Genomic DNA, 57671 nt, shown 5'->3' with positions numbered 1-57671 from the left:
AAGCACGCACCATCGTCTCTCCTAAAAAGTTAACTATAACAAATTAGGTGTTGCAATGATCGGTTGAATCTGCCGCGGCTTTCTTTGCTCAAGAACAGAAATAAAATATGAATTTATCAAAGAGCAAGAGAAAGCCTATTCGATTAAACTGTTATGCAAAATGATGCAAGTTAGCCGAAGTGCTTATTATCGCTGGTACTCTAAGGGCCACCATCCTAAACCACAAGACACAATGCTTGAGGTTAAATTGAAAGCACTCTTTGGAGACAGTAAAAATACATATGGTTCCAGACGACTAGCCAAGGAATTAACTGCCCAGGGATTTCCCGTGGGGCGTTACAAAGTTCGTCGGATAATGGAAAAGCTGCGGCTAACTGTACGTTATCCAAAGCGGTTCAAACAAACGACGGATAGTCGACATGGGTTCGAACTGGCCTCTAACCTCTTGAATCGCCAATTTAAGGTGACTGCTCCGAATCAGGCTTGGACCACGGATATTAGTTATGTATGGACTTTGGAGGGCTGGGTATATATTGCAGTCGTCATGGATCTGTATTCACGCCAAATCATCGGTTGGGCAGTCGATGATCATATGCGCACATCTTTGTGCTCCAAAGCTCTGCGGATGGCGTTTTGGCGCAAAAAACCCTCTCCAGGATTACTGCACCACTCAGATCGCGGCAGTCAATATGCGAGTTATGAGTACCAGGAGCTATTGAAATTAATGAAAATGCAGCAGAGTATGAGTCGCAAAGGCAATTGCTGGGATAACTCCCCTACAGAGCGGTTTTTTCGAAGCATCAAATATGAATCCTTGAATTATCATCGATTCGCTACTAAAGCCTGTGCCAAGCTTGCTGTGATTGACTATCTTGCCTTTTATAATGGTAGACGGCTTCATTCAACTTTAGGCTATAAAACACCGTTAGCGTTTGAACAGGAGTTTTATCAGAGAATCGCTTGAAACTGCTCAATCAGGAGCGCTGGACTGCGCGGGATTGAGGAGTCGACAAACCGCGGAAGCGGTGCGTCAGCAGGGATAAATTTTGTTTAGTAAGTTGTTTAAATAAGTGTCCGAATTTACTTGACCATTACATTGGCGACATTGAAGGTCAAAACACTCAGTGGCAACCAAGTGTATATTCCTTATCTGAAAATGGTGGGAAAGATCTACCTGCTGTTGTGCGTTTTAGCCATAGGACTAGTGAAACTCTTAGTGCTTATGGGCTTTCATATGAATCGAAGCGCATTATTAGACATTATGAGCGAGGTCGTTCTTTATAATTTAATTCCTCTTTTTTTCCTTCTGTGTGGATTAGGGCGAGGTTTTATTTTATGGGTTGCCATTGAATCCGAATTAAAGTCAGCACCATTTATTCGTGCGCTAATGAAGCACTACCTGAAATGCTATCTGACGTTTTATGCCTTGTTACTCTTGATAGGTATTGCTCTATTTCGGTTGGATGATTTGGAAATGCTGCTTATGGGAGCGATTGTATTTAGCCTCGTTTTATCCCTCTTCATTTTTAATATGGAAGCCCAGCGTTTAGGACAAAGTGTTCTGATACAACAGATTGAACGTCTTTTTTCTCAAGCCAAAGCGGCCAAAAGATCGGATTAATGGCCATGAAGCAAAGTATCTTGCAATTTATCAGTGGGGGTCAGATTTTTGATTACAAAACCAAAATGATGATCCAGGTAAGTAATCGAATTTTTGGCTGGGCTATTTTTGGTTTTATGGTGCTGTTCTCACTCATCATGATATTTTATGCATGGACAGAGCTTAAGCTATTCGGGCTTAACCAAATCAGTCATATTCTGGTCAAAGCGCATTATGAGGATCAAGTGTTATGGACAAACCTGAACGGAAGCAAGGTAACCGCAGCGTTTTATCAAAACAGTCCAATAATTCAATCGGCAGTTCGCCTTGCCAAAGAAAGTCTTATTTCCAAGTCGAAAGTTTCTTTATTTTTTGGCGGAGCAGTGTATCTATTGATTACATTACTCTTTTCCCGGTTCTTTATTAAATTGGGGGAAAAGTACACCAAAGATCAATTTGTTTCAGGTACACGTCTTGCCGCTTCCCCAAAAGAAACCATCCAATCGGTCAGTGGGTCCAAACGGGGTGCATCAGAGATTAAGCTTTTAAATCGCATTCCCATGCCGATGTACTCTGAAAAACAAGGCATGTTATTTCACGGCACTACAGGGGCAGGGAAGACGCAAGCCATGATGATGCTTTTAGATCAGATTAGAGCATTGGGTGAACCGGCAATCATCTATGATAAAGAATGCACTATTAAGCCCTACTTTTTTGATGAGCGCATTGATATTGAGCTTAACCCTGTTTCAACCTTATGTGCGAATTGGAAAATGTGGAGAGAATGCGCCAATCCTTTGGAGTTTGGCTCATTCGCCTCCTATTTAATCCCTAAGTCAGTACAAGGCAGTGATCCCTTTTGGGTGGATTCGGCACGAACCATTTTTACTTCAATGGCATGGAAAATCAGGGATTATGCACAGAAAGATCCAGTGTTTCTGCTGCAATTACTGCTCACTACCTCTTTGGAGGAAATAAGGGGAATTCTCAAAGGCACTGAATCGGAAAACTTAGTCAGTAAAGAAATTGAAAAAACCGCTATTTCCATTAAATCAGTATTGGCAACCTACACCAAGGCACTGCGCTTTCTCGAAGGGCTTGATAAGTCCGGTAAGGAAGATTTTTCGATTAAAGAGTGGATCCAAAATACAACCGATCCCAAAAAATACAATAAAGGATGGCTATTTATTACCTCGCGTTCGAAATACCACAAAGAGATAAAGCCATTGATTTCCCTTTGGCTAGGACTTGCCATGCAGGGAGTTCAATCCCTAATGGCCAATAATAAAGGGCGCATTTGGCTTGTCATGGACGAGCTAGCGAGTCTTCATCGATTAGAAACCATTTCTGACACATTGGCTGATATTCGCAAGTTTGGTGGATGTGTTGCCATTGGCATTCAATCCATCGCGCAATTGGATTTTATCTATGGTACCCATGAGGCTGGTGCCATTGCCGATTTACTCAATACCTCGATTTATTTTAGAAGTCCAAAGTCGAAAGTAGCGGAATGGGTGTCCAAAGATTTAGGGTCACAGGTTATCAATGAGATGAAAGAAAGTCAGTCGTATGGGCCAGATTCAGTACGTGATGGGAATACAGTCGGTTCGCAACGTGCCAAACGAAATACGGTTGAAGAAGGCGATATTATGACGCTTGATGACATGGAGTGTTATATTCGCTTGGTAGGAAACCATCCCATCACGCGATTAAAAAATAAATACATAGACCGTCAAGTAATTTGCGTACCGCTTATTGAACGCGCAATTAACTTTGATGCCTTGGAAAAAGTAAATCATAGTGCCTTAATGATTCAAAATGATCCAAGTGCGGATGAAGCAGTTAAAAAAATTCATCAATTTGAACAACTGGCTCATGATGTTTCAGATAAAGATCTGATACTTCCTGAATCCCCCTTTGCGGAACCTAAAGCAATTTCCTCTTCAAGTCACCAGGATCCCAATGCCATTGAGTTACGGGAATCGTCCATTGTGATTAAAGATATTTTTTAAGCAAGAGGGGAGAAAAATAATGCTTACTTTAAAAAAAATTGGCGGTGCCAATGATGCACTTCATTATTATACCAATCAGGACAATTACTATTTAAGTGATAGAGATGCTTTAAACAGTATGTCCAGATGGCTCGGCAATGGTGCTAAACAGCTTAACTTATCCGGTGTTATCGAACCTGAACAATTTTTAAAATTGTTAAGTGGCGAATTACCCAGCGGCCAACTATTGGGGATCATAGAGAATGGAGAACGAAAACACCGTCCTGGGACTGATGTTACTTTATCAGCACCGAAATCAGTTTCTATTTTAGCACTGGTGGGAAAAGATGAACGATTATTGAAGGCGCATGAAGAGGCAGTGGGTATTGCGTTTGAACGTATTGAACAGTTAGCGGCAGAGGCGCGTATTACCTTTAACAAGGAAACAACCTTTGAAAAGACTAGAAACTTAGTCGCTGCATCGTTTATTCATACCACCTCAAGAGAATTAGATCCTGATTTGCATACGCACTTAGCTATCCTGAATATGACGGAGCGTTCGGATGGTCTATGGCGTGCCCTATCCTCAAGAGCGAAACAAGATAAAGACAACCTTGACCATGGGTTTCGTGAATTAATCTATAGTAATCAACACTATTTAGGCCTAGTGTATATGTCTTCTTTAGCCAAAAAAGTAAGAGAGCTTGGCTACTCAATTCATATCAAAGATCGGTATGGCAATTTTGAAATCGAAGGGATTAGTGAGGAAGCCATAAAGGTGACCTCCAAAAGACGCGAGCAGATCGTACAAGATATGAAAGAGCGGGGTACAACGAGTGCGAAGGCTGCAGAGAAGTCTAATTTATCCACGCGGAAAAAAAAGGTAGAAGTTGATAGTGAATCCTTACATCAGCTCTGGAAGGAAGAAATTGCAGGACTTGGTTTGAATTTGGAAGAGATTGTCCAGCAATCAAAATACAATAAAGGGAAGGGAGAGGTAAGGAAAACGCATACTCAACCCTTAAGCTCCAATCCTCAAAAAGCAGTGTCAGATGCGCTATTACATCTATCAGAATATTCCACCCAGATTCAGCATGGCACACTGGTTCGCCAGGCCATGAGCTTCTCGGCCGGATTAATAAGCCATGAAGAAATTGAACAGGAGATTGAATCGCTTCTTGCTAAAGAAGCGCTGAAGGGAAAACCATTAGAATATTATACAACGAAGGGATTACTTCGCCTGGAGAAGGAATTTATAAGCAGTGGAACCCAGGATTTAAAAACTGGATCCTCCCTTCATATCGCCGGGTACGGGCTCGCGTCTGACATTTTCAAAAGCCCTGATCGAATACAAATTATTGACGTCAATGGTTTCCATTCCGAAAAGGAATTGATACAGGATATGGTGAATCTAGCGTCAGAGCAGCAACTAAATCCTTATGTGCTTCATCCCGGCCGATTAAAAACGCTGCAACTACGCGAAGAAATTAAACACTCTCAGAATGGATTGATTTCCAGAATCAAAAATTTTTTCAAAGACGATATCGTCCATACGGTATCTGGCTTTCAATACCACTATGGAAAACGAATTAAATCCACTCCTTGGACTAAAAACAAACAAGATATGGTCATTGTTCATGATGCGCAAAAACTCTCATTGAAGGATTTATCCGCATTAAGTGAGTTAACGAAAGAAAATAAGAGCAAACTCATTTTACTTAATAACTCCGCTTCCACACTCGGATTTAGTGCAGGTAATCCTATTAAGCTATTGAAAGACAATGGCGTGCATTCTCATCAGTCATTCAGTAATCCTATTAAAGGCGAGCTCAAGCTGGCTGTTGAAAAACAACATTTCGAATCAATGATGTCGGCCTGGCTAAGGTTAACACCTGAGGAACAACAGAAACATACATTGGTTGCAATCAATAATAAGCAAAAGGAGGCCATTAATAGTCATATCAGAGAAGGCTTAATGAATAAGGGGCAATTATCCAGGCAAACGACCACCGTTTCTGTATTAAGCACTGTCAGCTTGACGCCACCACAAAGAGAGCGGGCTGATTGCTACCAGATAGGCGATAGGATTTCTTTTTATAAAGAGGGCAGGGCTGCAACACATTATATTGTTCGCGGGAAAAATAAAAACAGCTTGGTACTGGAAAACCTCTTAGGCAAACAAAGTGAATTTTCTCTTAATTCAAAGGAAGAGTATCGTATTTCTCGTGAAAAACGTTTGGATATTACAGTCGGTGAGCGCTTAATCAATGATCGCACGTTGTACGTGCAAAGACGAAAGGTTGAGCCAAAAAGTGCATTTACCGTTTCAAAGATTACCGAATCAGGTCTGTATGTTCAACAGGGTTCAGAATCCCTTTTTTTAAATCACCAAATGTTGTCGGATAATTATTTCTCTTACGATTACTGTAAAAACCCCCAAGAAATAGCGCCCAATACCCTGCAAGCATTTGTTTGCGCCGAGCCTTATCAACTGAACCGTAATTTAATGGGTGAGATAGGGGAAAATGCTAAAAACGTAACACTCTTTACTCGAGATGAGGTAAAGGCTCAGAAATTTTTACAGAAAGCACAACAGAAATGGACTGCTTTTGAAGTACAACAGAAAAAACCAGATTTAATTTACCGGGAAATTGCGTATGCCAATCCGGTCATTGAAAAAGAGCTTAAAGCATTAATAAATAACCTCGAACTCAAATCGCAGGACAAGGCGCACATTGCCCAAGCAGCCATCCATTATGCCATCGCTAAATGTGCGGAGCGAAATGCGGCCTTTAAGCACAGTGACCTAATGACCCATGCCCTAAAATACGCTTTAGGCGAAGCTGATTTTGAAGACATTGCGCCTATTTTAAAGCAACGAATGTCTAACGATTTGGTTTACTTAGAGACCTATTGGACAACCAAAGACGCCTTAGAGCTTGAAGACGCCATACTACATGCCAACTTTTCAGAGCAAAATCAAGTCACACCCATTGCGCCACATAAATCCCGACTGTTATCGCTGCCAGACTCTCTAACCCAAGGGCAAAAAGATGCCATTACATTGATTACCACGACTGCTGATCGATTTGTCTCGATTCAGGGATTGGCTGGTGTAGGGAAAACCACCATGATGCGCCATGTCAGGGAAATTGCAACGGAGAATGAATTTAAGGTTCTGGGATTAGCGCCTACCCATAAGGCTGTTGAGGAATTAAATGCAAATGGCATTCCCTCACAAACCATTGATAGTTTTTTACAAAATGAGACGCCCATTGATTCCCGATACGTATTAATCGTGGATGAAAGCTCCATGATAGATAATGAAAAATATCATGCGTTACAAAAGAAATGCATTGAGACCAATTCTCGGATGGCGTTTACAGGGGATATCACGCAGCTGCAATCACTCGCATCTGGGATCCCTCATGAATTAACCATTAAAAGCCAATCGCAAAAAACGGCTTATATGGAGGAGATTGTTCGGCAGAATCCCAATCCTGAATTAAAGAAAGCAGCAGAACTTTCCTCCAAACGAGAGGTCGGTCAAGCCTTGGACGTGATAAAAAATATCAATCCCGAAGCCTTTGTTGAGCGGCAAAGTCATTCAAATCAACCTACCTCATCAATTATAGAAATTGACTGCAATCACGATGGGAAAAAAAATTACAAGCCAATTTATAAGGCCATATCAGAGGACTTCCTAAGTAGAACGGGGGAATGCCAGAAAAATACCCTGATAGTGGTTCATGCGCATGAAGATAGAACGCCGATTGAAATGCTAATCCGTGATGGATTAAAAAAACAAGATCAGATAGTAGGTAACGACACGCAATGCGGACGATTATTTTCAAAGACCATTGACCAGGCCGATCAGGTGTTTGCCAAGTCTTTTGAACCTGGAGATGTCATTCGATTTGGAAAAAGCTACTCCGTGGCTAAGAAAGATGGGTATTTTACGGTACAAAAGGTAGATACTGAGAGAAATAAACTGATTTGTACAGATGAGGCAAATACCAGCTATTCCATAAATGCCTCAATTCTTCCTAAAACGATGCCCTCCTTTTATAAATACGACCAATATCCGCTTGCATCCGGAGACAGGATCCGCTTAAAGCGCAATGACACAGACAAAGGAATCATTGCCAATGAAGAATATGCCGTCACCCGTTTGCATGGACAAACTGCAATCCTTCACCATGGGGAAAAAGAAATAGTACTTGATTTAACCCAGAAGTCAGATCAGCACTGGGACTATGCCTATACTAACACCGCTTACTCCAGCCAGGGCGCTACGAGAAAGTTAGTGATTGCCTTGGAATTAGAAGATAGAATTGTGGTGACCACCCATCGTTCACATGAAATTGATTTAACACGCGCGAGTCATCAAACCACCATCTATACCGATCACTTAAACGGACTTATTGAGCGTCTTGAAGATCCACTAAAACAGAGGGATGCAGATAAAACATCCGCTGTACTAACAGCAGAACACTATCGCCTGAAATATTCAAAGCAACAATTGATACTCTCTAATGTCATCAATAAAAAGAATGAAGTCGCTCTAAAAAAGGATGTCGTCCTATTAAATACTGATGCGAGGCTTAAAAATGACGGCAAACTTAATCCTGTTATTCGTGCTGAAGAAGTTTACGAGGCATTAATAGAAGTGGCTGAGCCTCTAGTAAAAAGTTTGTTAGGTGAACCCAATCACCAATTATCGACTAAAAATTGTTATCGCTATGGGACGAAGGGAAGTCTGAAAATAGATACTAACACCGGTTTATGGCATAACTTTGAAACGGAGGAGTCAGGAAACCTCTTTCACCTCATCGAGCAGGAGCAAGGCTTATCTGGCTTTAAAGACGCATTGGACTATGCCGCGCGGTTTATAAATTATATGCCCGACTATGAGCGAAAAGCGCCAAAAGCAAAGGTTGAATCAAAGGATAAGCTAAAAAACGAAGGAAAGCGCAATCTTGCTCAATCTTTGTTTCAGAAATCACTTCCAATCAAAGGAAGCTTGGCCGAAAAATATCTACTGGTTCATCGGGGTTTAGATCAGTATAACCAGGCAGACCTTCGTTATTGCCCCTCAGTGTATACCCGTACGCAGAATGGCGATAAATACGTCCCAGCACTCTTAGCATTTAGTAAGGACGAGCAGGGGGGCATTCATCATGTTCAAGTCACAAAGCTAGACAAAAGCACCGGGGGAAAAGATAAATCTTGCGAGCCTGTAAAACAAACATTTGGTTCAATCACGAATCATGTGGTTAATTTAAATAATAATGGAAAAGGCGATACGGCTTATTTAACTGAAGGGGTAGAAACTGGGTTAAGCATTCTCCATGTGAATGAGAAAGCGCCGGTATATGCGGTGTTGGGTAAAGCCAATTTTGCCAATATTGATACTAAGAATTTGCCCGATAAGGTTATTCTTTGTGTTGATAATGATGGACAGGCTACCTATAAATATGCAAAAAATGAAAAGACCAACCCGATCATTAGAGCGGCAGAGCGATTGAATGACGCTGGATTTAAAGTATCCATTATCATACCCAAAAAAGAGAATACCGATTTAAATGATATTCTTGTTATAGAGGGTAGAGATGCGCTAAGAAAACAGCTTTCACAAGGAATAAGCTTGGATGAATTTAAACAGCAGTGTGAAGTAGAAAATATAGGAATTGATAAAAAAACAAGCCTGGTAACGGATAGATTTCAAGCGCTTATAAACCAGGATCAGCGTCTAAATCAAAAGGGTACGGGTGAGTTTTTAGAGTTAAATAAGCAATTAATAAACCGGATTAAAGAGCGCTCTTATAGCAAAGAGTTTATAGAAAATAATCGATCCAATGAATTACACAATTCACCATTGAACCGTGAAATGGAAAGGGAGCTTTAAGAGACTCCCTTCCTAAAGTTTGAAACCATGCGCTCAATAAGGGCTAACGCTGTATCGGCGTCAAAGGCGCCTATCTTTGATTTATTTTTGTCATACACAATATGCAGTAACTCGGTCAGAATTTCATTAGAACGAATACTGTTTTCAAGCAAAAGCTTTGTAGTGGAGTCCTCTTTGGATTGTTCAAGGGACTGAAGGTAGATGCGTGCGCCAAAGGATACCATTTCGGCGGCAGCCGTTGAAAAGGCGTTGCCCTTAATCTTAGATATTTTATTCAATGAATCAATGGTGTCTTCACCCAAATCAATTGTTATTTCCATAAGGACTCTCCCTGTTCGAGCGGAACTGTTTTCAAACCAATGCCATTCATTTTGAATCTAACTTCCTTATAGGAAATATTTTGGAACCCAGAAAAATTACCGTTTAAATAATCGACCGTATTCTGTTTAATCTGATTTAAAGAATCATCGTTAAATTTTGATGAAAGCAATAAGCTCTGAAAATGATTATGGTACATCAAGTGGGGAATAGAGGCATGAATTTGTTCGAGCATCCTTCTCATTTCCTGGAGTGGATTTTCTGTCCGCTTCATGGGGAAGATGTCATTATGCAAACAAAAATCCAATAGTATTTTGATGGCCTTTGAATAAGAGAGCGCATCAGAACCACGTTTCTGAAGGTCAAAATTTTTAGCAATGTTTTGTAGATAGTCTTTCTCATGCTCGGAGATGCGCAGTGAGATTACATCTTTCCCTTTCATAAAATTCCAATATTGAACATCTGTGCGTAAACAATTGTAAACCTGTCGTTTACAATTGTAAACTAGAAGATGAACCCTTGATTTGCCAAGGATTATTGTTTACTATTGTAAACAGTAGAGCAGTGATTGTTTCATGTAAAAGCAAGGCTATTGGATTTATATAACCTTTTACTCTAATACAATCAAATGGTTACGCAGAGATGAAAAAAGCAATTATCATTGCGTGGTGTGTGTAGATTCGGGAAATACAACTCGGCACAATGCTTATGGAAGGCTACTACAAGTATAGCTACACCGGATGAAACAAAATAAAAAATAGCGCATTCCTTTGCGCGTCTGTGAAGGGATATTTTTAGTTAAATTCAGTCGATTCGATAATAAACTATTTTTTCAAAAGGATCTTGAAGTGATTAACGCTATCAAAAAAATAATACAGTTAATGGTTCGCATTAAAGATTTTGTATTAGAGCCACCGAGAGGCTACCTTGAATACCAAAAAGCCATTGCATCGAAAGATAAGCACTTTAACTATATTGAGAATGAATATTTTAAACGTCATGTTCTGCCTTTTATGAGCAAACACCACGGAATAAGTCAGGAAGTTCATACGACTATTTCTACTCATCAATTGATCAATTCCAGCTTACTCGAAACCTTTAGAGTAAACCCTGTTAGCGGATTGCCTATGCTCGGGGCATATGATGCAGGGGGAAGCCCTTTCGGATTTAATAATAGTCACTCTTTTCATCAGCACTTGAGCTATTATTCTGGACTCACTAATACCCATGTAAGTAATCCATAATTCGTTTGATTATTGGAAGTAGTTATCCAATCAATTTTGATAATTATTGAAGAAAAAAAGAAAATAAAAGGTGGAAGTGAACTGAGGAAAGCCCACTCTAAGTAAGCTTTTCATTGCAGCAATATTAGTGTGGTTACATTAGCTTAACTCCCAATCCCCAAAATACCCATCATTCGTTTTAATTAAATCTTCAAAAACATGCATTTCTAAACCATCTCCCAATGCATCCCAACCCGTCAAATCCTTGGCTATCTGTAAGGCATTTTCATTAACAAAAAAAACTCTTGGCACTCCATAAGTCCATATTATCCCCTCAACGCCATCAAGTGTTACACTCTCAAACCCCCAATCATCCATTTCTTGTTCTGGATTATTGCGACCATGATATAATCTTATTTTCATAAAATGTCCTTAATTTGATGCTTGTTTTCGATCTTATGAGGTGAACAAAGGAGAACCTTTGCTCACCAATGAGAAACTATCTTTTTATTTCCATCATTTTTTCAGTAAGAGTCCACAAGGCACGATTTAATCTGACATTTTGATCAATGGCTTTTACTTCTCTGGTTTTTGTACGAGTGGTGTAACCGTATTTATTGAAACGATGGCCACGGATCCCGCCTTTAATTAAATTTTCTTGAAGGATATTGAACACGGTAAATAGATCATTATCTGTTTGATCCCTATAACGCCTTGGTTGCAATAAGCTCTGAGGATTAACGCTCATGCCTCTCTCTTTATCCGAGAATTTTAGTGAATGGGCTGCTTCGGCAAAAATCATTTTTTCCTCATCGTTCAGAAGAATTGAAGCCATATCATCCGATGCATCAAGCATGTTATTCGCCGTTTCTATCACCTTATAGGTGCCTTCAATGACATTTTCAATCACATTGCCCTGATGTTTAATTCTGATTTCGTCATACGATTGCCCTGCAATCAGTCCATTACCACAGACAACCCTGAAAAGACCAGCGATTAAGCGATAGGATGACAAACCGTCATGAGAATTAATGAGAACCAGTTCTGGGTAAAGTCCCTGATTATTTTGCATGACATCATGGCGTTGAAAACGAAGCATGTGCTTTGCAAATACTTTTGATTCTTGGTTCTGGCTTTTGGTCTGAGTTGCCCAAGTGGGGAAAAACCCTTCTGACATGAGTTTGTCAATGACTTGCTCGGTTGAGATGGGCGAATACTTAGTACTCGTTTGATGAGATTTTGCTTGTGTGAAGATGGATGGCGCTAAGTTGAATAATTTTTCTTTTGATAATACGGGTAACATGTTGTTCTCCTATGTTTTTACTATTGTTCTCAAGGAACAGATACAGTATCGCAAGAACACCAATGAATGTCAACATATATTATCAACTTAATTGACAAACAAATCTTATCAAATAAGTTGATAATGTTTTGGGGTTTGTTATACTGTTCTTGTCTTCATGACCAATAGTAAAAACATAGGAGAACACAATGACTATTCCAGAACATATTCAACAACAACTGCTCCATACCAACAAAGCGATCGTCTGGTCGTGGGGAGTATCTAAATGGTATGAGCTTTCAGATAACGCTCTCGCAATGAGAGTTCACGCGCGTTACTTAGATGGTTTTGTGTGTATAGAACTGGATGAAGCCCGAGACTTATACAATATTTCTTTTTATTTGAATAAAGATTTTCAAGACATGATCATATGGCCACAAATTCCCTATATGCCGATGAAGGGGGTTTATTGCGATCAACTCGTTGAATTCATAGATAATAGAATTGAAAAAATACCGAATTATAAATACTGATATCATCCCCCTTTAAGGGGATGTATTAACAGGAGGCCGCCTCATGAAAAAATTATCGTTTGCCGTGAAGGCAAACATGAACAAACCGCCTAGAGTTCATGTGCAATCAGCTGATAAAAAGACAACCTATGGTTCATTTCAAGCAAATCACTGCAATGAATTTGACAGCTGGGATAAATTAAGCCAGGAGGAAGCCATTGAGTTAAAACATTACATGAATAATCTGGAGGCGATTGAGCATTACTTCTCTACAAAGGCACTGTCTGAACAAAAAGATTTTAGAATCAGGTTGCCGGGCAGCTTTATTGACGCTATTGACGAGTTGGGTAAGCTTTGCCTTGAAGAACATATTAACTTGAATGTTTATGATGCTATGATCAGTGCAGCTATTGGGCAACTTAAAATAAATACAGCAAGCCTCCCTGATGACAAAAAGCAGCATGCACTGGCCATTCTTAATCAGCTGGGGCTGTCCGAGAATGTAAAGGCAGACGTGTCATTTAAAATTCAAGCCGTATTTGCTGAGCTACTATCCATACACAATAAATCAGAAAAACTGCACCAAAAAGCCAGGGCTCTTTTTAACAAAGATAAAAGTATTGCTCCCAAAACTATTGAAGAAATCGCAAAAGGTGAATTATCCACCTCTAAATGGTTGGTGGCTTGTGCAATTGAGATTTTACTAGAAGAAAAGCCAGATGTGGTGCAAAAAATATTATCTGATAGCGATATCTTGTTTTTATGGGCAACGCCATTATTAAAAAATCACAGACCCCTTAATGAGCTGCGCGTATATCTTGCCTCTTTGAATAACGCTGAAACGTTGATTCAGAAACTAAATACCATGACTCATTTTAGTTAAAAGGCTTTCCATAATATCACATTTATGCTATAAAATATTATGATAATAAAATTTTACCAAAAACAATCGGGCAAGAATCCCGTGGCGGAATTTATAAATGATTTGCCGTCTGACGAAATCGCACGACTTGCCGGCTGTTTAAAAAGTGTTGAAGAGCTGGGCTTTGATAGTCCAAGAGTGCAATTCAGGCAGATAAAAGGCTCGCTTTGGGAAATTAAAATTAAAACATCCCGCAGTGGTTACCGTTTTTTTTACGTGTGTATTCAAAAAGAAATCATTGTTCTTTTGCATGCTTACAAAAAACAATCGCAGAAAGCACCCAAGCAAGACATTGAACTGGCTGAAAAACGAATGATGGAGGTATACGATAATGAAAGCACTTACCTTAAATGAATTTATTGACGACAAAATTAAACAGGATGAAGAATTTGCCAAACACTATGAGCGTGAGCAAATTATTAATAATATAGCTGCAATGATTGTAAATGCCCGTAAAAAACGCCATATGACCCAATCCGAATTGGCTAATAAAATTGGAACTAAACAATCGGTCATTTCTCGTCTGGAAAGCGGCAATAGTTCATTTATTCCCTCTTTGGAAACCTTGGTTAAGATTGCGGATGCACTCAACATGCATTTAAAACTACAATTACAGGTTTAATTTTCACAGGGCGGGTTTTTAAATTTTTCAGGAGTTATAAGTTGGAGCACTTGGCTTATGCATTCTGGAATTAAATCAAAGGTATTAATGGAAAGAATATCGGTTAAGAAATGGGAAATTCAAATAGAACAAAAATTATTCTATTCTTTAAGGGCAATGCTTGATGGTGTTGAGGCTGGTGAGATAACTATGGGTTATGTGGACAAATGGCTTGCGCACAGAGGATACCGATTAAATTGGGAAAATTATGATTTAGAAAAAGTATTAACACACTAGTCAGTACAAAGGGAATGTGTCTATCTAATATAATTTTTTTGAGGTTAGTTATGTCAGATAATGTTGTATGGATTTTTAAAAATGTAAACAAGAGCCTTGTAGAACAACAAAATGAAATGTTCAAAAATGAGAAGCAGGTGCAAAAAAAACCAGTGGAATGGCTTTAAAACTTCTTTCAGTAGTGAAAAGCATGGATTACATATTCTTGATTAAATAATGAAGAAATTAGTCTCTGGCCTTTAAAAATATAAGAGATAATATGAATTGTAGAATAAAATATTTTTTAAGTATCTTCTTGCTAATGCTACCATTGTATTGTGGTGTAATTATGCTCATAGGCAGCATATATCCCGCTTTTCAAGATATGAATTCATTTTCATATGTCTATAAAACATTGGTTAATTATTTTCAATTAAAGGATGGCAATAGCCTTGTTTGTTTTGTCGGATATTGTATTGCTGCTATTTCTTATTTTACCATTTTGTTTATTCAAGAGACTTAGCACCGATAGTAGCATTCTTGCAGGATGGCGGACTTCTAAATTAGCCTGAATTTTTCTTAGGTCTGGTTAATTGTTAAATATAAGCATTGGAAAAGGAATAACGATGGATGATACAAAACAAAAATTTCTAATTGTTGATGAGCATTGGCAAATGTTTGAAAATATATCATCAAAATGAAAGCTATAAAAACCTGAGCTAATTCAAATGAATTGGGTGAAACGATTAAAAATGCTTTTTTTAATATCGTGGAAATCCAAAAAACTATTGACGACGATAAATAGATAGCTTTTATAAGCTGGAAGAAGGGTGGGGCCTAAAATTACCCTGGGCTGTATATTCTCTGTTAAGTCTGATTACTGTGATAATCAGGCTTAGTGTAATTTCCAGTTAGGCGGATTTTAATGATGGTTGGCAAAAGGATATTATTGCTATTGCACGCTTGTGGCACACTCGGCAGATGAAGAAGACAACGTTTTAAAAGGAGAGCAAGCACCAGCCCATTACCATTCCCTAACCATTTTAAAAAATGCCACAATTCTAATCCTAGACGAAGGCTAGCTCAAATATTTCAATTGCTACGTCAGCTATGAGTGATATGATTAATATAGATTATTCGGATTTGTAATCTAAAAATTCTTAATAAACAGGGAGATGTTTATGAATGATGGGCAGCAGGATGACAATGTAAATGAAAAGCAACTAATTTACCCAGAATCACTAGCACCAAGTAAAGAGTTGCTTGAGCGTAGCGAAAAACAACAATATATTGCATATGGTTATGACCGGGATGCTGATTTGTATTATTTTACCCCGTATGAAGGCAAGCAATCTCTTTCAGAGTTAGGGCGTAAGATTTTTTTTGTACATCGGAGGCATTTTTGTTTAGATGCTAGAGAGCTTTTTCAAATGACATTAGAAATGACAAATGGAGAGGATGCTTATGTATTTCATGAGGGTACCAAACAGCTATATTATTCGAGCAATCAGTGTCTTGAAGAAGTTCCTATAGTCAATCAGTCAAAATTAACGAGAGAGTTACAAAAAATTTGTGGTAGAGATCAATTTTACTATACTTTCTTAACTTTTGAGCAAATTAATCAAGTTATAACTAGTAATGGTGGACATAATCCGGATGCGTTTAATAGCGTTTCTAATGGTAAAGACAAAATGAAAAGAGCTTCCTTGCTGTTAAATGATTTATTTCCTCCAGCAGTAGAACCAACCAGTTCTCTTGAAGAGGAAATTAATCTAGAGAAACTATTTTTTGAGTGTACTTAAAGTAGCTCGGCCATCCTGGATGGTATTAAGTTTTTCGCTTTCAACCATTTTCCTTTAAGAAAGGTCAACTTGAACAAGCGTCTCAAGGCGGCGATATTAGTTGTAGTAACAAGGCGTTATAGTTCAAACTTTGATCTGATAGTTGTCGGTTTTTCAGAAGTGTCTGTCAGGTCAAATTCAGTTTGTAAATTTTTCCATAAATAAATTGGGTCTAATTATACGGTTAATCAGACGTAGCAAGAGTTTATCAGGGGCGATTCAACAATCACGTCAGTGTTTGAATTTATGCAACTTAGTATTATTTTGGTTGTTAGGGCGTTCGTTTGAGTTTATGTATTATTTTTTTCTTTTCTTAATAAATGGCAACTAACTGCATAGAAATAATAAGGAATTAAAGAAGCCATGAAAAAAGGAAACACTATTTTAGATGCAAATTTATAATCAAGCATAAACAAAACCAGGAATAGTACTCCCAACACTCCAGTGGAAAAAATAACCCTATTAAGAAGTTTTTTCACAAAATTGATCCTGTCCTGATAGATCCACACCTCTTGTTCAATATTTGAGAGTAGATAATATGTTAATATTCTTTTTTTTAGCTGTTCAATCATTTTATTTCCTGTTCCATTTTTACTATACAGTTTTTCTGTGAAATTTGCTCAATATACCAAAATGAGCCGGCTTCCTCATATCACCAAATAAATCTAGTTTACGATCAATCAGAAGTGCTGGGCTTGTTAATTGAGCATGACTTTCTTCATGTCAATCTGGTGCTATATGCATTGGGATCCCTTAATTCCTATAATGTTTTTGCCATAGTGTAATAGGTTCTGAGGCTGTAAGAAGGAACTAGCCAGTTTAATCTATTGATTTTCAAGATGTACTCGGGCTTGCTCTCTAGGTTCATTGTCTTTATTCTTTTGTTGCAATCGATGAGTTTTTATTGCTAGGAAGTACTCTCTAATTAACTCATTTGCGAGACATATGTCTTGATATGCACAGTTAAAATTTTCAAGAATGTTTTTTACCTCTCTACTATCCATGCTTCCAGCATTGTTTAAGTGTTCAGTCAAACACTCTAATCCATTTTTTAAGTGGTACTCAACGCTGAATGTGTTATCAGATATTAAATGCTCTCTATCCTGGTCACTGCTGACTTGGTTCATCAAAACAACAGACTGAATATAATTGAAGTCTCTTTGAGATAAGGTTCTAAACTTTGCTGACTCTCTGGATACCAACCAAGATTTAATTGTATTCACACTAATATTGGTTAACTTCCCTAATTTTGACGGAGTAAGTTGTTGAGAATCAATTAATAGTTTCAATTTATCATTCCAAAGCATTTAATGTACCCTCTTAATAAAGAGGGTACATTGTGCCCTGTTGCTTTGAGAATGTAAATTACGTATAGAAGAAATTAACCTTGATCTAACAACTTTTGACTTGTTTCTTTTTCCCTGGCGCGCTCAATAGCATCATGTAATCTTTTTTGAAATATTTCTTTTGGGGGTAGTTCTGTAATAAATTGAGAAACTCTAATACCACTCTTCTCTAATTGTAATAATTCAACACGCTCATCAGATTTTTCGGAGCAAAGCACAATTCCAATAGGAGGATTTTCTCCTGGCTGCATTTCATGCTTTTCAAGCCACCGTAAATATAATTCAATTTGTCCCTTATCTGCAGCTTTAAATTTACCTTTTTTTAATTCAATTGCTATCATACATCGCAATTTTCTGTGAAACATCAATAAATCTATTTTGAAAAAATCTCCATCGATTTCAATGACTTTCTGGCGTTCTTGAAAGGTAAATCCTTTTCCCATGCTTAATAAGAATTCTTCTATATCACTTAAGATAGCATCTTCTAGTGTTTTCTCGTCTTTTAATACTTCCGCATTCAAATAAGAGATAAAAAATTGGATAAAGAATTATCCCACATAAATGAAGATCAATTATATTCTGATGTGAGCCAATTGATTCAGATCACCCGGCAAAAAACGTTACATGAAGTGAATAGGGCAGGGGTCTTACTGTATTGGCATATAGGCCGCCGGATAAATCGCGATATATTAAAATGCAGTAGAGCGGAGTAATGAAATCCTACCTTCTCCCAAAGGTAATTAGGCTATTTAATTTTGACAAGTACCCCAGGTAAGGGTACAATTACTCATACAAACAATGAAATCTGAATGTGAACATCTACACAGTAGTTTTAACTAAAAACGCGAAGCGAGATTTACAAAAGGTCCCGCCCTACATTGCAGTAAAATTAGCTGGTTGGATAGAATCTGTGGCACATGATGGATTATTAGAAGTAAGAAAAGTCCCAGGATTTCATGATGAACCATTAAAAGGTAATAGGGTCGGACAACGTTCTATCAGGTTGAGTAAATCCTATAGAGCTATTTATAAGATTGGAAAAAATGGTGAGATGGAAATAGTTGAGGTCTTGGAGGTAAATAAGCATGATTACTGAGAAATCAAAAGATTCATTAAGTTTCATTGAGTCAATAACAGGCAAAAAACTAACGCTAGGCTCCTTTCTTTTAGCTATACGACAGGGAGAAGATGAGTCACAGGTGGCGTTTGCGAAAATTCTAGGTATATCCCGTCAAAATTTATGCGATATTGAACACGGTCGTAAATTTATTAGTCCAAAAATGGCCGCAGAGTATGCTGATAAATTAGGTTATTCAAAAAAGCAATTTGTACGTCTTTGCTTGCAGGATTTACTGGATCGGGATGGTTTATCATTGGTTGTTGAGGTAGATAATATAGCTCAAAATTAACTCCATTTAGATTATCTATTGAAGAGGAACGGTTATGAGACGTTCTAAGTTAAAACACCAGCAGGACAATATTGCATAATATTCTGAATGAGGCTGTAAACCACGTGACATACGGTCACAAATAACACTTGTCTGCTAATAGCATCTTTTGTTGCAGTGTGATTAAAAGTCACAGAGTTCTATATGGACAAAAACGAGCTACAAATTTTTTGTTCTTTCTTGTGCATGCTTACACCTCTGATTGAGAGTTTACTCTCTTAGCAGGTGTCCGACAAATCAGGGTACGATCAGGGATGGTTTTCTACTGGAAGGAACCAAAAACTATTTTTTCTCATGAGAAATCAGTTGATCACTATCCCTTGTTATCTTTTCGCTCGAATTAACCTTTGTTGGGTTAGATTTGAAAAGCAGATTTAAATTAGTGGTAATCTTGGCCTGATTTTGTTTGGCATTTTCTACCGCTTCTAAACCAGCATCGATGAACGTATCCAAAGTGACTAAAAATTGTTTAAATACAATGCCTAAACCAAACACTAGAGCAATATTATCTTTTTGTAACTCCAATGATAAAAAATTAGTTTTTAAACAAGTGTTAAACAACGGGTTATTAAATAAATAATTGTTAACAAAATCAAAAAAAAAGCTTTTGTCTTGTTCGGTGAAAGACGTCGTATGGATCATTAAATTAATGGTTGAGTTTTGCTTTGAATAAGCATTAACCAGTGAGCGGCCTATAGCTAATGACAAGCCTAACTTCGTTCGTTTTTGTGCCTGCGCAACCACCTCAATAATTGCTGAGTTTAACAAATAATCCCCAGGATAAATCAAAGGCAGCGGATTTGTAGTTTGAAAAAGAGATTGTGGTGAGTAAATAAAAGCATCTGCATAACCTGTTACCTCCGCTGCATAAAGAGGTTTAATTGAAACAGACTTGCCTATTTCATCTATTTTAACGTCATCAATAAGCAGCTCTTGATGATGAAGGGAGGTATGAAAAAGAGTAGCACAGTGTAATAGTTTGGCTAAATTATAATGCGCGAAACCTGTAATCACTAAATAGGTTTCATTGGCTGCGAGTTTTTGATTAAAATAATTTACACGGTTTGCCATATAGACATCACGTTCTTCAATAGATTGCTTATCTCTACTAGGCGAATCAATGAAAAAAACCTCTCTATTAGTTGTGGCAAGTACTAGCGATAAAATAAAATAAATTGCTACAGTATCAGTATCTTCAAAATCATTTATTAAATACTTTCTTATTTTGCCTCTAAATAGAAAATCTTTATTAGCTGGAGAGTCACCCAGCTTATAATCATCGGGGAGCTCGATAAAAATATGTTTTACAATTGCAGGTAATTCACTAACCACTTGCAATAACTGCTCAAAAAAAGCAACATCATTATGATTATGTAATACGCATAATCCTGGCTTCTGAGATAACAATTTTATGTATAGAGCTAATATTTTTTTATTCATTGAAAAGAAATCAGCATTTTTAGTTATATAAAATATTAGCAGATTGTCTTATATTGCTCCACTCCAATGGCATAATCATTACAAACCGCTAGTGGGCTAATCCATAAGAGACTGGTTCGCTATTAAAAATCATGGTGTGAAAAGTAGCGAAATTTAAAGATCAACTAGTTTAATAGTGCTAGTGGTACAAGCTTATGACTTCGTGGAAGCAGATAAAGGTTCGGCGGTGTTGATAAAGGAACGCTTGAGGATTTTGGAAACACTAGGATAGGATAAGAGCGAATACCGAACAATCACCCCAGCTCATGCACAGATTCAGCAGGTGCTGCATCAGACAGACACTTAGGTGACTGAATGAACCCACGTAATGACCATCAAATAATCCTCATTCTTTTTGGAATACAGGTGGAACTCCGTATACACTAAGCGGTTTTATCAGCACGTAGTTGATGAGCAGCAGGACTTTCTCCTGCTCCTAAATCTTCTACTCCGCTCTCCAGCAAATTTGTCTCAACGTCCAGCGGGAATCCATCGCTGCACCCATCCCTTCAAAGGGGTAAAGTGATATACTTGCGATCGAAAAGCGATGGAAAAATTTTAAAACTTAATAGGAGTATTTATGAAAATTACGGGCAGTCAACGTAATGCGGCAAGTTGGTATTGGAGTCAGATTTTAACTGGAGAGCTTATGCCTTCCGCTTTACTGGCCAGCAAAAAAAAACTAACTCCAATGATGTTAGCGATGGGAACAATAAATAGAAAAAGTTGCATGGAAGATCTGGCAATAACAAATCCGCTATGGAATGTACACTTTATGGGGGCCCTAGAATCCTTGCTTCTCAATGCCGATGTATCAGTTAAAATAGAATTAGACTACCAGCTTACTGGCATACTAAAAGAGGCTGCTAATAAGGCAAAGCTTTCTTCAGCATTATTTCCAATGGGAAAATTATGTATGTCGTTTGACGATAAAGGGAATATCATTGTGGGCGGGGAAACAATTAATGCAGCTGATTTCCTGAAAGAAGCCTGTCAAGAATCAAACACCCTTTCATGTTAGAATTTTAAATTTATTAAAATGAATTTAAAAGATTGATTCAACCTAGAATATATAGCTATTCTCGGATTGTTTCAAAAATATACCGAACATAATTTAAGTCTGATTATACGATAATCAGACTTAGTGGCTATTTCTATCAAATCAAGCCTGCTCTTGGAATGGGGTAGACATATCTGCTTTTATTTTAAATAAGGGTTTTACCGCATATCCAGCCCAAACTGGCAATGACACATAATCCCCGAAAGGTTCCGCTTTAAATTGACTTGTTCATCTCTTGCGGCTGGTACGAAGGATGCCAGGTCGGTTAATTTATTTTTGATCAGGGAGTAATGGCATAAAAAATTATCACTGCATTGGTAATATTTAGTCGCAAGTAGTACTTCTCATTTCGAAACATATTTGTGCTTACCTGATAAGATTGATGAGGGAAGGATTTTTATTTCTAACAAGAAAAAATAGATAAGTTATTGCTCATCAAATTGCGATAAGCTAATTTAAATAAAATAATTAAGTGATCCGCTTACCCATGGATACCAAGCACCGAAGCCCATTGATAGGCTGTAGTAGTTTATGAAATTATGGGGCAATACAATTATTGAATAAAGGTATTAAATGGGGGCCTTTGAACGGTTAGTATATTGGGTCTGATTATCACAGTAATCAGACTTAGCAAATCAGTTGGAGGTTAACATACCCCCCCTCCTCAGAGTTATAGTCGAAAGTGGTGTATGACAAGTTAAGTTAGGTGGCGTATTCTGTTGATTGTTCTTAGCGGGAACAAAAATCAACAAAGGAGATACGCCATGAAGGATTGTAGTCTAAAGCTTGCGTCAGCACCAGAGAGAGAAAGAGGTCTAGAAGACCCGTTAACTGAGGTGTTAAGGGAAGGAGCCAAGGAATTAATAAGAAAAGCAGTAGAAGCGGAGTTATCCGAGATGCTGTCAGCCTATTCTGAAGTGCGTTTACTGGATGGCCGTCCTTCAGTGGTTAGGAATGGTTATCTGCCTTCTCGCCAGATTCAGACAGGAATCGGCGAGGTGGAAGTTCAGGTACCTAAGGTAAGGGACCGCAGTGGCTCAGGCATTCACTTCAACAGCCAGCTATTGCCGCCTTATTTAAGACGTACTAAAAGCCTGGAAGAACTCATTCCCTGGCTGTATTTAAAGGGGTTATCCACGGGTGATTATACGGATGCCTTATCGGCATTGGTTGGAGAGAGTGCGCGAGGTTTATCGGCCAATACAGTATCCCGCTTAAAGGAAAAATGGCTTGATGAGCACAAGGAGTGGCAGCGCCAGGATTTAAGGAGCAAACGCTATGTTTATTGGTGGGCAGATGGTATTTACAGCAAGGTTCGTATGGATGATAAACTGTGCCTTCTAGTGATTATTGGTGTCACCGAGAGCGGATTAAAGGAACTTGTTGCCGTTTGTGATGGCTATCGGGAATCAACGGCTAGCTGGGAAGAAGTGCTGTTAAACTTACGTCAACGCGGTCTTCCTACAGCGCCTAAATTAGCGATTGGGGATGGTGCCTTAGGGTTTTGGGGAGCGATAAGCAAGGTTTATCCAGAAACCCGGCATCAACGATGCTGGGTGCACAAAACAGCTAATGTGTTGAACAAACTTCCCAAGTCTATGCAGCCTAAGGTAAAAGCCTCGCTACATGAGATTTGGATGGCTGAAAAGCGAGAAGATGCCTATAAGGCGTTTGATAATACAGTTGCGCTCTACAGTGCTAAATACCCAAAGGCCATGGAGTGCCTTGTCAAAGACAAAGAGGAGCTGCTGGCTTTCTATGACTTTCCAGCAGAGCACTGGATCCACATACGGACAACTAATCCTATTGAATCAGCCTTCTCCACAGTACGCTTGAGAACTCATAAGTCTAGAAACTGCGGCTCTAGAGACACCACTTTGGCCATGGTATTTAAACTGATGGAGGTCGCTCAAAAACGCTGGATTAAAATCAGAGGGTTTAACTTATTAACTTTGGTTATTAATAATGTGAAATTTGTAGATGGAGTACAAATTAGTAAACAGTCAGACAGAGTGGCCGCCTAATGGGCATACACCAGATTTGACAATAACTCCCCTCCTCTCTCAATTAGCGACATTATTTTTATGTTGCGAAGACATGGTTTTAACTTTCATAGAAACTTCAAATCCACAGGCATGTGCGTAATTTTGAATTGTTTTCCAGCTAGGATTCCCATTACCTTTTTCTAAGCGTGAGATATTCCCTTTTTGAGTTCCCATTTTTTTTGCTATCTCTTCCTGGGTTAGTCCAGATTTTCTTCTCATGGAAAGTAATGTATCTATCAAAGCAAACTCTTGCTCTAATAAATCGTACTCAGCTTTTACTTCAGGATTTTTAAGGGCTTTATTTTTTAGGCTTTGAATGCTCATTTTCAACCTCCGATTTTCTCTTTCTCGCTAATTCAAGTTCAGACCTAGGCGTTTTGCTACTTTTCTTAACAAAGGCAAGTAACACAATAATATGGCGCCCTTTCATGTAACAATAAAGAGAACGACCTATACCTTCTTTGGCTTTTGCTCTAATTTCAAAAAGACCATCGCCCATGGATTCAGTATGTGGTGGCCCCAAATTTGCTCCGTGCTCTTCAATTAATTCTAGAAGCCTAAGCATTCTAGCCTGAATTTTTGGAGGCATTTCCAGAATAGCTTCTTCTACAGAATCATTATAAAACTCGATGTTCCAGGTCATTGCAATTACTTTCTGTTGTTATCATATATGATAACACGAGCGAATAAATAATTCAAATTGATTAACAAGAGTAACTATTGGATTTCTTCTAATGAGCTCTTGAATCTCTACTAGTTTAAAATGTAACTGGAATTTGATCCCGTCAGTATCCTGGTTAGTTCTAAATAAACTTCATTTCTTCATTGGACAAGAATTCTTCATGTTCTTTGCGGGGTTTCTCGAAATGTTCCTTGTATTGCTTCAATAAAATTTCTAAAGCTTTGAAAGCTTTACCTTGTTCTGCCGTTATTTTATCTAAAAGAGTAAGCCAGCTGGCAAGCCTCTTTTCTACTGGTTCAAACTTCTTATTGCCCAAGATGGACTGAATGCTGTCGTAGGCATTTTTATAATTTTGAGAATCTCTATCGTATTTAGCCAGTGTAAACAATATATCCAAATCTAAATGAACTTGATGTATATCCTGTTCGGTAAAATATGATCTTGGCAGATGATAATCAGTAAGCGCGTGGATTAGTGTAGCTTTTACGAGTTCTTTAGCTTTGTTTTCTTCGAGTCCTATTCTATGAATAATAATTTGCCAGCGATTATATAATAATTGATAGAATTTGGAGTTAAAACTCTTTAGCTGGGAAACTTGTTCAATGAAAGCATTCCGTTCCTCATCACTAATTTCACTTCGTAACGTTTCTAAAATAGAAATATCAGAGTGACCATTTTCCAGAAATGTTGGTTTATCAAAGAATCCTGGGTTAACCATAATATCCCTAATCGGCTTGATTAATTGTAATTTATCATCTATTTGCGATTCATAATAGCGAAGCAGGAAAACCTGGTGGATGCTGCAGCCAGTCGGCATAAGTTTAGTTATACGATTTAATCAGACTTAGTCGATTTGCCCGATGGTAATCCCCCCATTTTTAACCCAAGTTAAAAGTAGAGCTTTAGGCCACTAGTGCCAATTTTTTCTTTGGAGGAATGCCTCCAATAGCGGTATTAGGGCGTTCATTATTATACGTCCACAACCATTGTGTCGCATGAAGTTGAACTTCTGCAATACTTTCAAATAAATATTGGCTTAACCAATCATATCGCACAGTACGATTATAGCGTTCAATATAAGCATTTTGTTGCGGGTTTCCTGGTTGAATGAAAACCAACTGTATCTGATTTTTATCAGCCCATTGCTTGAGCAACTTACTGATATATTCAGGTCCATTGTCACAACGAATCTGCTTGGGCTTGCCTCGCCATTCAATAATCTGATTCAGTGTTCTTATTACGCGCTCTGCCGGCAAAGAAAAATCCACTTCGATAGCAAGGCCTTCTCGATTGAAATCATCAAGGACATTTAATAATCGATAAGAGCGACCATTGTCAATGCGAGCGCTATGGTGATTCAACAGAAAACAGCCTTTGTATTGTCCGCAAAGATAACTCCGTACCCAATTATGAGATTGACAACTTGGTCTTAAGTTGCAGAATGTGTAAAAATAAAATTCAGGTTAAAAATTGATTAAAGAATATGCGACTTACCTACTTGGACTCACAAAGGACTCAGACCCAGCAGAAACAGAATGTCATCATAAATGGACTGGTTGGTCTATTTATGTACAGAAACGTTCAAATCCTATTACTGAGGTTATTTAGATTGGAATAATATGTGAAATATTGTTAAAGGTGTATTATTGGGTATAGTTCTGTCTATTCATTTGTTGTTAATTAGCTTGGCTCCTAAACAACCTTTTTCTGATCCCTTATGGGAAAATAATACCTTCACCAGGTGGTGATATTATAAGGATGCCCGTACCTCACGGTTGGCTAACATGTAGAAAAGTCACAGCGCCTCGTCAAATTTACATATTTTGTTCATTTTGATAGAATAATGCATCTTTGTGTTTAAATTTTATAAATGCCCATTCACTCTATATCCCTTTTAATTAACCAGGCTCTTAAAGGGAAAATTAATGCCTATGAATTATTGATTCAGCAACATGACGAAAAAAAAATCTCTGTTGCTCATTTACAACTTATTCACAAAGAAATCAGCGCAATCCTCCCTACCGATCCTCGTTACTCAAGCGCCTTAACCCTTCGAGGTATCATTAATCAATGGGGGGTGACTGGTATTATCGATATTAACCTTTCCATTAATTTATTTGAGCAGGCAATCGAATTAAATAATAATATGGCGATGTATTGTCTGGCAAAACTGTTTTATGTGGGGACTAGCTCTTTAATTGACTACCCTGCAGTTATAGAGTTGTTAAAGCGATCCTCTGATTTAAATAATCCTAAAGCCAGTTTTCAATTAGGAAAAATTTATCAAAATGGCTGGGGAAATATAAACGCAAATATTGATCTTGCAATTGAATTTTATGACAAAGCAATTGACTTAAACTGGACTCAAGCGATGATTGCAAGAGCTGAATTATTCAAGCGCGGTTTGGGAGGACCTGTTAATATTAATGCTGCTCGGAATTTATATCAAAGAGCAGCGGCTCTGAACAATAGAACGGCTATTCTTCATTTAGCCCGAATGCACCGGCAAGGGATTGATGGGGTACGAAATTTTAGCCAGGCAATTCAGCTATATACAAAAGCTGCAAGCTTAAATTGCCCCAGAGCTATGATGGAGCTAGGCTCTATGTTTGAAAAAGGACAAGGAGCGGCCACTAACCTCAGCAAAGCAATCGAGCTTTATTATAAGGCCTACTGTCTACTGCCTCGAATGAGCCCTACACAATTGATTGAGGCTTGCATTAAATCGAATGCTGAAAAAAGTAAGCAGATACTTTTTACTTTGTATTTGGACAAAGGAGACTTTGAAAAAATTTCGGAGCTTTTTATTTCATACCCCAATTATTTAATCCAGCTTTTATATAATAGAATTATTTACTTACTTGACTTTGAAGTTGAAAATGAATTACGGCAAGCTCTGATTAATTTATTCGTAACCAGCGACAGCGAGTGTTTAATTCATTTATCCAAATTGAAATATCTTGAATTTAAACTGGAACTACAAGCCAATAATCGTGAAAATGCTCTTAAAGTCTACTCAACCTATCTGGCCCAAAGAAATGATCTATCAGCAAATGATTATTATCGGCTGGGGAATCTCGAATTAGCGAAAATTACTGATTTGTCTCCTGAAAGGCAGGTAATACGCATTAATCAAGCCTGTATATTCTATTATAAAGCCTATAAAAAGGGGGATTTCGGCTGTTATCGTTTAATAGTTAATCTTCAACGTGAGATACAAAAAGAGGAGGATAGTTTATTAACAGATCAAATGCTTTTTAATCGTTTCGTAGATCTTATTCCTATAGAGCAAAATGACCTTCAAAAAAAGCACATTATAGCTTTTGAAACGTTTGTTATCATTGAGAAAAACAAACTTAAAAGACGACGATCCTGCTGTTTTTTTAATTCATTTACTAATAATTTTCTTAGCATGGCTGAGAAAATATTGAATCAGCTTCAGCATAATATTCCCTTGGCTGAAATCATTGAGGGGGATGCAGAGCTTGCTGCAATGGATAAGCAAAGTGATTTATACTTATTGGCCCAGAGTTTGATTTGTGAAACTCCTGGCGGTGAGAATTACAACGAAAACGACAGTCTTCTGCAGCCAAATGATCAACTCAACGATGAGAATTCAATTTTTAAAACGATTTTCTCCATGATTAATTCTTGCATGGAAAGTCGCGGACCTGGAGGAATCAGATATACTTAAAACATTCGTTATCGACTAACTCTGATAATAGTAATGTTTTGTCAAACTCTTTTTCTACCATATCCTGATTACAATGTTTATCTTCAGGAAAAAGTTCTATACCAGGTTTAAAAAAACCTGTGGCTTTCAACAGTATTGAGCATTTTTTTCGATAACCATCAGATAATCCTATTTCCTTTTTAAAATCGGGTAACATGAAGAAAACATTAGCAAGTATCGTCTCTATAGCTTCGTTCTTTGATTGAAAGATTACACCAATATTTTTATCAGAATTGCTGATTAGACTTGACTGACTGATAATTTCAAATTTACATAGAACAGTGAAAAATATTTTATTGATAAAATAAAAAAAATCTAATTCAAATAATGTGCAGGGATTTGATAACTTTCTTAAATAAATGGCTGATAACTCTTGTATAAAATGAGTCATATTTAGAATAATAGAACTCCACTCCTGCATATCAAAGATTGTTTCATTTTTTTTATTCTGAGCACGCACATTAGCAGAATTGGTTAACAAAAGAGCAAAAGCGGCCAAATGTCCTTTCGCTACAGCCAAATGCAAAGGGGTCTCATCGCTATTAGAAGCAGCCTCCAGGTTTGCACCTTTTTGAATCAGGGCTCTCATGGTAGAGGTATGATTATTCCAGGTAGCAAGGTGCAAAGGGGAGTCACCATCATTATTTCTGCTATTTATATCCGCTTTGTACTGAAGAAGAGTGATGACAGCGTCAGTATTTCCTTTCCAAGCAGCAGAATGGAGTGGTGTATCTCCATCTTTATTCACGGCAGAAAGACTAGCGCCTCTTTTAATTAATTTAATAATCATTGCAGGCTGATTTCCATATGCAGCTGAATGTAAAGGCGTATTATCATTCTGATTCCTGGCCTCAATTGAAGCGCCACAATCTAATAAATGATCAACAATATCGACATAACCCGCACGCGCAGCGATATGTAATGAAATAAATTGATGATGATTTTCTGCGTTGACATCTGCACCCAGCATAATAGTTTTTTTTACCGTATCCAATGATCCCTTTTCGCAAGCGGTAAAAAGTTGTACATCAATTTCTTTCATTAAATAGTCTTACTTAAATTGTTTGTATTCTGATTCTGACAAAGAAGCATGATAAGATGGATTTCCGCTGAACGCAATGCAAAATGTATGTGCAATTCCTAAATAGATATCAGCAAGCACATGAAACTCATATAATCAACCCCATTAAAAAATCATCGAAATAATGCTCTCCAATTCTCAAGGCTTTAACTACTGTCCCCTCACAAACAAAACCAAATTTTTTATACAACTGAATTGCCTGATGATTATCTGTACGGACCTGAAGCTGAAGTTTGACCAGTTGCTTCTGTTTAGCCCATTCAATTGCCTGCGCAAGCATTTCTGAACCCACTTTCTGCCCCCAATAATTACGAAGCACAGTTAAACCAATATAACCAATGTGCTTCAATCTGGATTGAGCAGACGTTTCTAGGAAAAGTTGCGATATGATCTGATCATTTACTTTTCCAACTAACATTAAATTCCTTTCTTCGCTAATGCATTCAGTAATAATTTTGCTTTCATCTTCCACAGAAATTGGAAACTCATTCAGACCAAACGTAAGGAAATCCGTTTCTCCTCCAACAGCATTTAAAAATTCAATAATTGCCTGTGCGTCCTCAGGTATTGCTTTCTTAATTTTACAATGGTGGCCAATTGTCATTACTCGGACTCATAAATTAGAATTTCCACCATTTTGCCATCATCCATTGTGATTGTTAAACCATTACTAAATTCGGATTGATTTGCCAATGCGCCTGCCTCAACTTTACTGATCACCAATTTATTTTTTTTCATGTAGTCATTTAATGACTCTAGTAAAATTTCTTCTATCAGGTCGGATGCTCTCATCTGATTCTCCTTAAGTATTTAACACGCCAGGTCTGGGTAAAATAGGAGTCGTTGAACGCTGTCCAGGAGTAGGTAATTGGAAAAATCCCATGCCTTCCTTTTGCGCTTGAATTGAGTTTTGAATAGATTGATCAAATTTCTTATTATTTTCATTTATATAATTCAAGCCAAGATGTACCACCAAGTGGGGTGGCATTTTTTCCATTTTTTCAATAATCTGATCTTTGCCCAAGCCTGAAAAGGTGCTGTGCAAATGTAGAGGTAATGTGGAACTTCCTTTGATTTCTGCAATAATTTGTTTTTGCCAACGATAGATATTGCTTTGAGCCGACTTAATTAAAGAGGACATAAGTTTACCATCACCAATAAATCCCGTTTTTTTGTCTGTCAGGGAATGAACCCAAAATAAATCATCGAACATTTGGCCTTCGATGGGTTTCCAGATGGATACATCATGCTTGCTCGCTCTGGAAATTGCCTCTTTTAGAGTCTCCAGAGTCATGATTTCAGCTGGAAAGACGTCATCCACTTTCAAATTGTATTTGTAGTGTAATTTCTTTAGCTCTTCAAGATAAATTGCCTCAGTTTCCGGACTTTCATTCTTTAAACAAACGAAAGTATCCAGATCATCGCAATCATCCCCTTTCACTTTAAGCTTTCCTTTTGCGGCGCTACCAAACACAAAGCCAAAAGCAAGAAGATCACCGAAAGCCCTGGTCACTGTCTGTTGAAAATCAAGAACAATAGGTTCAATATCATTCTTGTTTCGCAAGATAGAGGGTCCTCTGGGTTGAGAAGTTTTTTCCTCATAAGATTTAGGCAAATCCTGGTTGTTAATCAGATATTTAACAATTACCTCTGGAATAAGAATCGGCATCGCTGCGCGCTGCGTTCCCGTCGATGATTTTTTAACTATACCAGACGCTCCCATGCTATAGCCACCATAGGCTTTATAACCTATTTCAACGTCATGAATAGTTTCATTTTTCAGGACAATTCCGACATTACCTGGCCGGCCCGGGTTGACCGCGTCATCCCTGCTGGATATGTACTCGCTATCGCCATAAAGGCTAACATACATCCTGTTAGCACTATATTGTCCATCTAAATCGTTAAAATAAAGACTTAAATCCCGATCTTCTTTATAAGGATGAATAAAAGCAACAGGGCCATAGACCTCTTTAAAATTCGGATAGCGTTCGATTCCACGCACAATGATGGTGGGACTTATTTGGGACGTATTAAGGTTGATTATTCCACCTGAAAGAATATCCTTTTTATTTTGATGAATGAGCATCATTAAACGTTGAAGCTCACTCAATCGGTGAATAGGCCCAATAATTGTATTAGGATCATCACAAGCTCCCGCGGGCAAGCTGTTAAATGCCTGCTGAAATTGTTCGATAAACTTTTCAGCTATCTTGCGGTGAACCAGAATGGCGTCAGGGCCAGCACAATCCTGACCACTATTGAAGCCTTTCAAAAGAGTCGCACCTTTTACGGCTTCTTCAATATTAGCTGTTTCAGTGACTACAACAGGATTATGTCCTGCACCATTGATGATCAGTAAAGTGTCCTGCTTCATTAATTTCAGGAATTTTTCGGCGTTGGAGGGTTTCCCTGTAAAAATTACCAGGTTGGCGTTTCGGATATATTTTTCAAATCCAGCATGCTCTTCATTCACAACCCCTACGTTGGGAAATAAATTATCCAAATCGAGTTCATCATAAATTCTAGATATTAAATTGAGTTCCTGAAGAATTGAATTAGGTCTCACATGAACTGATTTGCTTAGGAATGAGGGAATAATTGCAAAAATTAAAAGAGAATAAAGTGGTAAATTGCTTGGCAGCATAATAGCGATTGAATCAATCGATTGTGTGCAATTCAAGTAAGCCGAATTTTCTTCAATACCATCAATTGTCCGGATACAACGTTCAATTTCATAATCCGTTACATCGAATGGCTGATATTCAGCAAGTAAATTTTTGAGAGCTTCTGATTTTGCTTTCAGTCTGACTTTTAGTTCCGCTAATAGTTTTAAATAATGCATGTGAATTATTTGTGCTCAAAAAAAATCTGAATTTTACATCATGCTTAAATTATTATCAATCACGATAAATTATACGCTTATTTATTAATAAGTGATTTGGAAATATATCCAGGATCAACACAAGGTATTTATGTCCGACCCGCATCTACAAATGGCAAGCAGATCAAGAGCTTATCACATAATTACATCGTCGCTCAGAAGGAGAAAATTTTGATTAAATGCCTATGCCTGATCTTTCTATCGATGATGTTGATCTCGCTCAATCCTCCTCATCAAACTTACCCAGAGCTAAAGAATCTCATGTAATTTTTCGTGTAAGAGCCTTTTATCGATGAGTTTTGTTTCGTATTCAGTGTAGTGGTCTAATATGCCTGGACACTTTATTCTCATTCATTCAAGGAAAATAATAAGATGAGCGTCACTCCTCGAATTAGGTGAATTCAAGTTTGGACGATGTAACGTTTAACGCTATGCTTGTATAAGTGGTCTGTCTATTGAATTTATAGCCAGCTTTTACGATTGTGCCGACACTGTCGGCAATTTGTGGGTAACAACGATAAAACTTTACATACCTATGCAGGGACATTTATTGCAATTGCTGAGTTACTCTCTAAATTAAATGCCATATTTACGAGACTTTCTTGTTTAGAGTATATAGTTTATACCGTGAGTATAAGCTAGCCTCAATAGTTTTAAATTTGCCCCTCTAGGATGCACTTCTCCCCTTTCCCATTTTTGATAAGTTGAGGGTGTTACATTCAATATCTTAGCCATAACTGTTTGGCTCAGGTTCTCTTTTATTCGCATTTTTTTGATTTCATTCGCCTGAAGTTCCTTAACCTCACTGACATTCAAAAGCTCAATTTCCCTAATCGTAATCGGATCTAAACGAATATCCCTGGCGGCTTCTAATACAGCCTCAATAATCTTACTCATCACGTACCTCCAATAACGAACCGCTATCTAACAATCCAGCAATTTCTTTGTCAGAATAAGCGAATAAAGATTTGGCAAAAATTTTAAGAGCACGCTCCTCATTAGTGGATATATTATCTTTCATATTTTTTTCAAAGCCAAAAATGAAATAACAATTTTTACCCTTTTTGAAAGCAACAATTGTTCTAGTGCTACCACTCTTCCCTCTTCCTTTATTAGCGACTCTTTTTTTGATGATCCCACCACCATAATTAGCTTCATAAATATCATTAGCTATTTCCTGAGCAGCAATGAGAAGGCGTTTATCGCTAATCTCATTCTTCATAGCCCATTTACAGAAAGTTTTTGTTTTTATAATTCGCATAATATGAGATCTGAATAGTAATATTTACTATAGCAAATATTACTATAGCAAGCAATTTATTATGAAATGGCCCGCCTTCATATTATGTTTTCAAAAATAGATCCTTAGTTAGTTCAATAAAACCACCGTTTTTGTAAACTCTTCAAAATTTATCCCGCAAGCTGATTTTGCGGGTCTTAAAGAGTTCAAATAACTGTTTCAATTAATTATTGTTTAATTTATACTGCTTTAACCTTTTATTGAACTGATCTCAAATGCTAATTGGCTATGCTCGAATTTCAACCAGCAGTCAAAATTTAGATCTGCAAATTGATGCCCTGCAAAAAGCGGGCTGTGAAAAAATATTTCAAGACCAGATTAGTGGCTCTCTAATAAACCGCCCTGCTCTCGAACTTCTGTTAAAAGAAATTCGTAAAGGAGACGTCCTGATTATTTGGAAACTCGACAGATTAGGACGATCATTTAAGGATTTAATTGATTTAGTGAACACCCTTCTTGAAAAAGGTGTTGGAATAAAAAGCCTGAATGATCCAATAGACACTACCACGCCTCAAGGTCGTTTGATATTCAATATATTCGGGTCTTTAGCTGAATTTGAAAGAGAGCTTATTAAAGAAAGAACGATAGCAGGTCTTGAAGCAGCAAGAGCCAGAGGCAAAAAAGGTGGACGACCAAAGGGACTATCCAAAAAAGCATTAGCCACTGCGCATTCGGCGGAGCTTTTATATAAAGAGGGAAGACTCAGTGTCTCGGAAATTTGTGAGCAACTAGCAATAACCCGAGCAACTTTTTATAAATACCTACGCCTTCGTAATGTCATGATTTCTTCTGAGAATCAAAGAAAACGATGCCACTCCTCTCTTGTATTTAGTACAGTTAATTCAATAAGATAGTTCATTGGAAATTATTCCTTATGTCATAAACAGTCATAATCTATTCAAATAAGCGGGGATGGTAACACGCATTTGTATCATAATCTGGAGTTGTGCTAATGAGCATGCAGTATATTCGCAGATATTATAAAGTACCTGCAAAAAGAGGCCAAAAAGTTATCGCTAACGGCCAATTAGGTGTGATTACTGGATCAAGAGGTGCCTATTTGAGAATACGCTTGGAAAAAGAGAAAAAATCATCTTTATATCATCCTATTTGGGAAATGCAATATTGTTCTTAATATTAGCTCCTATAGTGATAGCCCTAATAACATCGACAGGGCCGTAGCCTAGGCCTTAACGATCATAATTTCAAGTTTCAATAAAATTTATCAATAGCGCTATAGATGATTTGCTTTGGAGAGAACCAATGCCGGACCACTTTACCAGTCAAATTTTAGATAAATACAAGTTATTTTCTATGCCTCAGGTAGAAATAGAACAATCGTTATATGATAAATTAATCGCATTCGGATTTAATCGGTCAATATTAAATCAATGGCATCCTCCATATAATTCGCCTAGACGTATGCTTGAAAGGCATATTGACGTTTTGATTTATTTACGTGAGCAGGGAGTATCCGCTCAACAATCCATTGTTGAAATAAATTCCTTGAATACCTATGAAGCATGGGGTGTGCGCCTCTTGTATTCAAGTGGCTTAAGAGGGGAAAACATACGGGAGTTGAAAAATCATTTTCGCACATTATATCCAGAAGCTGATTTTTATGAACAGATAGTTAATGCTCTTCAAGATTTGATAGAACTCCAGAAACTCACTGTATCTGATGCTATCGAAGAGATAAAAAAAATGGATGTTGAGCAGATGATTTCTTGTTTTTCGATAGATTAGCTGAAAACCAAGTCGGATCATGCCAGGTAATTTGAGACAATTGATATGTCCGATATTACACTGCTATCAATTGGCGCGTTTACCCTGGTGCCCATCGATAGTGCGATTTCATAACATAGAAAATTTGTGGTTTTATTCAACTAGTAGGCTAAAGTGTTTCCTCAAACTTTAAAATATCTAACTGGCAAATGTATCTTGTTCATATTCTCCTCAGTGCATATTGATTCATAGCAGAAAAATTTTTCTACTTGGATTCGATCTATATCTAAAATGTAACGATACTGTTTCGTTACAAATATTAATTAATTCCATCTGAGTGACTCTTTTAAAATTTCACTGAGCCAATCTATTTCTTTTCTGAGGGAGGAATGAGATCAAAAGGACCCTTGTTGGATTCCTTATAATTGACGCTACAATTCCACTGTTGTAACATTGAGTTTAGTTACAATAATGTTACGTGGCGAGATTTAAATGGCTAAAATTAGCTTCTATGATGTGGCGCAGCAATGTAATAGGTTACAGCTTCTTGGCGAAAAACCTTCGGTTAGAAAGCTAAGGGCAGTTTTAGGGGGATCTTTCACCACTATTAATGAATACTTACGCCAATGGAGAGAGGAACAAAGCTTGGCTGGTACATCCGAATTTGAGATATCTAAAGAGCTGCAGGATGTTATCCAGTCAGAATTTGTTCGTATAGCCAAAGAAGTGCAAAGTTCAATGCATGTTGCTCTGGAAGAAAAAACTGCCGATTTGGAAGATGCTCTAAAAGAAATAAAAGAATTGAATGGGAAAAACTTCAATCTGGAAATAAAAATTGCTGAAACCAATAAACATTACGAGCAGCATAAGATTGAATCTGACAAAAAGCTTGCCATCCTGGAAGCCGAAATAAGCTATTTGAAAAATGAAAAGGAGATGCTGCATAAAAAGCTGGGTGAAGCCAATAAAGCAAAGCATGATGCAGAAATTTCGGCCGTAGAAGCGAAAGCCAGATTAGATGAAATTAAAAAACAAATGAAGAAGAAAGAAGCGGAGTAACGTAACGGTAACGCTCCTGTATCGTTACATCAGAGTGCCTAGACACTTTCTATTAATATAGTGGCTAATGATTATTTTAATGAAAACATTAGTTGTTCTGCATCCTATATCCGTCAGTATGAAGTATACCCTAACTTGACGTCAGGCTAAGGCCTCAAAACAGTGTCAGAAAAATATGTTTTTATCATTTGTTGACAATTTATCACAAACGTCATAGAGTTCAATCTGACATTTCGTTAAAGGAAGCACCGTGAGCGGAAAACGAGTAGGCTATATTCGAGTCAGCAGCTTTGACCAAAATCCGGATCGCCAGTTAGATGGCATTAAACTCGATAAAACATTTATTGATAAAGCATCCGGTAAAGATGTTAATCGACCCCAACTTGACGCCCTACTTGCTTATGTTCGAGATGGCGATATCGTCATTGTCCATAGTATGGATCGGCTCGCCCGTAATCTTGTTGATTTACGTAATTTAGTAAATGACTTAACTTCTAAAGATGTGAGCGTAGAATTTATCAAAGAAAATCTAACCTTTAGTAGTGAAAACTCACCCATGGCTATTTTACTCCTCTCGGTGATGGGAGCTTTTGCTGAATTTGAGCGTGCCCTTCTTAAAGAACGACAACGAGAAGGGATTGAGTTAGCAAAAAAACGTGGTGCTTATCCTGGGCGGAGAAAGATTTTGTCTGATGAGCAAGTTCAATTGTTAAGGGAGAAGGTTGCGGCTGGAGCAAAAAAGGCGCATGTAGCCAGCGACTTAGGTATTAGCCGGGAAACACTGTATCAATACTTAAAGACCAGTAGTATTTAAAGATAAATGGGGGAATTTACATATATCTGCAACTGTCAGATCAAGTTTGAATTACTACAGCTAAATTTGTGTAATTAAACCCGAAGGGGCGAGATCGAAGCTCTCGCCAAGCTTAAACATTAATATCCAAAAAGCGTCAACGTTAACATTAAACCAAATTGGTAAAACTTCACGTTAATAGTTATTGAGATATTAATTATACAAGTTTGCTTCATTTGAATTACTCAAAAACAAACCTGCCGGCAGGTTGTTTAAACCCGTCCTTATTTACCGACGCGTTTAATTACGTCGCTCAGGAACTTATGCGCAATATTTCCTGAGAGCGATAAGCGCCTTGATCTTTACAGCCCTGAGCACCGCTCACTAAAGCTGCAAGGTCTGCTTACCTTCGCCACTTACCAAACAGTGACGCTAGGGACTTTGGTGTCCCATATAAATTATAGAGTAATTATTCTTGATAAATTTGATAAATACTTACTTTGAGAAGATAATCAGATTTATAACCGATTTCTTGTTGATATCTGTGGTTGAAACAGGACGGTTGTGTTTTCTTCACAGTAGTTAGCCCACTATTTGCCCGTTTCTATAAATGAAATGCTGAGCAAAAATTCAGATATAGTGTTTTCTGATACCAATTGATGTGCCACTTTTGATTGTTTCAGGGCGAGTATGCTGCAGCTTTGCAGATAGGCAGGTGTGGTTTATAGAGTACACACCAAAAATCACATATATTGTGCTTTCTTGTGCGATACGCTACAATATATAGTAATTATTCGTTTTTCTCGCAATTATAGTCAGGTGCTTAATTTATGAGTTAGTCCTGCACTAAAAGAGGGTAAATCTATAAGAGGGCTGTATGGAAATCAAAGACTTGGCAGGAATAAGCAAACCATTAGAGAAATTAATTGTGACAATTTCTAAAGGTTTGGGCTGTCTTTTTACCGCCTATATTACAAAGAGAAATACCACGGCTCATTTGCAAGCGATGGAAGATTTCACAGAAGTTATTGCTAAAAGTCCTGTCCCCATTAAAGAAGCAGAATACCAAGGGAATGGGTTTGTCGTAAAATTTTCATCGGATGGTGAAATTCTAAATAGAGCAAAATCCAGAGAAGAATTTAAGAGTATTAAAAAGCAGTGCAATATTGAGAGCATCATCTCTCAGACAGCTGATGAATTGAATAAAGATGAGGCAATTTCCGCGGAAGAAGTTGAAGAAGATTGGATCACTCGATACTTTAATATCATAGAAGATATAAGCGATGAGCAGATGCAAAATATTTGGGCTAAAGTGCTTGCAGGTGAAATCCGCAAGCCCAAATCATATTCGCTACGTACTTTAGAATTGCTAAAGAATCTTTCAAAAGAAGAGGCAAATCTATTTAACACAATCTCCGCTTATGCTATTAACATCAATAATCAATTTTGTCTTTTAAATACAAATGAATTGCTCTCTTTAGCTAAAGAGCTGACCTATACAGATATTATAAATTTAAAGGATTCTGGTCTGATTTCTAATTCGGAGGCCTTATGTAGTATAGATTTTAGTGAAAGAAATAGCTGCACCCTAATTAACTGTAAAAAGCTTATAATCATAGAAGCAAGCCAAGAAAGTAGTAAGATCCAGCTGTCAATATTACCTTTTACTAAAGCAGGTACTGAGTTACTAGCCTTCACCAATCCCACATCAAATAATGAATATATAATGAAATTATGCAATCTGGTTAAGGCTAGTAAAGCTAGGATTCATGTTGCCGATATCGAGAAAATTGTCGGTGATAAAATCTCTTATAAAAATAAAAATGTAATAAGTGGGTAAATCCCCTCTAAAGTTCTTACACTGCGCAATAGTCGGCCGATATTACCTGTCCTCTCATAAATATTCAATTTCAATGAGTTTTTGATTTTATGTTAGTTAGATCAGTTTCAATACATACGGAGGCTTATTTTCAGAAACAAATTCTTATTAAAGGTCAAAGAGGAGGAATAAGGCTTCGCTGCATTATTGGGTTTTCCCGGCATATCCAGCCCAAACTGGCAATGACTATGCACGTGGCGTGACCGAGTAGTAGCTACGAGCTATTTGTTACAACTTTCTACATAAAAGTATGCCTTGCCCAATTGGTACCACTAAAGCATCAACTCTTTTATCTTCCAGTGCACGATCAATCATTGGTTGAAGATCCAATTGATGAGAAATCACATTATCTGCCATTAAGATGCCACCAGACACTGAGGTGGTCAAGTAAATTGACACACCCAGTTAAGCAATTTTCTTAAATTCCCCCCAAACCCGTTCAAACTGATTCGGATTCATATAGCCAAGGTGCGAATGCATCCTGTGACTGTTATAAAACATAGTAATGTAGCTCAAAATATCTTGCTGCGCTTCATAACGAGTTTGGTATTGTTTCCATTGGACTTGTTCTCGTTTTAAAGTTCCAAAAAAGCTCTCAGCCACAGCGTTGTCCCAACAATCACCTTTTCGACTCATACTTCCAACACATCCATAAAGACTTAAAAGATTTCTATAGTCATGACTCGCATACTGCGAGCCACGGTCAGAATGAACAATCAGCCCGCGTTTTGGTTTTCGTTGCCAAATAACCATTTTCAGAGCGTTACAAACCAGATCGGATGTCATCCGAGACCCCATGCTCCATCCCACTACTTTTCTGGAAAACAAGTCAATGACAACTCCTAAATATAACCAGCCTTCTTGAGTATTAATGTAGGTGATATCTGACACATAAGCCTTATCAGGACACGTTACAGTAAACTCACGGTTAAGCACATTTTCAAATACAGGCTTCTTGTGATTGCTGTTGGTAGTGACCTTATATTTCTTTCTATATCGAACAAAAACACCAGCTGTAATGGTCAAGTAAATTCGGACACTTATTTAAACAACTTACTAAACAAAATTTATCCCTGCTGACGCACCGCTTCCGCGGTTTGTCGACTCCTCAATCCCGCGCAGTCCAGCGCTCCTGATTGAGCAGTTTCAAGCGATTCTCTGATAAAACTCCTGTTCAAACGCTAACGGTGTTTTATAGCCTAAAGTTGAATGAAGCCGTCTACCATTATAAAAGGCAAGATAGTCAATCACAGCAAGCTTGGCACAGGCTTTAGTAGCGAATCGATGATAATTCAAGGATTCATATTTGATGCTTCGAAAAAACCGCTCTGTAGGGGAGTTATCCCAGCAATTGCCTTTGCGACTCATACTCTGCTGCATTTTCATTAATTTCAATAGCTCCTGGTACTCATAACTCGCATATTGACTGCCGCGATCTGAGTGGTGCAGTAATCCTGGAGAGGGTTTTTTGCGCCAAAACGCCATCCGCAGAGCTTTGGAGCACAAAGATGTGCGCATATGATCATCGACTGCCCAACCGATGATTTGGCGTGAATACAGATCCATGACGACTGCAATATATACCCAGCCCTCCAAAGTCCATACATAACTAATATCCGTGGTCCAAGCCTGATTCGGAGCAGTCACCTTAAATTGGCGATTCAAGAGGTTAGAGGCCAGTTCGAACCCATGTCGACTATCCGTCGTTTGTTTGAACCGCTTTGGATAACGTACAGTTAGCCGCAGCTTTTCCATTATCCGACGAACTTTGTAACGCCCCACGGGAAATCCCTGGGCAGTTAATTCCTTGGCTAGTCGTCTGGAACCATATGTATTTTTACTGTCTCCAAAGAGTGCTTTCAATTTAACCTCAAGCATTGTGTCTTGTGGTTTAGGATGGTGGCCCTTAGAGTACCAGCGATAATAAGCACTTCGGCTAACTTGCATCATTTTGCATAACAGTTTAATCGAATAGGCTTTCTCTTGCTCTTTGATAAATTCATATTTTATTTCTGTTCTTGAGCAAAGAAAGCCGCGGCAGATTCAACCGATCATTGCAACACCTCGTTCAATTTATCTGCTGGAGACAGAAAGTTCAATGTTTTCCTAGGTCTTTCATTTAATTCTTTAGCAATTCGATCCAAATCAAATTGAGAATGAATACCTAGGTCTGTTTTTTTAGGCATATATTGTCTCAATAGACGATTAGTATTTTCGTTGGTTCCTCGTTGCCAAGGCGATTTAGGATCACAAAAATATACCTTTATTTCAGTGTCGATTGTAAATTTTTTATGCTTTGCTAATTCCATTCCACGATCCCAAGTAAGCGATTTTTTTAACTGGTTTGGAAGCTCTATAATTTTATTGGTAATAGCGTGTACAACACTGGCTGTATCGTTACCTGTAAGCTTAACTAACAAAGTGAATCTAGATGTTCGTTCAACTAATGTAGCAACGTAAGATTTATTTGAGCCGCAGATTAAATCCCCTTCCCAGTGACCTGGTACAGTGCGACTATCAATTTCTTTTGGCCTATCATGAATAGATACAGCATCTATAATCCCGCCTCGTGCGTTACCTTTTGTGTTAAATTTCTTGGACTGCCGCATGACTCTCTGTGTCCGCAGATGCGTCAATAGTTCTTTCTTTAGATGACCTCGAGATTGGACATAAAGTGTTTTATAAATAGATTCATGAGAAATATTCATAGCAGTATTATTCGGATAAGTACGCTTAAGATAACCAGATATTTGTTCTGGTGACCACTTGTTTGAAAGCTTATCTGCAATTATATCATTCAACAGTATATTAATTTGGAGCTTGGATTGTTTAGGGCGTTTTGCTCTTATCCATGTTTGTTTATCCGCTAATATGGCTCGATATTTTGAAATTCCTCCATTACGATTTATTTCCCGAGATATAGTCGACGGTGAGCGATTTAATGTCTTTGCAATAGTCCTGATAGATAAATTTGCTGATAAACCACGTGATATTTCCTCCCGTTCATACAAAGTTAATGCTTGTTTTGAGCGAATAGATTTAACAGGCTTTATACCACCGGATTTTTGTAGGAAACAAAAAATTGAACCCGCATGCTTGTTAAGCTGTCTTCCAATTTCACTAAGTGATTTGCCTTGCGACCATAAAGACCAAATTACATCTTGCTGATGTTCTGTAAAACTCCGTTTTGATAAAGCACGCACCATCGTCTCTCCTAAAAAGTTAACTATAACAAATTAGGTGTTGCAATGATCGGTTGAATCTGCCGCGGCCTTTTTTAAAATTTCTCTCTCCATCCTGAGCTTGTTATTTTCTTTTCTGAGGCGTAACAACTCTTCTCGTTCGTTTAAGCTCAGCTGAGAGCCTGAGGTACTAGCCCCTTTCTTTTCAGCCCCTTTTTCCATACTAACCCATTTCCTTAGGGCACTAATCGAAACACCTAAACTTGTAGCTGCTTCTGGAATGCTATAGCCTTTTGATAGCACCAACTGAACAGCATCCTGTTTGAATTCTAAACTAAAATACGGTCTCTTTCTTTGATTCATTACTTTCACTCCTATTGGTTATATTTTAACCTATAAAAGTGTCCAGGCATATTAGACCACTACAAGCCTTATGAAAGAAAGATGGCAACCTTAGTTGCATTTGCTCATCATTTTGAAGATACGACACAGGATGATGCCCTTGATATATTATCTATTGTCTTAAGTGAGCTATTTTCAAAAGCAAAGCGCTCTAATCATAAAAAGAGATTACGAACAATTAAGGATTTAGACTCTGCTGCAGCTACATTGATTGATGCTTGCAAAGTTGTCTTAGATAACAATCTTACTGATCAAGAAGTTCGTAATAAAATCTTTAATACCGTTGGATATGAGGAATTAATAATTGCTGTTACCGAAGCAAATGCACTAATTCAGCCGCCGGATGATGTTTTTTATCAAGAACTTGAAGATAAGGAACAAACAATTAAAAATTTTTTGCCGGCACTTCTTCGTGTGATTCACTTTGAGGGCAATGAAGCAGGAAAACCCATTATCCAGGCTCTTGATTGGTTAAAAAATAAATCAAAAAAAGAAGCACCAATGGTTTTAGTCAGCAAAACATGGAAACGATATGTTCTGGATAAAGGAAATCAGTTCAATAAAACTGCGTATATTTTTTGTGTTCTTGAGAGATTACAAGGAGCATTGAAACGCCGCGATCTCTTTGTTAGCCCAAGTTGGCGTTATTCTGATCCTAGAGCCAATCTTCATGGAGGAACAGAGTGGGAAGCTATACGCCCAGTGATTTGTCGCTCCTTGAACTTAACAAGTGAACCCCATGGTTATTTACAGGAGTTTGTTAATGAATTAGATGAAACATATAAATTGGTAGCTAAAAATTTTGATAATAACCCTTTTATAAGATTTGATCTGATTAAAGGCAATGAGGAGCTTATCCTAACCCAATTAGACAAGTTAGATGAGCCTGAATCGCTAAAACTATTGCGCAGTGAAGTTAAATCTAGACTTCCTCGTGTAGATTTGCCTGAAGTATTGCTAGAAATCGCTAAGCGAACTAACTTTATTTCAGCATTTACTCATATTAATGAAGGTAATGCTCGGGCTGTTGATTTAGAAATCAGTATTTGTGCTGTTTTACTCGCCCAAGCTTGTAATACTGGACTTGAACCTTTTGTTAGAGAAGACATTCCAGCATTAAAAAGAGATCGCTTGATCTGGGTTGATCAAAATTATATTCGCGATGAGACAATAACGGCATCTAACGCCATATTAGTTGCGGCACAAAACCAGAGTAAATTAGCAAAAAAATGGGGTGGTGGAGATATAGCCTCTGCTGATGGGATGCGTTTTGTTGTACCTGTCCGCTCGTTGCATTCAGCTCCCAATCCAAAGTACTTTAATCAAGGGCGTGGGGTAACCTGGTATAATTTACTTTCAAATCAAAGAACGGGATTGAATGATGTTACGGTGCCTGGAACATTGCGAGACAGTTTGATTCTACTAGGAGTAGTGCTAGAACAACAAACAGAGTTAAAACCTACTCGTATCATGACAGATACAGGTGCATATAGTGATATTGTATTTGGTTTGTTTCGTCTCTTGGGATACCGTTTTAGTCCACGATTAGCTGATTTGGGAGATGCTCGTTTTTGGCGGGTTGATCCACTAGCAGATTATGGCAAACTCAATATTCTGGCTAAACATCGTGCAAATCTTGATCGTATTATTCCTCATTGGGATGATGTGTTGCGTTTGGTTGGATCTTTAAAACTTGGCCGAGTACCAGCAACAGGGATTATGAGAACTCTTCAGGTTGGTGATAAACCAACAAGATTAGCGCAGGCGATTGCTGAAATTGGGCGTATAGATAAGACTATTCATATGCTTAACTATATTCATGATGAATCCTGTCGTCGTAGCACTTTATTGCAACTGAATTTGACAGAGGGAAGGCATAGCTTGGCACGCTCTGTCTTTCACGGAAAAAGAGGAGAACTACATCAACGCTATCGTGAAGGCCAAGAGGATCAATTAGGGGCACTAGGATTAGTGCTGAATGTTTTGGTTCACTGGAACACTATTTATATGGATGCAGCGCTAGATCAGCTAAAGAGCGATAACTTTCCTGTTAATGAAGAAGATGAAGTGCGACTATCACCGTTTGCAAAAGCACATTTTAATATGCTTGGTCGATATTCATTTTCAATGCCTGATGAAGTAAAAGATGGAAAATTAAGGTCACTAAGAGATCCTAATAATCCTTAAGTCGGTTGGCCGTTCCATTACTCCCCAAGCCCCGAATTTAAATATTCAAAATGACGCATCTGATGAGCAATAACCAACGCCTAATAACGTAGTAGCTACACACGTAGTAATACCTGAGGGTAACTTTCGTCCTATCGCAACCAATAAGAGCGCTAAAATTAAAGAGTTATAGTCGAAAGTGGTGTATGACAAGTTAAGTTAGGTGGCGTATTCTGTTGATTGTTCTTAGCGGGAACAAAAATCAACAAAGGAGATACGCCATGAAGGATTGTAGTCTAAAGCTTGCGTCAGCACCAGAGAGAGAAAGAGGTCTAGAAGACCCGTTAACTGAGGTGTTAAGGGAAGGAGCCAAGGAATTAATAAGAAAAGCAGTAGAAGCGGAGTTATCCGAGATGCTGTCAGCCTATTCTGAAGTGCGTTTACTGGATGGCCGTCCTTCAGTGGTTAGGAATGGTTATCTGCCTTCTCGCCAGATTCAGACAGGAATCGGCGAGGTGGAAGTTCAGGTACCTAAGGTAAGGGACCGCAGTGGCTCAGGCATTCACTTCAACAGCCAGCTATTGCCGCCTTATTTAAGACGTACTAAAAGCCTGGAAGAACTCATTCCCTGGCTGTATTTAAAGGGGTTATCCACGGGTGATTATACGGATGCCTTATCGGCATTGGTTGGAGAGAGTGCGCGAGGTTTATCGGCCAATACAGTATCCCGCTTAAAGGAAAAATGGCTTGATGAGCACAAGGAGTGGCAGCGCCAGGATTTAAGGAGCAAACGCTATGTTTATTGGTGGGCAGATGGTATTTACAGCAAGGTTCGTATGGATGATAAACTGTGCCTTCTAGTGATTATTGGTGTCACCGAGAGCGGATTAAAGGAACTTGTTGCCGTTTGTGATGGCTATCGGGAATCAACGGCTAGCTGGGAAGAAGTGCTGTTAAACTTACGTCAACGCGGTCTTCCTACAGCGCCTAAATTAGCGATTGGGGATGGTGCCTTAGGGTTTTGGGGAGCGATAAGCAAGGTTTATCCAGAAACCCGGCATCAACGATGCTGGGTGCACAAAACAGCTAATGTGTTGAACAAACTTCCCAAGTCTATGCAGCCTAAGGTAAAAGCCTCGCTACATGAGATTTGGATGGCTGAAAAGCGAGAAGATGCCTATAAGGCGTTTGATAATACAGTTGCGCTCTACAGTGCTAAATACCCAAAGGCCATGGAGTGCCTTGTCAAAGACAAAGAGGAGCTGCTGGCTTTCTATGACTTTCCAGCAGAGCACTGGATCCACATACGGACAACTAATCCTATTGAATCAGCCTTCTCCACAGTACGCTTGAGAACTCATAAGTCTAGAAACTGCGGCTCTAGAGACACCACTTTGGCCCTGAGGGCTCCCCTCATAAATAGGGATATTAAAAAGTGGCAGTGCATGAAGATATATGATCAAATAGTTTTGCGAACAATTTTGATTAGGATATCTCATGCACATAAAGCGATTTTTACACAATTTGCTATCAAGTACTATCCATGGAAAACGATTTAATACTCTTAATTTATTTATCAATGCCTTACTCAGGGAAAAAAAGCTGTCGTTAACTCAGTTGGGGCGAGCATTAAAAAATAAGGCTCAAGAAAAGAATAATATTAAACGCTGTGATCGTTTTTTAGGGAATAAAAAACTGCATGGAGAGCGATTCTCGATATACCAAAAAACAGCCCATAGGCCTAGCGCTCCGGAACTTGCGCCCTGACGCAAAAATTTAAAAATACCGTTTCATAGAAAGATTCGGTAATCTACTTCAAAAAGATCAGCGATTCGCTTCGCAAGTTCTTTACCGATAGCACGTCTTCCATTTTCCATGGCAGAAAGATTGGTTTGACTGACGTTTAATTTTTTAGCAAAATCAATCTGGCTCAATCCCTCCCGATATCTTAAGCCTTTTAATAACATACCTGGTTCACCAGATTCTTGAGTCAAATCACTAAATAGATCATCAATCGAAATGTACTTATCATCAGATGTAACTTTATAACGTTCCATCACTTCAATTGGAACCGCATAAAGTCCCCCATGCCAAGATATTTTGGCAACATCATCAGTATGGTGCTTTTTCGTGAGTGCCGACATAATATATTTCCGTAATTTTCAATTTTTTATCGATAACTTCCCAACAGCATACATAAGTTGGTTTCCCTTTACTCAGATGGCAGTGGCGTTTATCTCCAGGCATACCTTGTAACTTGCTATAATTTTTCCAACCCCCACCAGTCGCTGGGCCATGATGTTCAAGATGGCGAACCAACAATAACACGGCAGCCTGAACCGATTTTGGTAGCTTTAATATTTTTTTCCAACTTTGGTTGGTATTATTATTTTCCAGACCATAACAGTATTGTATATCCTTTTTTGATATATATCAAATATTGACAACTTAATTACCTAAGCAGTTGTTTTGTTTGAGGGAATATAAGGAATAATGCCGGCTCTATATGCTTGCTCTTGGATTTCATAGGTGGCTCTTCTGGCATCGATAATAAAACCATTCACCATAATCATCCATACCATAGGGTTATTATCCAAATTACTGCGTAAAGTCCATGCTGGATGGGGTCGCCTCAGAAAACGGAAAATAAAGCACGCTAAGCGAAAGCTCGATCATGCAGTTGGCAGGTCACGCCACAGGCGCATTTGAGGCGGAAACGGCCTGGCTACAACAATCTGCCAGCCCTTGTAAGATGCCGCATGCTTCTACCTGTCGAGCGCCTGAGCACCTCTCGCGCAAAACGGCCAAGTGTTTCTTCAACTGTAACAACGCTTCCACGCGGGCCTCTACTTGTTGGATATGGCCATCCAGTAGCGCATTGACCTCGCCGCAATCCTGATTCGGGTTATCTCGCAGGTCCAGCAATGCCTGGATTGCTCCCAGCGTCATGTCGAGCGAACGGCAATGGCGGATGAACTGCAAGCGCTCGACGTGAGCGTCACCGTATAGCCGGAAGTTGCCGCCGCTGCGCGCTGGCTTTGGCAATAGCCCCTCCTTCTCGTAATAGCGGATGGTGACGATCTCGCACCTTGTCCGCTTGGCAAGTTCACCAATCCTGATTTCCATATTTCATCCTCATTTAAAACTTGACTCTATAGTAGCTATAGGGTCTTTAATGAGCAATACAGAAATCTGCGTAAAGGAATTGTCATGAGCGAATGCGGTTCAAAGGGGTGCGGCTGCTCGACCGTGCCGATCAGCCAGCCCCCTGCGCAAGCCCAGCTAACGGCTGAATCGGCCCAAGCGGTCTACCGCATCGAGAACATGGATTGCCCCACGGAAGAGGCGCTGATCCGAAGCAAGCTAGCCGCGCTGCCGGGCGTGGTCGGGCTTGACTTCAACCTGATGCAGCGCACCTTGGCCGTGCGGCATGAACTGCCATCGTTGACTCCGGTTGAGCAAGCCTTGAAGGCCATCGGCATGCAGGCCGTGCGCATGGATAAAGCTTCTGACGAGCAGACGACCAAGCTGGTCATCGCCAAGATGGATTGTCCAACCGAAGAAGCGCTGATCCGCAACAAGCTTGCCACGGTAGCCGGGGTGACCAATCTCGATTTCAACCTGATGCAGCGCACCCTGTCCGTGCGCCATGCTGCCCACACCCTGCCGGAAGTATTGGCCGCGCTGAAATCTCTGAACTTCGAGGCGCAAGTGCTCAATGCGGAGGAAGCCAACGCCTCGCCGGCGATATCGACAGTCGCATCTACCAACTGGGGGCCGCTTGGCATCTCCTTGGCGGCTGCATTGGCTGCGGAAGCCGTCTACTGGTTCCACAACGGCAACCATTGGTCAGTCGTTGTTCTGGCGCTCGTCGCGATCTTCGCGGGCGGCCTTTCCACCTACAAGAAGGGCTGGATTGCGCTCAAGAACCGCAACCTCAACATGAACGCCCTGATGTCAATAGCCGTCACGGGCGCCATGTTGATCGGTCACTGGCCGGAAGCAGCGATGGTGATGGTGCTGTTTGCACTCGCTGAAGTGATCGAGGCAAAGTCGCTGGACCGTGCTCGCAACGCCATTCGTGGCCTGCTCGACCTTGCCCCGGAACAAGCCACGGTGCAGCAGCCGGATGGTTCGTGGCGCGAAGAGGATGCCAAGCAGGTCGCCATCGGCAGCCGGGTTCGGGTCAAGCCGGGTGAGCGTATCGCCCTCGATGGCGAAGTGCTGGAAGGACGCTCTACGGTCAACCAAGCGCCGATCACTGGTGAAAGCCTGCCAGTTGAAAAAGCGCCTGGTGATCTGGTGTTCGCCGCCACCATCAACGAATCCGGCTCGTTTGAGTATCGCGTTACGGCCACGGCCAGCAACTCCACATTGGCCCGCATTATCCACGCGGTGGAAGCTGCCCAAGGTAGCCGCGCACCTACTCAACGCTTTGTCGATCAGTTTGCACGCTGGTACACGCCAACCGTATTCGGTGTGGCGGTTGCGGTCGCACTGATTCCCCCGCTATTCATGGGCGCAGCGTGGCTGGACTGGATTTACCGCTCGCTGGTTTTGCTGGTCGTCGCCTGCCCGTGCGCGCTGGTAATCTCCACACCGGTCAGCATCGTTAGCGGCTTGGCGGCGGCGGCGCGGCACGGCATTCTTATCAAGGGTGGCGTCTATCTGGAAGAAGGCCGCAAGCTGCGCTGGCTGGCACTGGACAAGACCGGCACGATCACGCACGGCAAACCTGCGCAAACCGATTTCGTCGCGTGGGGCGATGCGCTACCAGCCAGCAGCCGAAGCATTGCCGCCAGTCTCGCGGCTCGCTCTGACCATCCCGTGTCCAAAGCCATAGCGCAGGCAGCGCATGCCGAAGGGGTTGCGCTACACGATGTTGCCGAGTTCGTTGCACTGCCCGGTCGTGGCGTGCGAGGCAGCATTGACGGTGTGACCTATCACCTTGGCAACCATCGGATGCTCGAAGAGCTGGGGCATTGTCCACCTGAATTGGAGCAGCGCATCGCTGCGATGGAGCGCGAAGGCAAAACTGTAGTGATCCTGGTGAGCACAAAGCGTGCGCAAGCCCTGATCGCGGTGGCAGACACCATCAAGGACAGCAGCAGGAGCGCTATCGGCGAGCTGCATGCGCTCGGCATCAACACCATGATGCTGACTGGCGACAACCCGCACACCGCGCAGGCAATTGCCACACAAGCCGGGATTGATCGGGCGCAGGGCAATTTGCTGCCAGAGGACAAACTGCGCGAGGTCGAACAACTGGCGCAGACTGGCAAGGTCGGGATGGTCGGCGACGGTATCAACGATGCCCCGGCGTTGGCACGTGCTGACATCGGATTTGCAATGGGGGCCGCTGGCACCGACACGGCCATTGAGACGGCGGACGTCGCCCTGATGGACGATGACTTGCGCAAGATTCCGACTTTTGTGCGCCTGTCACGTGCGACGGCTCAGGTACTGATGCAAAACATCGTGCTGGCACTGGGCATTAAAGCGGTGTTTCTGGTACTCACCTTCACTGGTCACGCGACCATGTGGATGGCCGTGTTTGCCGACATGGGAGCCAGCTTGCTTGTCGTGGGCAATGGCTTGAGGCTGTTGCGCCGATGAACTGGAAATTCATTCTCTATGACTGGTATGGTCTGAACGTCGCGTTGTTCCAGGTCATCAATGCGGGAACGCCTGCCGCGCTGGGACCGCTGGTGTGGTTCTTCAGCCTCGTAGGCAATTACTGGACAGCGCCCTTGACGCTGCTGGGTCTGTGGTGGTGGTCGAAGTCAGCAACCAATTTAGCCCGCGCTGATGCAGTTTGGCATCGGCTCATTGTTTTTGGCACCGCCTTCCTGCTGGCCTTGCTGGCCGCCACTGTCTTGAAGCTGTGGCTCGACTTCCCGCGTCCGCCCGCCGTCTTCGGCGAGTTAGTGCGCATCATCAGTGAGCATGAGCGGCACTACAGCCTGCCCAGTGGGCATGCTACCTATTCGGCGTTAGTTATCGGCGCGCTTTGGCCTTTGATGGGTCGCCGTGGCCGCGTCGGTTTGGTGCTTTATGCCGTCTTGGTCGGATGGTCGCGCATTGCTGCTGGAATGCACTTCCCGGCTGATGTGCTGGCGGGCTGGTGTCTAGGATTGGGCAGCACCGTTCTTGCCGGACGGCTGATACCGCTTGTCGCTCCCACGTGGCAGACGGCTCGCCACACGTCGGCCTCGGTCTGGTATGTGGTGGCCGTGTGCGCCTTCATGGCCGACCAGTTCGCCAAGCTCGCCGTCGTCCGCACGTATGCCTATGGCGAACAGGTCGAAGTCACGCCATTCTTCAATTTCGTTCATGTACTGAATCCGGGGGCCGCATTCAGCTTTCTGGCAGGCGCGGGCGGTTGGCAACGCTACTTCTTCATCGTCCTTGGCTTGGCAGTCTCGGCTTGGCTGGTACGCATGCTGAAACAGCGGTTGCCAAGCCTTGTACTATTATTACATTGGGAGTTGCAAATAGTTCCAAAAAGACAATCGCACAGAACCATCGCGTGGTGGTTCTGTTTATCATTTTAATGATTACTTCGGAAGTGTCACAGGATTTGGATAATGAGATGAAAAAACATAAGGGATTTACACTGATTGAGTTAATGATTGTTGTGGCTATCGTAGGAATTTTAGCAGCTATTGCAATCCCTGCTTATCAAGATTATACGATTCGCGCTCGAGTGACAGAGGGCTTAAGTTTAGCCTCCTCTGCTAAAGCGGCAGTCGCCGAAACCACAATAGCTAGAAATGCACTTCCCACCTCTCAAGCCGCTACTGGGTATGTCTCGCCGGCCGCTACGGCAAACGTTTCCTCCATCACCATTGCAGCAAATACTGGAGTGATAACAATTACTTATACAGCAGCTGCCGGAGGCGGTACCATCCTATTAACGCCTACTCTAAATGCAAATGGTGATTTGACTTGGACTTGCACCGGGGGAACTTTAGCAAATAAATACAGACCAGCTTCTTGTAGGCCGTAAATTCAAACCAGTACAAGACCCATACTATCATTCAATTGAGTGTATCTAGTATAACATTCGTTTTATTAGTACTATTTATTCTTTAGTCTCTTACTCCAGAGCAACTATGAGCTTGCACTTCATTGAAGAATACCCATATCCTGCCTTTCTCTGTGATACAGAAGGGACTATGATTTTAAATAATCAAGCGTATAGAGATTTTTTCCATGTTGAGGAGTGTTTATTTAGTGTTTCCCTCAGTCACTACACTGAGCTTCATGCACTTTTTGAAATTTTAAAAAATTCTGCCCCCGGTTTAATAAAGACCTATCACAACACTATAGTTTTGCAATGGGTAGCAACGACTTGTTTATTTTTATTACAACATCCTGTGATAGCTTGTTTGAGTCAACCTTTGGAACAAGAACAATGATATGAATAGCTCGGTTCGTCCATGCTTTACCCAGAACACCGCCGAAGAAACGAGGTGGTATACAGGCTATAATTGATAATAGGAGTTAACTCTAATAGAAAATAATCCATCGGTAACATTAATTAAAAAAATAAAAAGGTTAATGCAGAGAACATGAAACCAAATCGCTCTCCACTACAAGACGAGTGCTTTTTGTTATTACTGGAAAGCTCTCTTAGGTCAATCCCTTTCAATGGCTTATTATCGGTATTGATATCCTTCTATCTACTCTACCGACAAGCACCACTTCATTGGGTGATGACCTGGTTACTTGCTGTCATCTTTTTAAGCATAGTACGCTTGCTGTATAGTAAGTATTGTATTAAATCAAAGCGTTATCTTCCTCAGCAAAAGCGAGCCCTACACATCTTTATGGCCTTGACATTCCTAATGGGTGCCTTGTGGGGGAGCTCTTATCTAGTATTTTATCCTTACTTTTTAAAAATGAACCAAAATATCATAACCTTGGTTCTCGGGGGAATGGCATCAGGAGCTCTCGCATCATTATCCGTTTATCTTCCTGCCTACTGTGCGTATTTATTACCGATGTTTTTACCTCTAATCGTTTACAACTATTGGTTGGGTGGATTTAATCACAGTATTTTAGCGACGATGTTCTCTTTATTTGTTCTCATGTTACTCATTACAGCAAAATCCCAATCTAAAATTTTACAAAACACTATTCGATTAACCAAAGAAAAAGAGGAAGCACTTATTGAAATCAAGCGTTTATCTATCACCGATTCACTGACGGGCCTTTATAATCGGCGATATTTTGACCAAAGACTAAGTGAAGAGTTTGCTAGAGCCAAACGCAATCATCATCCAATTAACTTGGTGTTAATCGACGTTGATGACTTTAAACGACTTAATGACAACTATGGCCACCCCTCAGGTGATTTGTTTTTAAAGAATTTAGCTGCAGCCATAAAAAATTCTGCCCAGAGAGCAAATGATACTTCTTTTCGGATTGGGGGAGATGAATTTGCTACTATTCTGTCGAACACCTCACTGGAGGACGCTATTCTAGTATGCCAGAAATTACAAAATAAAGTTCAATCTGAAGTGTCGAATGCAACTACACTGAGTATTGGTATCGTGAGTGTGTCCCCAAGCTGCCCAGAGGAAGACGTAGAGCAAATCATTTCAGTAGCCGATAAAACATTGTATGAAGCAAAGAAAAGCGGAAAAAATCAAGTTCGCTCTCAACAGCTTCATTGCCTATAATCCAGAGCAATATTGACATAAGCAGCATTTAAAATAGTTCCAAGAAATAAGGATTCTAGATGAACATACTAATCACTGGTGGCTGCGGTTTTATTGGCTCTCATCTTGCCCAATACTATCTTGGAAAAGGGCATAAGGTTGTATGCGTTGACAATTTAGACACTGGAAAAATTGAAAATATCAATGAATTCAAACAGCATCATTCATTTACATTTGAGAAAACCGATTTATTGACTTGGCCAAACTTGCAAGATACAGTGAGTTGGGCAGATGTGATTTTCCATCTAGCCGCATCGGTTGGAATGTTTAAAGTCTTACATGATCCAATCGCTGTAATAAATAATAATATTATTGCCTGCAACCATTTGCTACAGGCAATCGATAAGGCTCAAAAAAAACCTATTACGGTCATTGTTTCCTCATCTGCTGTTTATGGTGATTCAAAAGGGCTGTGCGAAAGTAGTTCCCTAAATTTGAAACCTCTTACAAACTCCCATATGACTTATTCCATAAGTAAACTAACTGAGGAAATAATCGGGTACGCCTATTTTTATCAAAAAAATATACCTGTCATACTACCCCGAATATTTAATACAATTGGCCCCAGGCAGACAGGGCAATACGGGATGGTTGTTCCACGTTTTATAAAACAAGCTTGTGAGAATGAGCCAATTACTGTTTTTGGTGATGGCCATCAGACCCGCTCTTTTTGTGACGTAAGGGATGTGGTAGCGGCTCTTGATTTACTTATCAATACTCCTGCGAGTATTGGTAAGAGTATCAATATTGGAAATAATAGAGAAATCTCTATCAATAATCTGGCGGAATTAACAAAAAGTTACTCAAATAGTAACTCTACAATTGTTCACATCCCTTATGAAGAGGCTTATGGGGTCGATTATGTGGATATTGAACAACGTTGCCCTAACCTTAACACCTTACTCACGCTAACGTCTTTTCAGCACAAATGGACTTTAGAAGAGACTTTGAAGGATTTAATTACTAAGTACAAACAATCCCCAAATAATGGATGAACTATAGGGCATCCTAATTGATCAAAGATTAGCCTCTGGTATTTGTGGAACTGGCCATCAGTGGACAAGGAAAACACCGTTGACTAGGATTAAAGAGTCTTTGGAGGAATTACCATGTGCGGCCGATTTTCTGTCGACACCGATATCGAGAAACTAAAACAGCAATTTGAAGTCACAACGGTTGAGCCTTTACCCCAAAGTCGCAATGTCGCGCCAACGGAGGCCGCCCTTTGCCTTATTCCCACTGAAGAAGGCTTAAAGGCCGTGCAAATGCGCTGGGGCATTGTGCCCTGGTATGCGAAAAGCAAAAAATCAATGCTGCTCATTAATGCACGCGCTGAACAAGCCGCCGAAAAGCCGGCCTTTAAACAAGCGATTAAATACCGGCGCTGCCTTTTAATTATGAATGGTTTTTTTGAATGGCAGCATCACCCTAAAGACAATAAAACCGTCAAACAACCCTATTACATTCATCAGAAAGACAATGCCCTTTTAGCGGTCGCTGCCATTTGGGAGCGCTTTGAACCTGAGCCAGACCTGATTATTCCTTCCTGCTGCTTACTGACCACCTCGCCCAATGAACTGGTCAGTCAACTCCATGACCGAATGCCCTGGTTTTTAAACGAGACCCAGCAAGCAAAATGGCTCTCCCCTGCCCCGTTTTCCACTGAGGAAGTGAGTAACTTACTCCATCAACCACAGTCGGTTGAGCTCGTCTGCCATCCCGTGACGCCTAAAATGAATTCCGCACTGTATAAGGGGGACGATTGCATTGAAGTTCTGCCGACTGATGCCTCCATGACAGAATGATTTTTGAGGCCCTACAATTTCAAACATCCATGCACTGGATTTTCTTTCGCGTTTAAGCCACCATTATCTGTACCGCAAAATTCCTTTTTAAAGACAAGGAGTGTCTATGGAATGGCAAATCGGCGAGACCGTGTACTGGCTAGGCCAGAAACAACACACCCCAGATTTTGGTTTATTCCCTTTATCGATTGCGATTGTAAAAGAGACTATCCAAGACATTCGCACGCATACCCCTCATCAAAATCCTATCGTGACTGCCCGTTTCGCTTTTGGCCTGGATGAGGTATTTAAATGTAAAGAAGACGCATTGAACGCTTTAAAGCAACAAGCGATGGCGCTTTAAGCAATCCGACGCAACGACTTTCCAATTTTTATCGAATGCAGTAATTCAATCGAGGTCGGCACTATCAAGACAAGCGTTTAGGCAAAGAAACGCTTCCATAACAAGGAGAACAAGGATGTTAAGCATTGGTGATACAGTATACTGGCTTTCACAAGCACAGCACGATGCCGATGAGGGCACATTTCCACTGGATATTTCAATTCAAAAAGAACGCATCGAAGAGATTATAACCGGTGAATCAGGTCACGCGCTGTATAGAACTGACTACGACCGCCACTTAAAAGCAGAAGAAACATTTCCCTCCGCAGAAGAGGCCTTAAAGGCATTGATTGAACAATGCGAAACCCTTCTATTGTCACCGGACACCGAGGAAGCCTCCTTCTTTGCTCTAAGTGACTAAGCAAGCCAGTAGTGCAAAGACCGCAATCAGATACAAAGGGTACAATCCGCTTTTCAATCCAAATCCAGGGATTGATGAAGCGTAAAAAAAGACTGCCAGGGGTTTTTCTCGCAAAGTGTGAAGCCGTTTCAGTAATGAGTGAAGGGTATAAAACGTATCCTCAAACTGGTCGGTTAATTCATCCCAATGAAGCGGCACTGCCACCGGCGCTTTTGGGCGGGCTCGGGTAGAATAAGGGGCAATGGCGGTGGTGTCCCATTGGTTGCGCAAAATAATCGATGAAGACTTTCCCTTGGCGCTTTTTCTTGGCCATGTTACTGACATAACGGTCAGGTGCGATGGTTTCCAGTGTTTGGACAAAGGCCTTGGTAAATCGTTTAATCGCATCCCAATCGTGTTCGGGGAGAATGGGGGCAACCACATGCAAGCCCTTGCCACCGGTGGTTTTTACAAAGGAGGTTAATTGCATTGTATTGAGATAATGGCGCACGGTTTGAGCCGCAAGAACTACTTCATTCCAGGCCACATCGGGGGCTGGATCTAAATCGAAGACGATAACATCCGCTTGTTCCAGGTGAGCGATGGTGCTGCCCCAGGGATGAATTTCCAATACCCCCATTTGCACTAAACTTAAAAGCCCTTTTTCATCCTCCACCGTGAGATAGTCCTCCCATTGCCGGGTTTTTTTGTCTTGAATGGGTATCGGTTTTAAGGCAGGGCTTGAAGAAGCCGTTCGATGCTTTTGATAAAAACAGTGCTGATAGCCCTCAGGGCAACGTAACAAGGTGAGCGGACGTTCCCGAATGAAGGGCAACATCCATTCAGCCACCGCTTCATAGTAATCATACAGCTGCTGTTTGCTAATCCCATCCTCTGGGTAAAGAAGTTTTTCCGGGTGACTCAGACGAACGCGGGATTTTTCAGATGGCTTCGCTGATTCAGGTACTACCTTTTCAAGCAACGAGACCGTAAGCGTTTCTTCCCGGTGAATCGTCTTTGCGGTCTTATCACGCCGAAGCCCCTTAAAACTCGGATGCCTTAAATTACTTTCTTTAGTCCATTCGCTAAATTCCACCTCAGCGACTAATTCCGGTTTAACCCAAGTGGCGGTGCGACAACCCGGTGGATTGGTGGTGAAGGGATTTTTTTCAATAACCAGCGGCAGTAATGCCTGATAAACTGTTTTTAACGAAGCTTCCGTAAACCCCGTACCCACATTGCCGCTGTACTCCAACTTCCCTTTCTCATTAAAAACCCCTAAATATAAAGAGCCAAAATAACGCCTGGCCCCCTGCGGCGGTGTAAATCCCGCGATAACATATTCTTGGCGTTTGACGCATTTGATTTTAAGCCAGCTTTTGCTGCGTTTGGTCTGATAAGGGCTATCCGCTAATTTAGACACAATGCCTTCAAGGCCCAAACGACAGGCATTGGCGAACACCTCACGGCCCTCGCCAATAATATGGTCGTTGTAGCGAATAGCACTTGGTGCCTGGCGAAGTACTGCTTTTAGTAGCGATTTACGCTCAATAAGCGGCAAAGATAGTAAGCTTTTACTGTGGTAATACGGCATGTCATAAACAATAATAACGAAATGGTGAATGGGAACCGGCATCAATGGCATTTTGCATGCACTGAAAACTCGCGCGATTGGATTCA

58 protein-coding genes and 3 pseudogenes (1 of these 61 running past the window's edge) are annotated in these 57671 nt (G+C 40.0%); 33 read left to right on the top strand and 28 right to left on the bottom strand.

The genetic code is table 11. The annotated features are described in order from the left end of the window. Positions 1–13 carry the 5' end (the start) of an IS30 family transposase gene (locus DYH61_RS15265; protein WP_058508500.1) on the bottom strand. The gene continues 1142 nt to the left of window position 1, outside the view, so only the first 13 of its 1155 coding nucleotides appear in the window; it begins with the start codon at positions 11–13; the stop codon falls past the left edge of the window. A gap of 54 nt (positions 14–67) precedes the next feature. Between DYH61_RS15265 and DYH61_RS15260 the strand changes: the two genes are divergently transcribed. From DYH61_RS15260 to traI, 4 genes are all read left to right on the top strand, one after another. Further along, positions 68–964, top strand: a complete 897-nt coding sequence (locus tag DYH61_RS15260) for an IS3 family transposase (RefSeq protein ID WP_115343297.1) — start codon at positions 68–70, stop codon at positions 962–964. Positions 965–1234: 270 nt separating this feature from the next. Then, a complete protein-coding gene (locus DYH61_RS15255) occupies positions 1235–1621 on the top strand; it encodes a hypothetical protein (protein WP_133129142.1) in 387 nt (128 codons plus the stop codon). 5 nt (positions 1622–1626) lie between these two features. Then, complete coding sequence (gene traD, locus DYH61_RS15250; RefSeq protein ID WP_058508527.1) at positions 1627–3612, top strand: type IV conjugative transfer system coupling protein TraD; 1986 nt, start codon at positions 1627–1629, stop codon at positions 3610–3612. A 19-nt stretch (positions 3613–3631) separates the two neighbouring features. After that, on the top strand, positions 3632–9499 hold the full coding sequence (gene traI / locus DYH61_RS15245) for a conjugative transfer relaxase/helicase TraI (RefSeq protein ID WP_058508502.1): 5868 nt from the start codon (positions 3632–3634) through the stop codon (positions 9497–9499). On the opposite strand, the gene DYH61_RS15240 is transcribed toward traI, so the two are convergent. Further along, entirely contained in the window at positions 9496–9819 is a 324-nt protein-coding gene (locus tag DYH61_RS15240; RefSeq protein ID WP_058508503.1) for a hypothetical protein, read from the bottom strand. The two genes, traI and DYH61_RS15240, sit on opposite strands and share 4 nt — an antisense overlap. Next, a complete protein-coding gene (locus DYH61_RS15235) occupies positions 9810–10259 on the bottom strand; it encodes a hypothetical protein (protein ID WP_058508504.1) in 450 nt (149 codons plus the stop codon). Before DYH61_RS15235 ends, DYH61_RS15240 begins: the two co-directional genes overlap by 10 nt. 406 nt (positions 10260–10665) lie before the next feature. Between DYH61_RS15235 and DYH61_RS15230 the strand changes: the two genes are divergently transcribed. Then, entirely contained in the window at positions 10666–11061 is a 396-nt protein-coding gene (locus tag DYH61_RS15230) for a hypothetical protein (protein ID WP_233011642.1), read from the top strand. A 138-nt stretch (positions 11062–11199) separates the two neighbouring features. Here the strand turns inward: DYH61_RS15230 and DYH61_RS15225 are convergent, their stop codons facing one another. Both DYH61_RS15225 and DYH61_RS15220 read right to left on the bottom strand, forming a co-directional pair. After that, positions 11200–11463, bottom strand: coding sequence for a hypothetical protein (locus DYH61_RS15225; RefSeq protein WP_058508505.1), 264 nt, complete (start codon positions 11461–11463; stop codon positions 11200–11202). A gap of 76 nt (positions 11464–11539) precedes the next feature. Continuing rightward, positions 11540–12343, bottom strand: a complete 804-nt coding sequence (locus DYH61_RS15220; RefSeq protein ID WP_058508506.1) for a DUF932 domain-containing protein — start codon at positions 12341–12343, stop codon at positions 11540–11542. A 188-nt stretch (positions 12344–12531) separates the two neighbouring features. Between DYH61_RS15220 and DYH61_RS15215 the strand changes: the two genes are divergently transcribed. The 6 genes from DYH61_RS15215 (at position 12532) to DYH61_RS15190 (ending at position 16435) form a co-directional block, all read left to right on the top strand. After that, entirely contained in the window at positions 12532–12855 is a 324-nt protein-coding gene (locus DYH61_RS15215; protein WP_058508507.1) for a hypothetical protein, read from the top strand. A gap of 43 nt (positions 12856–12898) precedes the next feature. Beyond that, positions 12899–13717: a hypothetical protein gene (locus DYH61_RS15210; RefSeq protein ID WP_058508508.1), complete on the top strand. Its 819-nt coding sequence runs from the start codon at positions 12899–12901 to the stop codon at positions 13715–13717. 39 nt (positions 13718–13756) lie between these two features. Next, positions 13757–14110 (top strand): type II toxin-antitoxin system RelE/ParE family toxin, encoded by a 354-nt coding sequence (locus tag DYH61_RS15205; RefSeq protein ID WP_058508509.1) that lies wholly within the window; start codon positions 13757–13759, stop codon positions 14108–14110. Beyond that, positions 14088–14378, top strand: coding sequence for a helix-turn-helix domain-containing protein (locus DYH61_RS15200; protein ID WP_058508510.1), 291 nt, complete (start codon positions 14088–14090; stop codon positions 14376–14378). The genes DYH61_RS15205 and DYH61_RS15200 overlap by 23 nt, the downstream gene beginning before the upstream one ends. A gap of 57 nt (positions 14379–14435) precedes the next feature. Next, the gene (locus DYH61_RS15195; protein WP_058508511.1) at positions 14436–14654 is read left to right on the top strand and encodes a hypothetical protein; all 219 of its coding nucleotides are present in this window, start codon (positions 14436–14438) and stop codon (positions 14652–14654) included. Between the two features lie 1160 nt (positions 14655–15814). Then, entirely contained in the window at positions 15815–16435 is a 621-nt protein-coding gene (locus DYH61_RS15190; RefSeq protein ID WP_058508512.1) for a hypothetical protein, read from the top strand. An 863-nt stretch (positions 16436–17298) separates the two neighbouring features. Here DYH61_RS15190 and DYH61_RS15180 read toward each other — a convergent pair. Both DYH61_RS15180 and DYH61_RS15175 read right to left on the bottom strand, forming a co-directional pair. Continuing rightward, a complete protein-coding gene (locus DYH61_RS15180) occupies positions 17299–17781 on the bottom strand; it encodes a hypothetical protein (RefSeq protein ID WP_058508514.1) in 483 nt (160 codons plus the stop codon). 74 nt (positions 17782–17855) lie between these two features. Next, on the bottom strand, positions 17856–18341 hold the full coding sequence (locus tag DYH61_RS15175) for a PDDEXK nuclease domain-containing protein (RefSeq protein WP_058508515.1): 486 nt from the start codon (positions 18339–18341) through the stop codon (positions 17856–17858). A gap of 290 nt (positions 18342–18631) precedes the next feature. Here DYH61_RS15175 and DYH61_RS15170 point away from each other — a divergent pair, with 290 nt between their 5' ends. Together DYH61_RS15170 and DYH61_RS15165 are read left to right on the top strand one after the other, a co-directional pair. Continuing rightward, entirely contained in the window at positions 18632–18916 is a 285-nt protein-coding gene (locus DYH61_RS15170; protein WP_058508516.1) for a type II toxin-antitoxin system RelE family toxin, read from the top strand. After that, positions 18906–19229 carry a helix-turn-helix transcriptional regulator gene (locus DYH61_RS15165; protein ID WP_058508517.1) on the top strand — a complete coding sequence of 108 codons (324 nt, stop codon included), beginning with the start codon at positions 18906–18908 and terminating at the stop codon, positions 19227–19229. The genes DYH61_RS15170 and DYH61_RS15165 overlap by 11 nt, the downstream gene beginning before the upstream one ends. Positions 19230–19550: 321 nt before the next feature. On the opposite strand, the gene DYH61_RS15160 is transcribed toward DYH61_RS15165, so the two are convergent. Beyond that, entirely contained in the window at positions 19551–20708 is a 1158-nt protein-coding gene (locus tag DYH61_RS15160; protein ID WP_058508518.1) for a hypothetical protein, read from the bottom strand. Positions 20709–21327: 619 nt separating this feature from the next. Between DYH61_RS15160 and DYH61_RS15155 the strand changes: the two genes are divergently transcribed. Continuing rightward, positions 21328–21768 carry a hypothetical protein gene (locus DYH61_RS15155; protein WP_058508519.1) on the top strand — a complete coding sequence of 147 codons (441 nt, stop codon included), beginning with the start codon at positions 21328–21330 and terminating at the stop codon, positions 21766–21768. An 803-nt stretch (positions 21769–22571) separates the two neighbouring features. Continuing rightward, positions 22572–23831 (top strand): IS256 family transposase, encoded by a 1260-nt coding sequence (locus tag DYH61_RS15150; protein WP_058506442.1) that lies wholly within the window; start codon positions 22572–22574, stop codon positions 23829–23831. A gap of 39 nt (positions 23832–23870) precedes the next feature. Here DYH61_RS15150 and DYH61_RS15145 read toward each other — a convergent pair whose 3' ends face one another. The 4 genes and pseudogenes from DYH61_RS15145 to DYH61_RS15130 form a co-directional block, all read right to left on the bottom strand. Then, positions 23871–24176, bottom strand: a complete 306-nt coding sequence (locus DYH61_RS15145; RefSeq protein WP_058508209.1) for a helix-turn-helix domain-containing protein — start codon at positions 24174–24176, stop codon at positions 23871–23873. Then, complete coding sequence (locus tag DYH61_RS15140; RefSeq protein WP_058508210.1) at positions 24151–24495, bottom strand: type II toxin-antitoxin system RelE/ParE family toxin; 345 nt, start codon at positions 24493–24495, stop codon at positions 24151–24153. The genes DYH61_RS15145 and DYH61_RS15140 overlap by 26 nt, the downstream gene beginning before the upstream one ends. Before the next feature lie 160 nt (positions 24496–24655). Next, positions 24656–25252 (bottom strand): hypothetical protein, encoded by a 597-nt coding sequence (locus DYH61_RS15135; protein WP_133129140.1) that lies wholly within the window; start codon positions 25250–25252, stop codon positions 24656–24658. A 184-nt stretch (positions 25253–25436) separates the two neighbouring features. Continuing rightward, positions 25437–25868: pseudogene (locus DYH61_RS15130) on the bottom strand (integrase core domain-containing protein); the annotation flags it as partial. A 536-nt stretch (positions 25869–26404) separates the two neighbouring features. Between DYH61_RS15130 and DYH61_RS15125 the strand changes: the two are divergent. Beyond that, the gene (locus DYH61_RS15125; RefSeq protein ID WP_058508212.1) at positions 26405–28228 is read left to right on the top strand and encodes a tetratricopeptide repeat protein; all 1824 of its coding nucleotides are present in this window, start codon (positions 26405–26407) and stop codon (positions 28226–28228) included. On the opposite strand, the gene DYH61_RS15120 is transcribed toward DYH61_RS15125, so the two are convergent. From DYH61_RS15120 to DYH61_RS15095, 6 genes are all read right to left on the bottom strand, one after another. Next, complete coding sequence (locus tag DYH61_RS15120; RefSeq protein ID WP_058508213.1) at positions 28215–29309, bottom strand: ankyrin repeat domain-containing protein; 1095 nt, start codon at positions 29307–29309, stop codon at positions 28215–28217. The two genes, DYH61_RS15125 and DYH61_RS15120, sit on opposite strands and share 14 nt — an antisense overlap. A gap of 127 nt (positions 29310–29436) precedes the next feature. Further along, on the bottom strand, positions 29437–29952 hold the full coding sequence (locus tag DYH61_RS15115) for a GNAT family N-acetyltransferase (protein WP_058508214.1): 516 nt from the start codon (positions 29950–29952) through the stop codon (positions 29437–29439). Continuing rightward, on the bottom strand, positions 29952–30140 hold the full coding sequence (locus tag DYH61_RS15110) for a hypothetical protein (RefSeq protein ID WP_058508215.1): 189 nt from the start codon (positions 30138–30140) through the stop codon (positions 29952–29954). The genes DYH61_RS15115 and DYH61_RS15110 overlap by 1 nt, the downstream gene beginning before the upstream one ends. A gap of 10 nt (positions 30141–30150) precedes the next feature. Next, the gene (locus DYH61_RS15105) at positions 30151–32193 is read right to left on the bottom strand and encodes an aldehyde dehydrogenase family protein (RefSeq protein WP_058508216.1); all 2043 of its coding nucleotides are present in this window, start codon (positions 32191–32193) and stop codon (positions 30151–30153) included. Positions 32194–32838: 645 nt separating this feature from the next. After that, positions 32839–33129, bottom strand: coding sequence for a helix-turn-helix domain-containing protein (locus DYH61_RS15100; protein ID WP_058508217.1), 291 nt, complete (start codon positions 33127–33129; stop codon positions 32839–32841). After that, the gene (locus DYH61_RS15095; protein WP_058508218.1) at positions 33122–33493 is read right to left on the bottom strand and encodes a type II toxin-antitoxin system RelE/ParE family toxin; all 372 of its coding nucleotides are present in this window, start codon (positions 33491–33493) and stop codon (positions 33122–33124) included. Before DYH61_RS15095 ends, DYH61_RS15100 begins: the two co-directional genes overlap by 8 nt. Before the next feature lie 254 nt (positions 33494–33747). Here DYH61_RS15095 and DYH61_RS15090 point away from each other — a divergent pair, with 254 nt between their 5' ends. From DYH61_RS15090 to DYH61_RS15065, 6 genes are all read left to right on the top strand, one after another. Beyond that, positions 33748–34386 (top strand): recombinase family protein, encoded by a 639-nt coding sequence (locus DYH61_RS15090; RefSeq protein ID WP_058508219.1) that lies wholly within the window; start codon positions 33748–33750, stop codon positions 34384–34386. A gap of 98 nt (positions 34387–34484) precedes the next feature. Beyond that, a complete protein-coding gene (locus DYH61_RS15085; RefSeq protein ID WP_058508220.1) occupies positions 34485–34667 on the top strand; it encodes a hypothetical protein in 183 nt (60 codons plus the stop codon). 128 nt (positions 34668–34795) lie between these two features. Further along, a complete protein-coding gene (locus tag DYH61_RS15080) occupies positions 34796–35278 on the top strand; it encodes a hypothetical protein (RefSeq protein ID WP_058508221.1) in 483 nt (160 codons plus the stop codon). A gap of 471 nt (positions 35279–35749) precedes the next feature. Next, positions 35750–36316: a DNA-binding protein gene (locus DYH61_RS15075; protein WP_058508222.1), complete on the top strand. Its 567-nt coding sequence runs from the start codon at positions 35750–35752 to the stop codon at positions 36314–36316. Positions 36317–36566: 250 nt separating this feature from the next. Next, positions 36567–37130 carry a recombinase family protein gene (locus DYH61_RS15070; RefSeq protein WP_058508223.1) on the top strand — a complete coding sequence of 188 codons (564 nt, stop codon included), beginning with the start codon at positions 36567–36569 and terminating at the stop codon, positions 37128–37130. Between the two features lie 856 nt (positions 37131–37986). After that, positions 37987–38949 carry a DUF2806 domain-containing protein gene (locus DYH61_RS15065; protein WP_058508224.1) on the top strand — a complete coding sequence of 321 codons (963 nt, stop codon included), beginning with the start codon at positions 37987–37989 and terminating at the stop codon, positions 38947–38949. 267 nt (positions 38950–39216) lie between these two features. Here the strand turns inward: DYH61_RS15065 and DYH61_RS15940 are convergent, their stop codons facing one another. The 5 genes and pseudogenes from DYH61_RS15940 to DYH61_RS15045 all read right to left on the bottom strand — a co-directional run bounded on the left by DYH61_RS15940 (position 39217) and on the right by DYH61_RS15045 (position 42533). Further along, entirely contained in the window at positions 39217–39345 is a 129-nt protein-coding gene (locus DYH61_RS15940) for a hypothetical protein (RefSeq protein WP_256595728.1), read from the bottom strand. A 48-nt stretch (positions 39346–39393) separates the two neighbouring features. After that, positions 39394–40002 (bottom strand): annotated as a pseudogene (locus tag DYH61_RS15060) (IS3 family transposase); the annotation flags it as partial. Between the two features lie 132 nt (positions 40003–40134). After that, positions 40135–41031, bottom strand: a complete 897-nt coding sequence (locus tag DYH61_RS15055) for an IS3 family transposase (protein WP_115343297.1) — start codon at positions 41029–41031, stop codon at positions 40135–40137. 8 nt (positions 41032–41039) lie between these two features. Then, positions 41040–42194, bottom strand: a complete 1155-nt coding sequence (locus tag DYH61_RS15050; RefSeq protein WP_058508500.1) for an IS30 family transposase — start codon at positions 42192–42194, stop codon at positions 41040–41042. Positions 42195–42224: 30 nt separating this feature from the next. Next, positions 42225–42533, bottom strand: a complete 309-nt coding sequence (locus DYH61_RS15045; protein WP_115343324.1) for a transposase — start codon at positions 42531–42533, stop codon at positions 42225–42227. Between the two features lie 66 nt (positions 42534–42599). Here DYH61_RS15045 and DYH61_RS15040 point away from each other — a divergent pair. Next, a pseudogene (locus DYH61_RS15040) lies at positions 42600–44759 on the top strand (Tn3 family transposase); the annotation flags it as partial. Between the two features lie 260 nt (positions 44760–45019). Then, positions 45020–46297, top strand: a complete 1278-nt coding sequence (locus tag DYH61_RS15035) for an IS256 family transposase (RefSeq protein WP_256595727.1) — start codon at positions 45020–45022, stop codon at positions 46295–46297. Between the two features lie 231 nt (positions 46298–46528). Here DYH61_RS15035 and DYH61_RS15030 read toward each other — a convergent pair whose 3' ends face one another. The 3 genes from DYH61_RS15030 to cadR all read right to left on the bottom strand — a co-directional run bounded on the left by DYH61_RS15030 (position 46529) and on the right by cadR (position 47864). Further along, positions 46529–46882 (bottom strand): helix-turn-helix transcriptional regulator, encoded by a 354-nt coding sequence (locus DYH61_RS15030; RefSeq protein WP_058523794.1) that lies wholly within the window; start codon positions 46880–46882, stop codon positions 46529–46531. Positions 46883–47194: 312 nt separating this feature from the next. Continuing rightward, positions 47195–47320 carry a hypothetical protein gene (locus DYH61_RS15935; RefSeq protein ID WP_256595726.1) on the bottom strand — a complete coding sequence of 42 codons (126 nt, stop codon included), beginning with the start codon at positions 47318–47320 and terminating at the stop codon, positions 47195–47197. A 106-nt stretch (positions 47321–47426) separates the two neighbouring features. Continuing rightward, positions 47427–47864 (bottom strand): Cd(II)/Pb(II)-responsive transcriptional regulator, encoded by a 438-nt coding sequence (gene cadR / locus DYH61_RS15020; RefSeq protein ID WP_003052301.1) that lies wholly within the window; start codon positions 47862–47864, stop codon positions 47427–47429. A gap of 84 nt (positions 47865–47948) precedes the next feature. On the opposite strand from cadR, the gene DYH61_RS15015 reads away from it, so the two are divergent. The 9 genes from DYH61_RS15015 to DYH61_RS14975 all read left to right on the top strand — a co-directional run bounded on the left by DYH61_RS15015 (position 47949) and on the right by DYH61_RS14975 (position 56012). Further along, positions 47949–50354 carry a heavy metal translocating P-type ATPase gene (locus tag DYH61_RS15015; protein WP_058523796.1) on the top strand — a complete coding sequence of 802 codons (2406 nt, stop codon included), beginning with the start codon at positions 47949–47951 and terminating at the stop codon, positions 50352–50354. Further along, complete coding sequence (locus DYH61_RS15010) at positions 50351–51292, top strand: phosphatase PAP2 family protein (protein ID WP_083503128.1); 942 nt, start codon at positions 50351–50353, stop codon at positions 51290–51292. Before DYH61_RS15015 ends, DYH61_RS15010 begins: the two co-directional genes overlap by 4 nt. A 38-nt stretch (positions 51293–51330) precedes the next feature. Further along, a complete protein-coding gene (locus DYH61_RS15005) occupies positions 51331–51747 on the top strand; it encodes a pilin (protein WP_058523800.1) in 417 nt (138 codons plus the stop codon). Positions 51748–51853: 106 nt separating this feature from the next. Further along, positions 51854–52159 (top strand): hypothetical protein, encoded by a 306-nt coding sequence (locus DYH61_RS15000; RefSeq protein WP_058523797.1) that lies wholly within the window; start codon positions 51854–51856, stop codon positions 52157–52159. Positions 52160–52456: 297 nt separating this feature from the next. Beyond that, positions 52457–53425 (top strand): GGDEF domain-containing protein, encoded by a 969-nt coding sequence (locus DYH61_RS14995; RefSeq protein ID WP_218564196.1) that lies wholly within the window; start codon positions 52457–52459, stop codon positions 53423–53425. Between the two features lie 59 nt (positions 53426–53484). After that, positions 53485–54459 (top strand): NAD-dependent epimerase/dehydratase family protein, encoded by a 975-nt coding sequence (locus DYH61_RS14990; protein ID WP_058508226.1) that lies wholly within the window; start codon positions 53485–53487, stop codon positions 54457–54459. 114 nt (positions 54460–54573) lie between these two features. Then, positions 54574–55269 carry an SOS response-associated peptidase gene (locus tag DYH61_RS14985; protein ID WP_058508227.1) on the top strand — a complete coding sequence of 232 codons (696 nt, stop codon included), beginning with the start codon at positions 54574–54576 and terminating at the stop codon, positions 55267–55269. Positions 55270–55375: 106 nt separating this feature from the next. Beyond that, positions 55376–55612, top strand: coding sequence for a hypothetical protein (locus tag DYH61_RS14980; protein WP_115343323.1), 237 nt, complete (start codon positions 55376–55378; stop codon positions 55610–55612). A 115-nt stretch (positions 55613–55727) separates the two neighbouring features. Further along, the gene (locus DYH61_RS14975; protein WP_058508229.1) at positions 55728–56012 is read left to right on the top strand and encodes a hypothetical protein; all 285 of its coding nucleotides are present in this window, start codon (positions 55728–55730) and stop codon (positions 56010–56012) included. On the opposite strand, the gene ligD (DYH61_RS16010) is transcribed toward DYH61_RS14975, so the two are convergent. Beyond that, complete coding sequence (gene ligD / locus DYH61_RS16010; RefSeq protein ID WP_420812665.1) at positions 56001–56282, bottom strand: non-homologous end-joining DNA ligase LigD; 282 nt, start codon at positions 56280–56282, stop codon at positions 56001–56003. The two genes, DYH61_RS14975 and ligD (DYH61_RS16010), sit on opposite strands and share 12 nt — an antisense overlap. Next, the coding region (gene ligD / locus DYH61_RS14970) for a DNA ligase D (protein ID WP_115343322.1) at positions 56191–57671 on the bottom strand (1481 nt) is incomplete at its 5' end. The genes ligD (DYH61_RS14970) and ligD (DYH61_RS16010), both read right to left, overlap by 92 nt.

It is taken from the genome of Legionella quinlivanii (assembly GCF_900461555.1).
In the GTDB taxonomy this organism is placed as follows: domain Bacteria; phylum Pseudomonadota; class Gammaproteobacteria; order Legionellales; family Legionellaceae; genus Legionella_C; species Legionella_C quinlivanii.
Note: the sequence above shows the minus strand (reverse complement) of the source record. Positions and strands in the feature narration are given on the sequence as shown.

Excerpts from the sequence above, each read along its gene's own strand:
- DYH61_RS15255 (WP_133129142.1), top strand. The coding sequence starts at position 1,235 with ATGAATCGAAGCGCATTATTAGACATTATGAGCGAGGTCGTTCTTTAT.
- traD (WP_058508527.1), top strand. The coding sequence starts at position 1,627 with ATGAAGCAAAGTATCTTGCAATTTATCAGTGGGGGTCAGATTTTTGAT.
- traI (WP_058508502.1), top strand. The coding sequence starts at position 3,632 with ATGCTTACTTTAAAAAAAATTGGCGGTGCCAATGATGCACTTCATTAT.
- DYH61_RS15240 (WP_058508503.1), bottom strand. The coding sequence starts at position 9,819 with ATGGAAATAACAATTGATTTGGGTGAAGACACCATTGATTCATTGAAT.
- DYH61_RS15235 (WP_058508504.1), bottom strand. The coding sequence starts at position 10,259 with ATGAAAGGGAAAGATGTAATCTCACTGCGCATCTCCGAGCATGAGAAA.
- DYH61_RS15225 (WP_058508505.1), bottom strand. The coding sequence starts at position 11,463 with ATGAAAATAAGATTATATCATGGTCGCAATAATCCAGAACAAGAAATG.
- DYH61_RS15220 (WP_058508506.1), bottom strand. The coding sequence starts at position 12,343 with ATGTTACCCGTATTATCAAAAGAAAAATTATTCAACTTAGCGCCATCC.
- DYH61_RS15215 (WP_058508507.1), top strand. The coding sequence starts at position 12,532 with ATGACTATTCCAGAACATATTCAACAACAACTGCTCCATACCAACAAA.
- DYH61_RS15210 (WP_058508508.1), top strand. The coding sequence starts at position 12,899 with ATGAAAAAATTATCGTTTGCCGTGAAGGCAAACATGAACAAACCGCCT.
- DYH61_RS15205 (WP_058508509.1), top strand. The coding sequence starts at position 13,757 with ATGATAATAAAATTTTACCAAAAACAATCGGGCAAGAATCCCGTGGCG.
- DYH61_RS15200 (WP_058508510.1), top strand. The coding sequence starts at position 14,088 with ATGAAAGCACTTACCTTAAATGAATTTATTGACGACAAAATTAAACAG.
- DYH61_RS15195 (WP_058508511.1), top strand. The coding sequence starts at position 14,436 with ATGCATTCTGGAATTAAATCAAAGGTATTAATGGAAAGAATATCGGTT.
- DYH61_RS15190 (WP_058508512.1), top strand. The coding sequence starts at position 15,815 with ATGAATGATGGGCAGCAGGATGACAATGTAAATGAAAAGCAACTAATT.
- DYH61_RS15180 (WP_058508514.1), bottom strand. The coding sequence starts at position 17,781 with ATGCTTTGGAATGATAAATTGAAACTATTAATTGATTCTCAACAACTT.
- DYH61_RS15165 (WP_058508517.1), top strand. The coding sequence starts at position 18,906 with ATGATTACTGAGAAATCAAAAGATTCATTAAGTTTCATTGAGTCAATA.
- DYH61_RS15160 (WP_058508518.1), bottom strand. The coding sequence starts at position 20,708 with ATGAATAAAAAAATATTAGCTCTATACATAAAATTGTTATCTCAGAAG.
- DYH61_RS15155 (WP_058508519.1), top strand. The coding sequence starts at position 21,328 with ATGAAAATTACGGGCAGTCAACGTAATGCGGCAAGTTGGTATTGGAGT.
- DYH61_RS15150 (WP_058506442.1), top strand. The coding sequence starts at position 22,572 with ATGAAGGATTGTAGTCTAAAGCTTGCGTCAGCACCAGAGAGAGAAAGA.
- DYH61_RS15145 (WP_058508209.1), bottom strand. The coding sequence starts at position 24,176 with ATGAGCATTCAAAGCCTAAAAAATAAAGCCCTTAAAAATCCTGAAGTA.
- DYH61_RS15140 (WP_058508210.1), bottom strand. The coding sequence starts at position 24,495 with ATGACCTGGAACATCGAGTTTTATAATGATTCTGTAGAAGAAGCTATT.
- DYH61_RS15135 (WP_133129140.1), bottom strand. The coding sequence starts at position 25,252 with ATGGTTAACCCAGGATTCTTTGATAAACCAACATTTCTGGAAAATGGT.
- DYH61_RS15125 (WP_058508212.1), top strand. The coding sequence starts at position 26,405 with ATGCCCATTCACTCTATATCCCTTTTAATTAACCAGGCTCTTAAAGGG.
- DYH61_RS15120 (WP_058508213.1), bottom strand. The coding sequence starts at position 29,309 with ATGAAAGAAATTGATGTACAACTTTTTACCGCTTGCGAAAAGGGATCA.
- DYH61_RS15115 (WP_058508214.1), bottom strand. The coding sequence starts at position 29,952 with ATGACAATTGGCCACCATTGTAAAATTAAGAAAGCAATACCTGAGGAC.
- DYH61_RS15110 (WP_058508215.1), bottom strand. The coding sequence starts at position 30,140 with ATGAGAGCATCCGACCTGATAGAAGAAATTTTACTAGAGTCATTAAAT.
- DYH61_RS15105 (WP_058508216.1), bottom strand. The coding sequence starts at position 32,193 with ATGCATTATTTAAAACTATTAGCGGAACTAAAAGTCAGACTGAAAGCA.
- DYH61_RS15100 (WP_058508217.1), bottom strand. The coding sequence starts at position 33,129 with ATGAGTAAGATTATTGAGGCTGTATTAGAAGCCGCCAGGGATATTCGT.
- DYH61_RS15095 (WP_058508218.1), bottom strand. The coding sequence starts at position 33,493 with ATGCGAATTATAAAAACAAAAACTTTCTGTAAATGGGCTATGAAGAAT.
- DYH61_RS15090 (WP_058508219.1), top strand. The coding sequence starts at position 33,748 with ATGCTAATTGGCTATGCTCGAATTTCAACCAGCAGTCAAAATTTAGAT.
- DYH61_RS15085 (WP_058508220.1), top strand. The coding sequence starts at position 34,485 with ATGAGCATGCAGTATATTCGCAGATATTATAAAGTACCTGCAAAAAGA.
- DYH61_RS15080 (WP_058508221.1), top strand. The coding sequence starts at position 34,796 with ATGCCGGACCACTTTACCAGTCAAATTTTAGATAAATACAAGTTATTT.
- DYH61_RS15075 (WP_058508222.1), top strand. The coding sequence starts at position 35,750 with ATGGCTAAAATTAGCTTCTATGATGTGGCGCAGCAATGTAATAGGTTA.
- DYH61_RS15065 (WP_058508224.1), top strand. The coding sequence starts at position 37,987 with ATGGAAATCAAAGACTTGGCAGGAATAAGCAAACCATTAGAGAAATTA.
- DYH61_RS15940 (WP_256595728.1), bottom strand. The coding sequence starts at position 39,345 with ATGGCAGATAATGTGATTTCTCATCAATTGGATCTTCAACCAATGATT.
- DYH61_RS15050 (WP_058508500.1), bottom strand. The coding sequence starts at position 42,194 with ATGGTGCGTGCTTTATCAAAACGGAGTTTTACAGAACATCAGCAAGAT.
- DYH61_RS15045 (WP_115343324.1), bottom strand. The coding sequence starts at position 42,533 with ATGAATCAAAGAAAGAGACCGTATTTTAGTTTAGAATTCAAACAGGAT.
- DYH61_RS15035 (WP_256595727.1), top strand. The coding sequence starts at position 45,020 with ATGAAGGATTGTAGTCTAAAGCTTGCGTCAGCACCAGAGAGAGAAAGA.
- DYH61_RS15030 (WP_058523794.1), bottom strand. The coding sequence starts at position 46,882 with ATGTCGGCACTCACGAAAAAGCACCATACTGATGATGTTGCCAAAATA.
- DYH61_RS15935 (WP_256595726.1), bottom strand. The coding sequence starts at position 47,320 with ATGGTATGGATGATTATGGTGAATGGTTTTATTATCGATGCCAGAAGA.
- cadR (WP_003052301.1), bottom strand. The coding sequence starts at position 47,864 with ATGGAAATCAGGATTGGTGAACTTGCCAAGCGGACAAGGTGCGAGATC.
- DYH61_RS15015 (WP_058523796.1), top strand. The coding sequence starts at position 47,949 with ATGAGCGAATGCGGTTCAAAGGGGTGCGGCTGCTCGACCGTGCCGATC.
- DYH61_RS15010 (WP_083503128.1), top strand. The coding sequence starts at position 50,351 with ATGAACTGGAAATTCATTCTCTATGACTGGTATGGTCTGAACGTCGCG.
- DYH61_RS15005 (WP_058523800.1), top strand. The coding sequence starts at position 51,331 with ATGAAAAAACATAAGGGATTTACACTGATTGAGTTAATGATTGTTGTG.
- DYH61_RS15000 (WP_058523797.1), top strand. The coding sequence starts at position 51,854 with ATGAGCTTGCACTTCATTGAAGAATACCCATATCCTGCCTTTCTCTGT.
- DYH61_RS14995 (WP_218564196.1), top strand. The coding sequence starts at position 52,457 with ATGACCTGGTTACTTGCTGTCATCTTTTTAAGCATAGTACGCTTGCTG.
- DYH61_RS14990 (WP_058508226.1), top strand. The coding sequence starts at position 53,485 with ATGAACATACTAATCACTGGTGGCTGCGGTTTTATTGGCTCTCATCTT.
- DYH61_RS14985 (WP_058508227.1), top strand. The coding sequence starts at position 54,574 with ATGTGCGGCCGATTTTCTGTCGACACCGATATCGAGAAACTAAAACAG.
- DYH61_RS14980 (WP_115343323.1), top strand. The coding sequence starts at position 55,376 with ATGGAATGGCAAATCGGCGAGACCGTGTACTGGCTAGGCCAGAAACAA.
- DYH61_RS14975 (WP_058508229.1), top strand. The coding sequence starts at position 55,728 with ATGTTAAGCATTGGTGATACAGTATACTGGCTTTCACAAGCACAGCAC.